44 protein-coding genes (1 of these 44 running past the window's edge) are annotated in these 57,671 nt (G+C 65.4%); 22 read left to right on the top strand and 22 right to left on the bottom strand.

The genetic code is table 11. The features are described 5' to 3' along the window. On the bottom strand, positions 1–1,382 hold the 5' portion of the coding sequence (locus tag AXW67_RS10425; protein ID WP_063677820.1) for a bifunctional diguanylate cyclase/phosphodiesterase. 1,018 nt of this gene lie to the left of the window's left edge; 1,382 of the gene's 2,400 nt are visible here — the first part of the coding sequence; the start codon lies at positions 1,380–1,382; its stop codon lies off the left edge, out of view. Between the two features lie 117 nt (positions 1,383–1,499). Continuing rightward, entirely contained in the window at positions 1,500–2,903 is a 1,404-nt protein-coding gene (locus AXW67_RS10420) for an MFS transporter (protein WP_082907854.1), read from the bottom strand. On the opposite strand from AXW67_RS10420, the gene AXW67_RS41760 reads away from it, so the two are divergent. Then, complete coding sequence (locus tag AXW67_RS41760) at positions 2,902–3,438, top strand: MFS transporter (RefSeq protein WP_145927525.1); 537 nt, start codon at positions 2,902–2,904, stop codon at positions 3,436–3,438. The genes AXW67_RS10420 and AXW67_RS41760 overlap by 2 nt on opposite strands. A gap of 60 nt (positions 3,439–3,498) precedes the next feature. Here AXW67_RS41760 and AXW67_RS10410 read toward each other — a convergent pair whose 3' ends face one another. Continuing rightward, positions 3,499–4,005 carry a YciE/YciF ferroxidase family protein gene (locus tag AXW67_RS10410; RefSeq protein WP_027552685.1) on the bottom strand — a complete coding sequence of 169 codons (507 nt, stop codon included), beginning with the start codon at positions 4,003–4,005 and terminating at the stop codon, positions 3,499–3,501. 422 nt (positions 4,006–4,427) lie between these two features. On the opposite strand from AXW67_RS10410, the gene AXW67_RS10405 reads away from it, so the two are divergent. The 12 genes from AXW67_RS10405 (at position 4,428) to AXW67_RS10350 (ending at position 20,401) form a co-directional block, all read left to right on the top strand. Further along, a complete protein-coding gene (locus AXW67_RS10405) occupies positions 4,428–5,510 on the top strand; it encodes a lysylphosphatidylglycerol synthase transmembrane domain-containing protein (protein ID WP_027552686.1) in 1,083 nt (360 codons plus the stop codon). A 101-nt stretch (positions 5,511–5,611) separates the two neighbouring features. After that, positions 5,612–7,564: an SGNH/GDSL hydrolase family protein gene (locus AXW67_RS10400; RefSeq protein ID WP_063677847.1), complete on the top strand. Its 1,953-nt coding sequence runs from the start codon at positions 5,612–5,614 to the stop codon at positions 7,562–7,564. Between the two features lie 281 nt (positions 7,565–7,845). Beyond that, positions 7,846–9,321, top strand: a complete 1,476-nt coding sequence (locus tag AXW67_RS10395; protein WP_245315508.1) for a DUF1800 domain-containing protein — start codon at positions 7,846–7,848, stop codon at positions 9,319–9,321. Between the two features lie 17 nt (positions 9,322–9,338). Next, positions 9,339–10,532: a DUF1501 domain-containing protein gene (locus AXW67_RS10390; protein WP_063677816.1), complete on the top strand. Its 1,194-nt coding sequence runs from the start codon at positions 9,339–9,341 to the stop codon at positions 10,530–10,532. A gap of 165 nt (positions 10,533–10,697) precedes the next feature. Then, positions 10,698–12,038, top strand: a complete 1,341-nt coding sequence (locus tag AXW67_RS10385) for an MFS transporter (RefSeq protein ID WP_063677846.1) — start codon at positions 10,698–10,700, stop codon at positions 12,036–12,038. 123 nt (positions 12,039–12,161) lie between these two features. Then, positions 12,162–13,067 carry a LysR family transcriptional regulator gene (locus AXW67_RS10380; protein WP_063677815.1) on the top strand — a complete coding sequence of 302 codons (906 nt, stop codon included), beginning with the start codon at positions 12,162–12,164 and terminating at the stop codon, positions 13,065–13,067. 121 nt (positions 13,068–13,188) lie between these two features. Continuing rightward, on the top strand, positions 13,189–14,133 hold the full coding sequence (gene kdgD / locus AXW67_RS10375; protein WP_063677845.1) for a 5-dehydro-4-deoxyglucarate dehydratase: 945 nt from the start codon (positions 13,189–13,191) through the stop codon (positions 14,131–14,133). A gap of 23 nt (positions 14,134–14,156) precedes the next feature. Continuing rightward, a complete protein-coding gene (gene gudD, locus AXW67_RS10370; protein WP_063677814.1) occupies positions 14,157–15,500 on the top strand; it encodes a glucarate dehydratase in 1,344 nt (447 codons plus the stop codon). Between the two features lie 72 nt (positions 15,501–15,572). Next, positions 15,573–17,021 (top strand): aldehyde dehydrogenase family protein, encoded by a 1,449-nt coding sequence (locus tag AXW67_RS10365; RefSeq protein ID WP_027552694.1) that lies wholly within the window; start codon positions 15,573–15,575, stop codon positions 17,019–17,021. A 120-nt stretch (positions 17,022–17,141) separates the two neighbouring features. Beyond that, a complete protein-coding gene (garD, locus tag AXW67_RS10360) occupies positions 17,142–18,683 on the top strand; it encodes a galactarate dehydratase (RefSeq protein WP_063677813.1) in 1,542 nt (513 codons plus the stop codon). Between the two features lie 40 nt (positions 18,684–18,723). Then, entirely contained in the window at positions 18,724–19,929 is a 1,206-nt protein-coding gene (locus AXW67_RS10355) for a mandelate racemase/muconate lactonizing enzyme family protein (RefSeq protein ID WP_063677812.1), read from the top strand. Positions 19,930–20,131: 202 nt separating this feature from the next. Then, positions 20,132–20,401 (top strand): hypothetical protein, encoded by a 270-nt coding sequence (locus AXW67_RS10350; protein WP_063677811.1) that lies wholly within the window; start codon positions 20,132–20,134, stop codon positions 20,399–20,401. A 51-nt stretch (positions 20,402–20,452) separates the two neighbouring features. On the opposite strand, the gene AXW67_RS10345 is transcribed toward AXW67_RS10350, so the two are convergent. The 3 genes from AXW67_RS10345 to AXW67_RS10335 all read right to left on the bottom strand — a co-directional run bounded on the left by AXW67_RS10345 (position 20,453) and on the right by AXW67_RS10335 (position 24,658). After that, positions 20,453–21,961, bottom strand: coding sequence for a CYTH and CHAD domain-containing protein (locus tag AXW67_RS10345; RefSeq protein ID WP_063677810.1), 1,509 nt, complete (start codon positions 21,959–21,961; stop codon positions 20,453–20,455). 270 nt (positions 21,962–22,231) lie between these two features. Beyond that, positions 22,232–22,933 carry an outer membrane protein gene (locus AXW67_RS10340; protein WP_063677809.1) on the bottom strand — a complete coding sequence of 234 codons (702 nt, stop codon included), beginning with the start codon at positions 22,931–22,933 and terminating at the stop codon, positions 22,232–22,234. A 21-nt stretch (positions 22,934–22,954) separates the two neighbouring features. Continuing rightward, positions 22,955–24,658, bottom strand: coding sequence for a hypothetical protein (locus AXW67_RS10335; RefSeq protein WP_145927523.1), 1,704 nt, complete (start codon positions 24,656–24,658; stop codon positions 22,955–22,957). 248 nt (positions 24,659–24,906) lie between these two features. Between AXW67_RS10335 and AXW67_RS10330 the strand changes: the two genes are divergently transcribed. Beyond that, entirely contained in the window at positions 24,907–25,887 is a 981-nt protein-coding gene (locus AXW67_RS10330; RefSeq protein ID WP_063677807.1) for an AraC family transcriptional regulator, read from the top strand. Between the two features lie 29 nt (positions 25,888–25,916). On the opposite strand, the gene AXW67_RS10325 is transcribed toward AXW67_RS10330, so the two are convergent. The 3 genes from AXW67_RS10325 to AXW67_RS10315 all read right to left on the bottom strand — a co-directional run bounded on the left by AXW67_RS10325 (position 25,917) and on the right by AXW67_RS10315 (position 28,336). Beyond that, the gene (locus tag AXW67_RS10325; protein ID WP_201723659.1) at positions 25,917–26,273 is read right to left on the bottom strand and encodes a hypothetical protein; all 357 of its coding nucleotides are present in this window, start codon (positions 26,271–26,273) and stop codon (positions 25,917–25,919) included. Positions 26,274–26,610: 337 nt separating this feature from the next. Next, complete coding sequence (locus AXW67_RS10320; protein WP_027552703.1) at positions 26,611–27,201, bottom strand: DUF2147 domain-containing protein; 591 nt, start codon at positions 27,199–27,201, stop codon at positions 26,611–26,613. 106 nt (positions 27,202–27,307) lie between these two features. Beyond that, a complete protein-coding gene (locus tag AXW67_RS10315; RefSeq protein WP_063677805.1) occupies positions 27,308–28,336 on the bottom strand; it encodes an NAD(P)/FAD-dependent oxidoreductase in 1,029 nt (342 codons plus the stop codon). Positions 28,337–28,516: 180 nt separating this feature from the next. On the opposite strand from AXW67_RS10315, the gene AXW67_RS10310 reads away from it, so the two are divergent. After that, positions 28,517–28,984, top strand: coding sequence for an acyl-CoA thioesterase (locus AXW67_RS10310; RefSeq protein ID WP_063677804.1), 468 nt, complete (start codon positions 28,517–28,519; stop codon positions 28,982–28,984). A gap of 13 nt (positions 28,985–28,997) precedes the next feature. Here the strand turns inward: AXW67_RS10310 and AXW67_RS10305 are convergent, their stop codons facing one another. Beyond that, positions 28,998–29,318: a 2Fe-2S iron-sulfur cluster-binding protein gene (locus AXW67_RS10305; RefSeq protein WP_027552706.1), complete on the bottom strand. Its 321-nt coding sequence runs from the start codon at positions 29,316–29,318 to the stop codon at positions 28,998–29,000. A gap of 114 nt (positions 29,319–29,432) precedes the next feature. Beyond that, a complete protein-coding gene (locus tag AXW67_RS10300) occupies positions 29,433–29,807 on the bottom strand; it encodes an Hpt domain-containing protein (protein WP_145927521.1) in 375 nt (124 codons plus the stop codon). Positions 29,808–30,205: 398 nt separating this feature from the next. Here AXW67_RS10300 and AXW67_RS10295 point away from each other — a divergent pair, with 398 nt between their 5' ends. Beyond that, entirely contained in the window at positions 30,206–35,854 is a 5,649-nt protein-coding gene (locus AXW67_RS10295) for an apolipoprotein A-IV repeat region-like domain-containing protein (protein ID WP_063677803.1), read from the top strand. Between the two features lie 71 nt (positions 35,855–35,925). On the opposite strand, the gene AXW67_RS10290 is transcribed toward AXW67_RS10295, so the two are convergent. The 7 genes from AXW67_RS10290 to AXW67_RS10265 form a co-directional block, all read right to left on the bottom strand. Then, complete coding sequence (locus AXW67_RS10290) at positions 35,926–36,573, bottom strand: response regulator (RefSeq protein ID WP_063677802.1); 648 nt, start codon at positions 36,571–36,573, stop codon at positions 35,926–35,928. 2 nt (positions 36,574–36,575) lie between these two features. Next, positions 36,576–40,124: a hybrid sensor histidine kinase/response regulator gene (locus AXW67_RS10285; RefSeq protein ID WP_063677801.1), complete on the bottom strand. Its 3,549-nt coding sequence runs from the start codon at positions 40,122–40,124 to the stop codon at positions 36,576–36,578. Positions 40,125–40,278: 154 nt separating this feature from the next. Beyond that, positions 40,279–41,769, bottom strand: a complete 1,491-nt coding sequence (gene mctP, locus AXW67_RS10280; RefSeq protein ID WP_063677800.1) for a monocarboxylate uptake permease MctP — start codon at positions 41,767–41,769, stop codon at positions 40,279–40,281. Further along, positions 41,759–41,935 (bottom strand): DUF3311 domain-containing protein, encoded by a 177-nt coding sequence (locus AXW67_RS40380; RefSeq protein WP_027552712.1) that lies wholly within the window; start codon positions 41,933–41,935, stop codon positions 41,759–41,761. Before AXW67_RS40380 ends, mctP begins: the two co-directional genes overlap by 11 nt. 219 nt (positions 41,936–42,154) lie before the next feature. After that, positions 42,155–43,033, bottom strand: a complete 879-nt coding sequence (locus AXW67_RS10275; RefSeq protein WP_063677799.1) for an MlaD family protein — start codon at positions 43,031–43,033, stop codon at positions 42,155–42,157. Positions 43,034–43,062: 29 nt separating this feature from the next. Next, the gene (locus AXW67_RS10270; RefSeq protein WP_063677843.1) at positions 43,063–43,833 is read right to left on the bottom strand and encodes an ABC transporter ATP-binding protein; all 771 of its coding nucleotides are present in this window, start codon (positions 43,831–43,833) and stop codon (positions 43,063–43,065) included. Between the two features lie 2 nt (positions 43,834–43,835). Then, entirely contained in the window at positions 43,836–44,969 is a 1,134-nt protein-coding gene (locus tag AXW67_RS10265) for an MlaE family ABC transporter permease (RefSeq protein ID WP_063677798.1), read from the bottom strand. 143 nt (positions 44,970–45,112) lie between these two features. Between AXW67_RS10265 and dgcA the strand changes: the two genes are divergently transcribed. Continuing rightward, positions 45,113–46,108: an N-acetyl-D-Glu racemase DgcA gene (gene dgcA / locus AXW67_RS10260; RefSeq protein ID WP_063677797.1), complete on the top strand. Its 996-nt coding sequence runs from the start codon at positions 45,113–45,115 to the stop codon at positions 46,106–46,108. Here dgcA and AXW67_RS10255 read toward each other — a convergent pair. Continuing rightward, complete coding sequence (locus tag AXW67_RS10255) at positions 46,078–47,274, bottom strand: MFS transporter (protein ID WP_063677796.1); 1,197 nt, start codon at positions 47,272–47,274, stop codon at positions 46,078–46,080. The genes dgcA and AXW67_RS10255 overlap by 31 nt on opposite strands. A gap of 75 nt (positions 47,275–47,349) precedes the next feature. On the opposite strand from AXW67_RS10255, the gene AXW67_RS10250 reads away from it, so the two are divergent. Next, positions 47,350–48,717: a hypothetical protein gene (locus AXW67_RS10250; protein ID WP_063677842.1), complete on the top strand. Its 1,368-nt coding sequence runs from the start codon at positions 47,350–47,352 to the stop codon at positions 48,715–48,717. A 382-nt stretch (positions 48,718–49,099) separates the two neighbouring features. Here AXW67_RS10250 and chrA read toward each other — a convergent pair whose 3' ends face one another. Both chrA and AXW67_RS10240 read right to left on the bottom strand, forming a co-directional pair. Beyond that, entirely contained in the window at positions 49,100–50,323 is a 1,224-nt protein-coding gene (gene chrA, locus AXW67_RS10245; protein WP_063677795.1) for a chromate efflux transporter, read from the bottom strand. Positions 50,324–50,399: 76 nt separating this feature from the next. Then, on the bottom strand, positions 50,400–50,702 hold the full coding sequence (locus tag AXW67_RS10240; RefSeq protein WP_027552719.1) for a PadR family transcriptional regulator: 303 nt from the start codon (positions 50,700–50,702) through the stop codon (positions 50,400–50,402). Between the two features lie 117 nt (positions 50,703–50,819). Here AXW67_RS10240 and AXW67_RS10235 point away from each other — a divergent pair, with 117 nt between their 5' ends. From AXW67_RS10235 to AXW67_RS10225, 3 genes are all read left to right on the top strand, one after another. Continuing rightward, entirely contained in the window at positions 50,820–51,029 is a 210-nt protein-coding gene (locus AXW67_RS10235; RefSeq protein WP_027552720.1) for a hypothetical protein, read from the top strand. 201 nt (positions 51,030–51,230) lie between these two features. Beyond that, the gene (locus AXW67_RS10230) at positions 51,231–52,907 is read left to right on the top strand and encodes a Na/Pi cotransporter family protein (protein ID WP_063677794.1); all 1,677 of its coding nucleotides are present in this window, start codon (positions 51,231–51,233) and stop codon (positions 52,905–52,907) included. A 143-nt stretch (positions 52,908–53,050) separates the two neighbouring features. Then, positions 53,051–54,859, top strand: coding sequence for a caspase family protein (locus AXW67_RS10225; RefSeq protein WP_063677793.1), 1,809 nt, complete (start codon positions 53,051–53,053; stop codon positions 54,857–54,859). Positions 54,860–54,955: 96 nt separating this feature from the next. On the opposite strand, the gene AXW67_RS10220 is transcribed toward AXW67_RS10225, so the two are convergent. Continuing rightward, positions 54,956–55,873 (bottom strand): NADP-dependent oxidoreductase, encoded by a 918-nt coding sequence (locus AXW67_RS10220; RefSeq protein WP_063677792.1) that lies wholly within the window; start codon positions 55,871–55,873, stop codon positions 54,956–54,958. A 531-nt stretch (positions 55,874–56,404) separates the two neighbouring features. On the opposite strand from AXW67_RS10220, the gene AXW67_RS10215 reads away from it, so the two are divergent. Further along, entirely contained in the window at positions 56,405–57,439 is a 1,035-nt protein-coding gene (locus AXW67_RS10215) for an IS110 family RNA-guided transposase (protein ID WP_063676386.1), read from the top strand. The last annotated feature ends 232 nt before the right edge of the window (positions 57,440–57,671 follow it).

The raw sequence follows: 57,671 nt of genomic DNA, 5'->3' as shown, positions 1-57,671 counted from the left end.
CCGAGCTGGACCACGGCGAACTCGTCGCCGCCGAGCCGCGCCACAGTGTCGTTCTCGCCGGCGCAGGCGGCGAGCCTGCGGCCCACCTCCTGCAGCAGCGCATCACCGATCGGGTGACCGAGAGAATCGTTGATGTCCTTGAAGTGATCGAGATCGAGGCAGAGCACGGCGAGTTGGTCGTTCGCCTTCGCGACGCGAAGTCCCTGCTCAAGCCGCTCGTGAAACAGCATGCGGTTCGGCAGATTGGTGAGCGCATCGTGGCGCGCCATGTGCGAGATTTTCGCCTGCGCCTCGAGCCATTCGGTGATGTCCTCGAAGGTCGCGACCCAGCCGCCGCCCTGCATCGGCTGGTTGACGACGCGGATCGAGCGGCCGAAACGCTTGACGACGTCGGTCGTGGTGCGGCCCTCGCGGGCATCGACCACGAGGCGGGCGAAAAATTCCTCGACATCGCCTTGCCAGTGGCCCTTGGCCTGCTCTTCCCTCAGCACATCGACGAGCAGACGGCCGGTGAGCGGCATGTCGGCGCGGCGGAGCATCGCGGCGTAGCGTTCGTTGAACAGGATGATCTTGCCGTCGGCGTCGAACATGCACAGTCCCTGCGACATGTTCTCGAGCGCGGTGTCCAGCACGACCTGCTGGCGTCCCAGCTCACCCTTGGCGCGGCGATCGAGCAGCGCGGCCACGAGGGCAATCGCGATGATCGCGACCGCAGCACTGGCGGTGAGGAAGGACATCGAGCCCGGCGGGATCGACAACCCGCCGATCGCGCGCGCGGGATCCGGCGTCAACTTCACCGCACCCATAGCGGTGAAATGATGTGAGACGATGGCGACAGTCAGCAGGACCGTCGCGCCCAGCGCGCCGGACAGACTGTCGCCTCGTCCAGCGGCAAACAAGGCAAGCGATCCGAAGACGATGCCGAGAACGATTGACGCCGTCACGGTGCCGGTCGCCCAGGTGACGTTCGCAGGGATATCGAGCGCCATCATGCCGGTATAGTGCATCGCCGCCACACCGCCGCCGACGACGGCGCCGCCGAGCGCGATCAGTGGGCTGCGCGTCGTCGACACCGAGATGCTCAGCCCGATGAAGGTGACGGCGATCGCGAAGATGAGCGAGAGGACCGTGACCGGAACGTCATAGGCGCCTGCCGCACCGGGACCATAGGCCAGCATCGCGATGAAATGAGTTGCCCAGATGCCGCCGCCCGCGACAGCGGCGTCGAGCGAAATCCACGCCACACGGGCCCCTCCATGCGCCGCGCGCGCCCGGTGAAACAGGCTGATCGCAGCCGCGCTGGCAAGCAGGCACACTGCGCCGGCGAGCGCCACAAGGCGCCAGTCGTGCTCGTCCGTGAGACAGTAAAGAACTTGGTACATTGCTGGCCCCTGTTGGACCGCACTTGAGCCAACAGAAGTGGACAGTCGGTAACCGGCTACAAACCGCATACCGGAATGGTGAACAGAGAATGTGTGCGCTGGCTCATATTGTTCTGTTCATGCCCGCGATGGCGCGCAGAGCCCGATCACGGTCGCCGCAAGCAGCAGCACGGCGGCTGAAATGACCAGCGACAGATGCAGACCGGCCATGAATGCGCCTTCGCCCGCGACCAGGGAGCCGAACAGCGCGACGCCGAGCACGCTGCCGGTCTGCCGCGTCGCGTTCAGGACGCCAGCGGCAATGCCGGAGCGGGCCTTCTCCACGCTGCCCAGCAATGTCGAGGTTAACGGCGGCACGAGCAGCCCGAGCCCGCCGCTGATCGCGATCAGCTGTGCGCAGATCGACCAGTAGCGTGTCCCTGCACCGATCCAGAGCAGGCCGAGGCAGCCGAGCGCCGAGATGCAGGCGCCAACGACGATCGTCGGGCATGGTCCGATGCGTTCGGCGACGCGCGGCGCCAGCAAATTGACCGGCAGCACGGCGCCCATCATCGGCACGAAGGCAAGCCCGGTCCACCACGCCGACAGACCGTTGATCCTTTGAAAGTACAGGCTGAGCACGAAGATCAAGCCGTAGATCGCGACGTTCACCAGAAGGCCTACGAGCGCGGTCAGCGCGAACAGCCGGTGACTGAAGAGAGAGAGCGGGAGCATCGGCTGTGCCGCGCGGCTCTCCTGCCACACGAACAGGCCTCCGAGGATGCCCGCCGCGGCGAAGGCTGCGATCACGGCCGGATGTCCCCAGCCAACGGCGCCACCTTCGATGATCGCGCCGGCGAGCGCGCCCAGCGTGCCGATCGCAGCAAGCTGGCCCGGCAGGTCGATCTCGCGCGAGGGCGCACGCATGGTCTCGTCGGTATAGCGCCACGTCAGCCATAGCCCCGTTAAACCGATGGGCAGGTTGACCAGAAAGATCGCGCGCCAGCCGACCAGCGTGATCAGGCCGCCACCGACGAAGGGACCTGCAGTCAGCGCCAGGCTCGCACCGGCGGCCCAGGCCGCGACGGCGCGGCCGCGCTGCCGGTCGTCCGTATAGGCGTGGTTCAAGAGCGCCAGCGAATTCGGCACCAGGATCGCGGCCGCCAGTCCCTGGACCAGCCGCGCGCCGATCAGCACCACCGCATTGGGCGACAGCGCGCAGGCGAGCGAGGCCGCGGTGAAGATGGCGAATCCCGCCATGAAGATGCGCTTGGCGCCGATGCGGTCGCCGAGCGCGCCGGCGGTGAGGATGAAGGCGGCAAAGGCGATGGTGTAGGCGCTGACCACCCATTGCAATTCGGCGACGCCGCCGCCGAGCGTCTTGCCCATGGCATCGAGCGCAGTGTTGACGATGGTGACGTCGAGCTGCACGACGCCGTAGCCGAGGCTCATGGCAGCGAGCGTCAGCGAGGAGGCAGCTTGCGTGCGTCGCGCGTTTCCTGCTTTCGGTAGCGCGTACAGCTCAAAAGATTTTGCCGGCATGATCCACCTCGATGTTTGCCGAGTGAACGCTGCCATTAGACTTCCGTTGCGTGGTCATGCTTCGGTTCTGATCGAAGCATTGTCGTACGATAAATCGTATCGTGCTGCGGAACACATCAAGCCGTTCGCCCTGCTCGCCATGCAAACCCTGCTTGCGCCAGAGCATGGGAACAGCGCGAGATTGCTTCGTGTTGACCCCTTCATATTGTCTTCAAGGCAGAGAAGTCATGGCAAGAATTGGCAACTACTCGATCCCGTCAGTTGCAGGATCGGAGTTCGGCAGGACTGCAACCATCGTCGCGGTCGGCGCGGAAGCCTGCAGGTGGTGAACCAGCTCGCGCCGGATGATCGCCGCGCCGAGGTGGTCTCGGCCTATTTCATCTGCGGCTTCCTCGGCAACGCGCTTCCGGTGATCGGCATCGGCATCCTCTCGACCCTGATCAGCTCGACCGTGGCGAGCATGGTCTTTGCCGTGACCATTGCAGCCTTCGCGGTGATCGCCCTCGCGTTTGGACTGAAGTACCAGGCTGGTTAAGCGCTGTCGCAACGGAAAACGCCGCGCGAGACGCGCGGCGTTTTTAGAGGGCATTTCGCCTCAGCTTGCGGCGCGCAAATTCACCCTGCTCTCGGCGAGCGAGGTGAGCTTCTTGTCGGTCGCCTTCTCTTCCTCCAGCGTCTTGGCAAGCACGGCGGCGCAATCGTTGCGGCCGAGTTGCTTGGCCCAGGCGATCAGGCTGCCGTAACGTACGATCTCGTAATGCTCGGCAGCTTGCGCCGCGTTGATCAGCGCGGCGTCGAGCACGGCCTTGTCGGCGACTTCGCCGGCTGTGTCCTCGGCTTCCTCGATGATCCCGTCGATCGCCGGGCAGTCGACCGCCTTCACGGCGACGCCATGCATCTTGAACACTTCCTCCAGCCGCGTGACGTGCTGCTTTGTTTCTTCGAGGTGCGTCAAAAAGCCCTGCTTCAACTGCGGATCGCTCGCCTTATTTGCCATTTTCGGCAGCGCCTTCGTGAGCTGCTGCTCGGCATAGTAGATGTCCTGCAGCTGATGCACGAACAGGTCGTTCATGGTCTTGATGTCTTTTGTGAACAGTCCCATCGTTCCGATCCTTGGAAGTTCGGGAACAGGACGGCACGGCTTGCACGCAAGCCCTAACCGGCCATGTTCGATTGCTGATAGGGCGCTAATCGGCACATCGCGCCGACGTTCCGAAAAAGCCTGCATCGCTTGCGCTGGAACAATGCCGACGGCGCCAGGATTTGAAACCATGCCGATGCCGCCCGCCGCAACAGCCGGGCCCCAGCGACTCAAGAATTGTTAACGGCCTGCAATGTGTAGCAGGTATGACAGAAGCGGCCGGGCAGATGCAGACCCCACCCTTGTCAAGGGCTGCACAACTCGACGTTCTTGCCTTATTGAGCTAAATCATGCCTAGCGATCGGCGCCCCACTTTTGGCAGCGATCGCACCCCGATCGGCCAGCGGCCCGATCGGGCGCTCTTGCCCCCGCCGGGAGGATGAATGCACGGACTGCTGCCCGCGCTGAAACGCGGCTTCAAGAGATGGATCGGTTGGCGACGCCTCGGGATTGCCGCAAGCGTCATGATCATCGCCTTCGCGATCACCACCCTGGTTCGGACCCTCAAGGGTATCGATACCAGCGTCATCCTGACCGCGTTAACCGAGATTCCCCGTGGAAACATCGGGCTCGCCGCGATTTGCGTGTTCTTCGCGTTCTGTACGCTGACGTTCTACGACTTTTTTGCACTGCGCACGATCGGCAAGAAACATGTTCCCTATCGCATCGCAGCGCTCTCCAGCTTCACCTCCTATTCGATCGGCCACAATATCGGCGCGACCGTTTTTACCGGCGGGGCGATCCGCTTCCGGATCTATTCGGATTACGGATTGAACGCGATCGACGTCGCCAAGATCTGCTTTCTCTCCGGCCTGACCTTCTGGCTCGGTAACATCTTCGTGCTCTCGATCGGCATGGTCGTCCACCCGGACGCAGCCTCGTCGATGGACCAGCTCCCCTCGGCCATCAACCGGCTGATCGCAGTGGGCGGGCTCGCCTCGATCGGCGCCTATCTGGTCTGGCTGTGCATGGGCGAAAAGCGCCGCGAACTCGGCCAGAAGGGCTGGAAGGTGGTGCTGCCGTCGGCGCCGCTGACGCTGGTCCAGATCCTGATCGGCGTGGTCGACCTCGGTTTCTGCGCCACGGCGATGTACCTGCTGATGCCGGCCAATCCGCCGATCGACTTCCTGTCGCTTGCGGTGGTGTTCATCCTGGCGACGCTGCTGGGCTTTGCCAGCCACGCCCCCGGCTCAATCGGCGTGTTCGACGCCGCCATGCTGGTGGCGTTGCCGGAGTTCGGCCGCGAGCAGCTGCTGGCCACCCTCCTGGTCTTCCGCATCCTCTATTTCATGATCCCGTTCGGGCTTGCTATTTCCATCATGGGCGCGCGCGAGCTCTGGATGAACGTGGTCGAGCCGTGGCAGGAACGGCGGCGGCTGGCCGAGGCCTGCGCCCAGGCCAACCTGCCCAAGCAGGTCACTCCGATGGAGCGTGAACGGTCGCTGCGCCAGGCCAGCAAGCGCTAACTGCTGGACGACCGCCCGCAAAACCGTCAGACAAATGTTGCAGGCGGGGGAACAGTTCCTCTCTTATTTCCGCCTCAACTTTGCCGTTGAAGACGCGGGCCATGGTCCCTCTATTCCCTCGTAGTCTCTCCGCAGGCGCCCTGCTGCTCGCCGGGATGCTGACCGCCTTGCCGCTCGAGCGCGCCGCCGCCCAGGACGCGGGCGCGATGCAGATCAGCTGGGAGGTTCGCAACCGCTTCCGCCTGTTCCGCGAGGAGCGTGATTTCCTGCTCCATGTCGAGAACGCCCGCAACCGCAGCATCCTTGCCGCCGAGCAGTCGCTGGAGATACAGAGCGAGGGCCGCGGCTGGGCCCGCAATATGGTCAACCGGCTCTGCATCGACCTCCAGGGCCGGGTCAACCAGCCCTGCAACCGTGACAACGTCAAAGAGAACTACATCACCCCGATCGACCATCCCGTCACCGTGCGCCTGACCGGCGCGGTGCCGGTGGGGGCCACCTGCGCCTGGTCGTTCGACGACGGCGATGGACCGCAACAATCGACCTTCGACTGCGCCGAGCCGGTGAACCTGCGCGTGCGCTACGGCAAGCAGACGGTCGCGACCGTCGACGTCTCCTCCGGCTCGGATCCGACCCAGCGCGTCCAGACCGAGATCCAGGTCCGCGACATCTTCATCGCCGGTCTCGGCGACAGCATTGCGTCCGGCGAAGGCAATCCGGACCGGCCGCTGGCGCTGTCCGACGAAGGCTTCTGCTTCCGCTCCTATCTCGGCACGGCGGGCGCCCAGTACTACAGGCCGAGCCGCGCCGGCTTCAAGGGCGGGCGCGCCTGCGAGGCACCGGATACGCTCGCCAACTGGCAGCGCTATGGCGCACTCTGGCTCAACTCGCCCTGCCATCGCTCGCTCTACAGCTACCAGACCCGCACGGCGCTGGCGCTCGCGGTGCGCTACACCCACGTCGCCGTGACCTATCTGCCACTCGCCTGCACCGGGGCCAGCATCGGCGACGGGCTTCTGGGCTCGCAGCGCGCCCGCGAATGTCCGCCCGGCAAGAGCGGCGCCTGCCAGACCAGCGTGAGCGCGCAGGTCTCCGAGCTGCGCGAGGCGCTCACCGCCGCGAAGAAGCGCCAGCCCGACCGCACGCTCGACCTCGTGCTGCTCTCGATCGGCGCCAATGACGTCTACTTCTCCGGCCTCGTTGCCGACGTCATCGTCGATACCGCGACCGAGCGCACGCTGTTCCGCCGCTCCGGCGTGATGGCGAGCGTCGACGATTCACGCGATGCGCTGGCGCGCGAGCTGCCGGGGAATTTCGTCAAGCTGCGTGACGCGCTCAAGCCGCTCGTCGGCGGCGACCTCTCGCACGTCGTCTACGTCTCCTACGCCAATCCAGCGCTCGCCGACGGCGGCGTGCCCTGCCGCGGCGGACGCGCCGGCTTCGACATCCATCCGGCCTTCAACGCCGATCCGCAGCGACTTGCTCACGTCTCGACCTTCGTCGACACCGAGTTCCTGCCGCAGCTGAAGGGGCTCGCCACCTGCACCCGCGGCGCGCTGTGCCGCGATCCTGAATCCGATCGCATGACCTTCGTCGATGCGCATCAGGCCGCGTTCGCCGACCACGGCTTCTGCGCCCATTCCGGCAACGATCCCGAATTCGACCGCACCTGCTTTGCCGAGAACGGCCAGAGCTTCAATCCGGACATCGTGACCGCTGCAAGCCAGCCGATGCTGTGCGGCCGCGGCGCCTCGGAATACCGCGCCTATCTGCCGCGCGCCCGCTGGATCCGCGATGCCAATGACAGCTATTTCGCCGCGATGACCTATCCGCAGGGCTTGCCTGCGGCGAGCCAGCCAACCGACATCCACGACGCCACCTGGGGCGTGCTGTCGGCCGTCTATGGCGGTGCCGTGCATCCCACCGCCGAAGGCCACGCCGCGATGGCGGACGCAGCGCTGCCGGCCGCGAGCGCCGTGCTCGGGCTGGATGCCGTGCCGCCGGGTGTGACGCGGGGATTTCTGCCGCAGCTTTTGCCGGGCACGCGGCAATAGCCGCCTGTCTTCAGCGATTTGTTTGAGCGAGCGCCGGCGCAAACCGCCGGAGCCGGATACGCTGCGGTTCGCCGCTCGCTTGAAATTGATCGTGCTGCCGTCATTTGATTCCATTCCATTCAGGGCATGTTCAGCCGATTCGACACACGATGATGCGCGTGTTTTGGGGCTATGGGCTCCCGGGGCGACCCAACCAGCCGGGGATGATCGTGGATTGCAGAGGCGAATATCGCCGGTTGCGGCGCTTCAGCCTTGCGGCGCTCGTGGTCGCCGCAGGAGGAATGACCGCGAACGCCTCCCATGCCGACGATCTCAGCTCGCACGATCTTGCCTTGCTCGATCGGCTCACCTGGGGCGTGAGCACGTCGAGTGCCATGCATCTGCACACGATCGGCGCCGAACGCTGGCTCCAGGAGCAGTTGCACCCGGCTGGCAATCCGGCGCTGCCTGACGCGGCAAAAGCGCAGATCGAAGCGATGCCCGACGTCCATAGCTTTCCGTTCGACATCGCGGTCGCCTTCGAGCAGCAATCCAAGAGCGCCAACCAGGTCGCCGATCCCGAGCAGAAAAAGGCGGCGCAGCAGGTCTTCCAGCAGGCGATGAACGATCGCGCCAGGCAGGCCGCGGCGCGCACCATCCTGCGCGCGCTCTACGCGCCTGATCAACTGCGCGAGCGGATGGTCTGGTTCTGGTTCAACCATTTCAACGTCCACCAGTACAAATCGAATCTGCGCGTGCTGGTCGGGGACTATGTCGATCACGCCCTTCGCCCCTATTCGCTCGGCAAGTTTCGCGACCTGCTGGCGGCTACCGTGCATCATCCCGCGATGCTGCGTTATCTCGACAACGCCGACAACGCCGCAGGTCATGTCAACGAAAACTATGCCCGCGAGATCATGGAACTGCACACCATGGGTGTCGGCTCGGGCTACACGCAGGCTGATGTCGAGGCGCTGGCAAAGATACTCACGGGCGTCGGCATCGACACCAAACCAGAAGACCCGAAGCTCAAGCCGGAATTGCAATCCCAGCTCGTGCGCGAGGGCGCCTTCGAGTTCAACCCGTCCCGTCACGATTACAGCGACAAGACCTTCCTCGGTCATACCATCAAGGGACGCGGGCTCGCCGAAGTCGACGAGGCCATCGACATCCTGGTCCACCATCCGGCGACCGCGAGCCATCTCTCGCGCAAGATCGCGACCTACTTCGTGTCGGACAATCCGCCGGAGGCGCTGCTGCAACGGATGGCGCAGACGTTCAAATCCACGGATGGAGACATCGCTGCGGTCCTGGCCACGATGGTCCATTCGGCCGAATTCGAAGCCGCGTTGAAGCCTGGCACACGCTTCAAGGATCCCGTGCAATACGTGCTGTCGGCGGTCCGTCTCGCCTATGATGACAGGGTGATCCTGAATACGGCACCGATCCAGGGCTGGATCAATCGCCTCGGCGAAGGCCTCTTCAATCACGATACGCCGGACGGCTACGCACTGACATCAGCATCGTGGAACGGGCCTGGACAGATGATGCTTCGCTTCGAGATCGCGCGGCAAATCGGCTCCGGATCGTCCGGCCTGTTCAAATCCGACGGGCCGAACCCGGTCGAGCAGCCCGCATTCCCGCTCCTGCAGAATGCCCTCTACTTCAACGGCCTCCGCCGAACTCTTGGCCCGGCAACGCTGGCATCGCTGGACAAGGCCGTTTCACCGCAGGACTGGAACACGCTGTTTCTGTCGTCCCCGGAATTCATGCACTGACAGCTACGGAGATCGCCATGGACCGTCGCGAGCTGATCAAGACATTTGCGGCCCTCGCCCCGCTCACCGTCGCGGGCCGCGTTTGGGCGGCTCCTGCGACCGATGCCCGACTGCTCGTCGTGTTCCTGCGCGGCGCCTATGACGCCGCAAATGTCGTCGTGCCGGTCTCGAGCGAGTTCTACCGTGCATCGCGGCCGACGCTGGCCATCGCCAAGCCCGATGTCGGCAATCCGAACGCGGCCCTCGCGCTCGACGCCGACTGGGGACTGCATCCCGCCATGCGCGACAGCATCTATCCGCTGTGGGCCAAGCGCGAGATCGCCTTCATCCCGTTCGCCGGCACCAGCGACGACCTGACCCGGAGCCATTTCGAGACCCAGGACACGATCGAGCTCGGCCAGTCCACCGGCGGCTCGCGCGACTATCGCTCCGGCTTCATGAGCCGGCTCGCCACCGAGCTCACGCGCGCAAGGCCGATCTCATTCACCGACCAGCTCCCGCTGATCTTCCGAGGAAAATCCCAGGTCCCGAACGCCAGCATCAACAATGTCGCAAAGCCCGGCGTTGACGACCGTCAGGCCCAGTTGATCAAGCAGATGTACGCCCAGTCCAACCTTGCTTCCTCGGTGTCGGAGGGCTTCAGGGTGCGCGACGACGTCTACCGCTCGATCTCCGAGGAAATGAATGCCGCCAACCGCGGCGCGGTCTCGCCGCGCGGCTTCGAATTATCGGCACGGCGGATCGGCCGGCTGATGCGCGAGCAGTTCAACCTCGGCTTTGTTGACGTCGGCGGCTGGGACACGCATGTCAACCAGGGCGCAGCCAACGGCTATCTTGCCGATCGGCTCGGCGAGCTCGGGCGCGCCCTCGTCGGCTTCTCCGAGGAGATCGGCCCGGCGGCCTGGCGGGATACGGTGGTGGTCGTGATCTCCGAATTCGGCCGCACCTTCCGCGAGAACGGCGACCGCGGCACCGATCACGGCCACGGCAGCGTGTATTGGGTGCTTGGCGGCGGCATCAATGGCGGCCGCATTCTCGGCGAGCAGGTCAAGGTCGAGCAGCCGCATCTGTTCCAGAACCGCGATTATCCCGTGCTGACCGACTATCGCGCGCTGTTCGCCGATCTGTTCGGCCACGTCTTCGGCCTCGGCAACGAGAGCGTACAACGCATTTTCACCGGCGTTCATCCGACGAATCTGGCGTTGGTCTGAGGCGGGCCTCCCCGCTCCCGCCCTACGTCGGTCGTGCAGTGAGCGCACCTGCCGTTCCATCAATCCAAAAACGGTATCAATCGATACCCCCTTCAACTTGGACACTTTCCCGCGCGCGCCTCTAGGAGTCCTCGCGAGGAAACATTCGAGTTGAGGAGGCGCATGATGAGCGCAGTGGTGTCAGCAGCCGACGTGAGGAGGTCTCGCGTCAGACTGTTCATCGTGACCATGTTGTTCCTGGTCACCACCGTCAATTACGCCGACCGCGCCACGCTGTCGATCGCGGGCCCCGCGCTCTCCAAGGAGCTCCATCTCGATCCCGTCGCCATGGGCTACATCTTCTCGGCCTTCGGCTGGTCCTATGTGATCGCGCAGGTGCCGGGCGGCTGGCTGCTAGATCGCTACGGCTCGCGCCTCGTCTACGCCTTCAGCATCGTCGTCTGGTCGCTGTTCACGCTGATGCAGGGCTGGGTCGGCTTCTTCAGCGCCGGCACCGCGATCGTCGTGCTGTTCGCACTTCGCTTCCTGGTCGGCATCGCAGAGGCACCCTCCTTCCCGGCCAATGCCCGCATCGTCGCGGCCTGGTTTCCCGGCAACGAGCGCGGCACCGCATCCGCCTTCTTCAATTCGGGACAGTATTTCGCGACCGTGATCTTCGCGCCGCTGATGGGCTGGATCGCCCATGACTACGGCTGGCGCTACGTCTTCTTCGTGATGGGTGGGCTCGGCGTCGTCATGGGCCTCGCCTGGATCAAGACCATCTACGGGCCCAAGGAGCATCCCGGAATCAACGAGGCCGAGTTCGACTACATCAAGGAGGGCGGCGCACTGGTCGATCTCGACGCCCCCAAGGACGAGCGCGCGCCGGACTCCGGCCCGAAATGGGACCACATCCGCCAGTTGCTCTCGAACCGCATGATGCTCGGCGTCTATCTCGGCCAGTACTGCATCAACACGCTGACCTACTTCTTCCTGACCTGGTTCCCGGTCTACCTTGTCAAGGAGCGCGGGCTCTCGATCCTGCAGGCCGGCTTCGTCGCGACGCTGCCGGCGTTGTGCGGCTTCATCGGCGGCGTGCTCGGCGGCATCATCTCCGACGCCATCCTGCGCAAGACGGGCTCGCTGACCATGGCGCGCAAGATCCCGATCGTCGGCGGCATGCTGCTGTCGATGTCGATCATCGCCTGCAACTATGTCGATGGCCACGCGCTGGTGGTCGGCTTCATGGCGCTCGCCTTCTTCGGCAAGGGTATCGGCGCGCTCGGCTGGGCCGTCGTCTCCGACACCTCGCCGAAGGAAGCCGGCGGCGTCTCCGGCGGCCTGTTCAACACCTTCGGCAACCTGTCCTCGATCACCACCCCGATCGTGATCGGCTACATCGTGGCTGCGACCGGCTCGTTCAACGGTGCCCTGGTGTTCGTCGGCATCAACGCGCTGGTGGCGGCGGTCGCCTACCTCGTCGTGGTCGGCAAGATCGAGCGGGTGGTGCTCAACCGTTCCTCCTGAGGGCTCCCATGGGAGCTTGACCAGGCAACTCAACGGCGGCCTCAACAGCCGCCGTCTTTGTTTCGGGGGTGATCGATGCTAGAAGTGCCGGGGAAACGCCTTATCCATCTAAGGCATGTATCGATGTTCGACCTCAACCAACTCCGCTGTTTCGTCACAGTGGCGGAGGAACTGCATTTCGGCCGCGCCGCCGCGCGGCTGAACATGACCCAGCCGCCGCTGTCCCGGCAGATCCAGGTGCTCGAGCACATCATCGATGCGCCGCTGCTGGAGCGCACCAGCCGCTCGGTGCGGCTGACGCCGGCCGGGCGCAGCTTCCTGCCCGAAGCACGGCGCATCCTCAAGCTTGCGGAGAGCGCATCCCAGGTCGCCCGCCGCATCGCGCTCGGCAAGACCGGCTCGCTCAAGATCGGCTTCACCGCCGCCGCCGCTTACGGTTTTCTGCCCGAGCTCGTCGCGGCCTGCCGCGCCAAACTGCCGGAGGTGGACTTCTCGCTGAAGGAGATGGTCTCGGGCGACCAGTTCGAGGCACTGACCTCGGGCCAGATCGACGCCGGCCTGTTGCGGCCGCCGATCGCGCGCCCGGAGCTCACCAGCCGCCGCGTCGTCGCCGAGCCCCTGCTCGCCGCGATCCCGAAAAAGCATCCGCTGGCGAACGCCGAAAGCATCACCATCAAGGATTTCGACGACCAGCCCTTCGTGATGTATTCGCCCTATGAAAGCCGCTACTTCCACGATTTGCTGGTGGCACTGTTCACCCGCGCAGACATCCTGCCGCGCTACGTCCAGCACCTGAGCCAGATCCACTCGATCCTCGCCATGGTGCGCGCCGGCCTCGGCCTTGCCATCGTGCCGGCTGCGGCCGCGAGCCTGAAGATCTCCGACGTGCGTCTGCGCCCGCTCAAGCTGCGTACACGCGTTCCGGTCGAACTCTTCATGGTCTGGCGCCGCGACGACGAGAATCCGCTGCTCTCGGCCCTGGTGAAAATCGCGGGCGAACTGACCTCGGCGGAGACTGCGGAAGATTGATACTGATTCCGCATCGGTCGATATAGGCTTTGGCTTGGACCCGCATCGAACGGTCTCTTAAACAACGGCGCATGGACGCGGCAGTTGCGTCCTCCACAACACACAGAAGGGAGTGGCGCCCGTGAGCAAGATGACCCCGCAGGAGATGGCCCAGAAGATCGGCTCGGGCCTCCTGTCCTTCCCCGTCACGCCGTTCAGGGCTGACTACTCATTCGACGAGACCACCTACCGCGCCAACATGGATTGGCTCTGCGGTTACGATGTCGCAGGTCTCTTCGCCGCTGGCGGCACCGGCGAGTTCTTCTCGCTGACGCCGACCGAAGTTCCGCAAGTGGTCAAGGTCGCCGTCGAGGAGACCAAGGGCCGCGTGCCCGTGCTCGCCGGCACAGGCTACGGCACCGCGATCGCGCGCGAGATCGCAATCGGCGCAGAAAAGTCCGGCGCTGACGGCCTGCTCCTGCTGCCGCCCTATCTCACCCATTCCGAGCAGGAAGGCCTTGCCGCCCACGTCGAGGCGGTCTGCGCCTCGGTGAAGATCGGCGTCATCGTCTACAACCGCGACAACGCAATCCTCCAGCCCGACACGCTCGCGCGCCTCGCCGAGCGCTGCCCCAACCTCGTCGGCTACAAGGACGGCATCGGCGACATCGAGCTGATGACCCGCGTCTACACCAAGCTCGGCGATCGCCTGACCTATGTCGGCGGCCTGCCGACCGCCGAGACCTTCGCGCTGCCCTATCTCGACATGGGCGTGACGACCTATTCGTCGGCCGTGTTCAACTTCGTGCCGGAATTCGCGACCAATTTCTACGCCGCCGTGCGCAAGCGCGACCACGAGACGATCCACGCCGGCCTGAAGAACTTCATCCTGCCGCTGATCGCGATCCGCAACCGCAAGAAGGGCTATGCGGTCTCGATCATCAAGGCCGGCATGAAAGTGATTGGCCGCGACTCCGGCCCGGTTCGCCCGCCGCTCACCGACCTCACCGAGCAGGAGATTGCGGAACTGACCGCGCTGGTCGAGAAGCTGCCCGCCATCCGATCGACACAACAGGCGGCAGAATAACAGACAACAGGGAGGAGCAGCGGATGGTCGAGAGCGGAATCTCCGGCGCGCCAGTCGTCACGTCGATGCAGGTGATCCCGGTCGCGGGCCGCGACAGCATGCTCCTCAATTTGAGCGGCGCCCATGCGCCGTTCTTCACCCGCAACATCGTCATCCTTACCGACAATGCCGGCCACACCGGTGTCGGCGAGGTGCCGGGCGGGCAAAAGATCTGGCAGACGCTCCAGGACGCGCGCGATCTCGTGATCGGCAAGACCATCGGTGCGTGCAACAACATCCTCGCCGACATCCGCACCGCCTTCGCCGACCGCGACGCCGGCGGCCGCGGCAAGCAGACGTTCGATCTTCGCGTCATGATTCACGCGGTGACGGCGGTGGAATCCGCCCTGCTCGATCTGCTCGGCCAGCATCTCGACCTGCCCGTGGCGGCCCTGCTCGGCGAAGGCCAGCAGCGCAGAAGCGTCGAGACGCTCGGCTATCTCTTCTTCGTCGGCGACCGCCGCAAGAGCAAGCTCGACTATGTCGGCGGCGAGACCGGCAAGCCCGAATGGTTCAACCTCCGCCATCAGGAAGCGATGACGCCGGACACGGTGGTGCGGCTCGCCGAAGCCACCCACGACCATTACGGCTTCGCCGATTTCAAGCTCAAGGGCGGCGTGCTGCGCGGCGAGCAGGAAATCGAGGCGGTCACGGCGATCGCCAAGCGTTTCCCCAATGCGCGCGTCACGCTGGACCCGAACGGCGCCTGGTCGCTCGATGAGGCGATCCGGCTTTGCAAGGACATGCACGGTATCCTCGCCTACGCCGAGGACCCCTGCGGCGCCGAGGCCGGCTTCTCCGGCCGCGAGATCATGGCCGAGTTCCGCCGCGCCACGGGCCTGCCGACCGCGACCAACATGATCGCAACCGACTGGCGCCAGCTCTCGCACGCGCTGCGCCTGGGTGCGGTGGACATTCCGCTCGCCGACCCCCATTTCTGGACCATGCAAGGCTCGGTCCGTGTTGCCCAGACCTGCCGCGACAACGGCCTGACCTGGGGCTCGCACTCCAACAACCATTTCGACATTTCGCTCGCCATGTTCACCCATGTCGGCGCCGCCGCCCCCGGCAAGGTCACCGCGATCGACACCCACTGGATCTGGCAGGACGGCCAGGCGCTGACCAAGGAGCCGCTCCAGATCAAGGGCGGTAAGATTGCCGTCCCCGACAGGCCGGGCCTGGGTATCGAAATTGACCGGGCAGCCATCGACGCAGCGCATGACCTCTACAAGCAGCATGGACTTGGCGCCCGCGATGACGCTATTGCCATGCAGGACCTGATCCACGGCTGGACCTTCGACGACAAGCGTCCCTGCCTCGTGCGTTAGGCGTGATCCCGGAAAAGTGGGCACCGGTTTTCCGATAAGGATTGTGCCCCTAAAGAGTAACTGGAGGACAAGATGACTGCGATCCTGAAGAACTTCATCGGTGGCGAGTGGGTCGACGGCTCCGGCGTCACCAAGAACATCAACCCCTCCAATACCAACGACCTCGTCGGCGAATACGCCAAGGCCGACAAGGCGCAGACCGAGAAGGCGATCGCTGCCGCGAAGGCCGCCTTCCCCGCCTGGGCGCGCTCGACGCCGCAGGAGCGCTATGACGCGCTGAACAAGATTTCTGCCGAAATCCTCGCCCGCAAGGAAGAGCTCGGCCGCCTGCTGGCCCGCGAAGAAGGCAAGACGCTGCCGGAAGGTATCGGCGAGGTCGCCCGCGCCGGGCAGATCTTTGCGTTCTTCGCTGGTGAAGCCCTGCGGCTGATCGGCGAGAAGGGTGCCTCGGTCCGTCCCGGCCTCGAGGTCGAGATCACCCGCGAGCCGGTTGGCGTCGTCGGCATGATCACGCCTTGGAATTTCCCGATCGCGATCCCCGCCTGGAAGATCGCCCCCGCGCTCTGCTACGGCAACACCGTCGTGTTCAAGCCCGCCGAGCTCGTGCCGGGCTCCGGGCACGCTCTTTCCGAGATCATCACCCGCTCCGGCATTCCGGCCGGCGTGTTCAACCTGGTCGTCGGCTCCGGCTCGGTGGTCGGCCAGACCCTGCTCGAGCACCCGGACGTCGCTGCGATTTCGTTCACCGGCTCGGTGCAGACCGGCCGAAAGATCGCGCAGGCCTGCGTGCTCTCCAACCCGATGAAGAAATTCCAGCTCGAGATGGGCGGCAAGAATCCGCTGGTCGTGCTCGATGACGCCGATCTGAAGACCGCCGTCGAGGTCGCCGTCAACGGCTCCTATTTCTCCACCGGCCAGCGCTGCACCGCCTCCTCGCGCCTGATCGTCACGGAAGGTATCCACGACCGCTTCGTCGCTGCGCTGACCGAGCGCATGAAGGGCCTGTCGGTCGACGACGCGCTGAAAGCCGGCGTGCATATCGGCCCGGTGGTCGACCAGAGCCAGCTCGACCAGGACCTGCGCTATCTCAAGATCGGCCAGGACGAAGGCGCCAAGCTCGCCTGGGGCGGCGAGCTGCTCAACCGCGAGACGCCCGGCTACTACCTCCAGCCTGCGCTGTTCACGGAAGCCAACAACAACATGCGCATCGCCCGTGAAGAGATCTTCGGGCCCGTGGCCGCCGTCATCCGCGCCAAGAACTATGAAGAGGCGCTCGCGATCTCCAACGACACCGAGTTCGGCCTCGCCTCCGGCATCTGCACCAGCAGCCTGAAATATGCCTCACATTACAAGCGCAACAGCGAGGCCGGCATGGTGATGGTCAACCTGCCGACCGCCGGCGTCGACTATCATGTGCCGTTCGGCGGCCGGAAGGGTTCGAGCTACGGCGCCCGCGAGCAGGGCTCCTATGCCCGCGAGTTCTACACCACGGTGAAGACGGCCTACACCTATCCCGGCTGATAAGCTGACGTCGTAGGGTGGGTTAGCGTCAGCGTAACCCACCACGGCCAAAACGCATGAAGCAGGGTGGGTTACGCCTTCGGCTAACCCACCCTACAATTCTGTTCTTGAGGAAAGCGCATGGACCAGGACATCGCAGCGAAAGAGCAGCCCCGCTACATCAAGCTCAACGAGCGCGACAATGTCGCGATCGTGGTCAATGATTTCGGGCTTCCCGCCGGCTCCCGCTTCGCCTGCGGGCTGACGCTGCGTGCCTTCGTGCCGCAAGGGCACAAGACGGCACTGGTCGACATCGCGCAAGATGCGCCGATCATCCGCTATGGCGAGGTGATCGGCTACGCGCTCTCGCCGATCCTCGCCGGCGAATGGGTGGATGAAGCGCGCATCCGCATGCCGGAGGCCCCTGCCCTCGACAAGCTGGAAATCTCCACCGCCGTTCCCGCTCCGCTGCCGCCGCTCGAAGGCTACACCTTCGAGGGCTATCGCAATCCCGACGGCTCGGTCGGCACCAAGAACATCCTCGGCATTTCCTCCTCCGTGCAATGCGTCAAGGGCACGATGGAATATGCGGTGAAGCGCATCCGCGCCGAGCTCTTGCCGAAATATCCGAACGTCGACGACGTCGTTCCTCTCACCCATGCCTATGGCTGCGGCGTCGCGATCACCGCACCCGACGCAGTCGTGCCGATCCGCACGCTGCAAAACATCGCGCTCAATCCGAATTTCGGCGGCGAAATTCTCGTCGTCGGCCTCGGCTGCGAGAAGCTCGCGCCCGAACGGCTGGTGCCGGAAGGCGTCAATGACGCCATCGTGCGCATGCAGGACGAAGCTTTCGACGGCTTCGGTGCTATCGTCGACGCGATCATGACCCAGGCCGAGGCGCGGCTGAAGGTGCTCAACACGCGCAAGCGCGAGACCTGCCCTGCTTCCGACCTCGTCATCGGCCTGCAATGCGGCGGCAGCGACGCTTTCTCCGGCGTCACCGCGAACCCGGCCGTCGGCTTCGCCGCCGACCTTTTGGTGCGTGCCGGTGCCACCGTGATGTTCTCCGAAGTGACGGAAGTGCGCGACGCCATCCAGCTCCTCACCCGCCGCGCCATCAACGAGGATGTCGGCCGCGCACTGGTGCGGGAGATGGCCTGGTACGACTCTTATCTGGCCCGCGGCGGCGCCGACCGCAGCGCCAACACCACGCCGGGCAACAAGAAGGGCGGCCTCGCCAATATCGTCGAGAAGTCGCTGGGCTCGATCGTCAAGTCCGGCTCCTCCGCCATCACCGGCGTGCTCTCGCCGGGCGAGAAGGCGACGCAGAAGGGCATGCTGTTCGCGGCAACGCCTGCGAGCGACTTCATTTGCGGCACGCTGCAGCTCGCCTCCGGCATGACGCTGCAGGTCTTCACCACCGGCCGCGGCACGCCCTATGGCCTTGCCGCCGCGCCCGTGATCAAGGTCGCGACCCGCAGCGAGCTTGCCCGCCGCTGGAAGGACCTGATCGACTTCGATGCGGGCCGAATCGCCACCGGCGAGAAGACCATCGAGGAAACCGGCTGGGACCTGTTCCGTCTGATCCTCGACGTCGCCAGCGGCCGCACCAAGCCGTGGTCGGACCGCTGGGGCATCCACAACGATCTCACGCTGTTCAATCCAGCGCCGGTGACCTGAGCGCCGATCACGACACCCGCAAGACCAAGAGGACTCCTCAATGTCCCGCATCACGACCCTGCGCACCATCCGCATCGACGAGCGGCCGAACCTGATCTGGGTCGAGATCGGGACCGACGAAGGACTGACTGGCCTTGGCGAGAGCTTTCGCGGCGCGCAGGCCGTCGAGGCGGCCGTGCACGAGCTCGCCGCGCCCCTGGTGCTCGGCCAGGATTCCCGCCGGATTGAAGCGATCTCGCGTCAACTTTTGACGCCCTATCTCGGCTTCCACAGCGTCAGCGCCGAAGTGCGCGCCGCCAGCGCCATCGATATCGCGCTGTGGGACATCAAGGGCCAGCGCCACGGCATTCCCGTGCACGAGGCGCTCGGCGGCGCCAGCCGGCTCGAGATTCGCGCCTACAACACCTGCGCCGGCTACGCCTACAACACCAAGAGCGCCAAGCGCCGCGAGATCGGCACTGAGGATACGGCACTCGGCCCCTATGACGACCAGATCGCCTTCATGCGCGACGCCGGCGCGCTCGCCGAAAGCCTCTTGAGCGAAGGCTATGGCGCCATGAAGATCTGGCCGTTCGATCCCTTTGCCGCCAATGGCGGCCATTCGATCTCGCTCGCCGACCTCAAGACCGGCCTCGAGCCCTTTCGCAAGATCCGCGCTGCGGTCGGCGATCGCATCGAGGTCATGTGCGAGCTGCACAGCCTGTGGGGCGCTCACACCGCCGAGCGCATCTGTCGCGCGCTCGAAGACTACGGCGTGTTCTGGGTCGAGGACCCCCTGGGCAAGATGGACGACGTGCAGGGCCTTGTCGACCTCAGGCGGCGCGTGAAGACGCCGATCTGCGGCAGCGAGACGCTGGCGGGCGCGGCGAGCTTCCGCAATCTGCTCGCGGCCGACGCCGTCGATGTCGTGATGCTCGACATCGCCTGGTGCGGAGGCCTCAGCGAAGCACGCAAGATCACGGCACTGGCTGAAGCCTACAACAAGCCGCTCGCCCCGCACGACTGCACCGGCCCGGTGGCACTGATGGCGGGCCTGCACCTGGCGCTGCATGCGCCGACCGCGATCTTCCAGGAGGTCGTACGCGCGACGCTGTCGACCTGGTATCGCGATCTCGTCACCGCGCTTCCGGCCGTGAGCAACGGCATCGTGTCGGCGCCGACGGCGCCGGGCCTTGGACTTGCCCTCAATCCGGGTTTGCGCCGCCGACCGGATACAGTGGTGCGAGAATCCAAACTCGGCGCGTAGAGCACGATCAGCGTCATTTCACGACGGTTGCGCGAAACTGTCCGGAAACATTGGCGAAGAAAACTTCGTCCTCACTTCCTTGCGGCCCCAGTACGCAACCAAATATATCCGCTTACAGTGATCGAATGTTCGTACACAAGCGAACCTGTTCCGGCACAGGCGCGACCAACCTCCGATTGGTATCCTTCCACGGAGATTTGAAATGCGTGTTCTTTCGATGATTGCCGTTGCCGGCGCGATGATTGCGAGCGCGACCAGTGCATTCGCCGGCGAGCTTCCCTCTTATGAAGTAAAGTCGTTTCCGATCTCGGCGACGCAAGTCCAGGTACTCGGCGGCGCCGGCGTTCAGGAGCAATCGACCGCCCCGGCTCTGACCATCGCCGGCATGCCCGCCTCACCTGCGCAGGTCTCTGTGCTGTCGCCGCGCGCCAAGCGGTTCGCCCGCGTGACCACGACGAGCGAGGCGCGCTAAACCAACTTCCGTCATGCCGGGCGCGCAAAGCCGCGCCCCGGCGGCACTGCTTCAAAATCGCTCGAGCGCCCGCACCTCCCGCGCCGCGGCCGCCATCAGCGGCTTCGCTGCCCGATCCTCGCGACCGACCACGACGCCCGATGCAAAGGCGCTGGCTTTGCCGTTGCGACGCGGCGCATGAAGTGCGGCATCGACGGCCATCCTGCGATGGGCGACGAAATCGTTGAGCGACCCCAACGCATCCTGGATCTTCTTGAAATGCTTCGATAGCCGCGCGAGCTGCTTCTGCTCGCCCTTGCCCGTGAACAGGCTATCGAAAAACTCGATCGCATATCTGAGCTTCTTGATGCTGATCCGGAACTTGTGTCGCTGGCGCGCCGACATTTCGTCGAGGTGCCGGCCATCCTTGCGGGCTTTCTTGATGCGGCGATGGAGCAGCTCGCGCGCGAATTTTCCGATCCGCGCCTTCGCCTGGTCCGGCGCGACGGTCCGGCTGGATTCGATCCATTGCAGCGTATCGATCAGGAGCGCGCGAAATCGCTCCGAATCGACCGCTCTCCTCGCGCGCTCGAAGGCCCGCTCTCGCCGCTCCGTAAATTCCCGTCTGATCGCTTTGCCACCGCGGCGCAGCAGCGCATCACGGCTCGCCGGCTCGATATTGTCCTTCACGAACACATCGAGCTCGCGCGCTGGTGCGAGCTCGTTCGTCAGCCACTTCAGCTCCGTCCTGGTTCTTTCGCGACCGGCCCCGGACAGGGTTTTCGAGAACAACGAGATCGCCGCGCGCAGGCGCCGTAGGCCAACCCGCATCTGGTGAATGCCTTCCGCATCTCCGTTGCGCACGGCGTTGGCATTGCCGCAGAAATGGCGCGCGGTCGCACGGGCAACGACCCTGAATGCATCGCCCGCGCTCATGTCGACATCTAGCATGATGCCATCGGCGGACATGACCGGATGCTCCTCGCCGCGCGCGAGCGCATAGCCCCGGTCGGATTTCGATCGCAGGTCGAGCTCGGCCTGCGACTTGCGCTCGAGCGTCTTGGCCATCCGAAACAGGTCAACAGGGCGGCCGCTCTTGAGTTCGAGCTCGAGCTCCGCGATCGGGCTCGAGCGATCTCCGGCAATGATCCTGCCACGATCGATGGCGAGCTCGACCTCGCTACCCCCGGTGCGGATCGGCAATGTGATGCGACGGACCGACGTCTCGAAGACCGGCCTCAGCTTGCGGCGCAGCTTTTTGGAGGCGATCGGCTCGAGCGGCGTGCCGTCGGCTTTGCCGAGATGCGGCGTGCTCCCCTTGATCTCGCTCTCCCATTCGCCGCGGCCGAACTCGGCCCCGTTCGCCGACTTCACGGTCTGGACGTGCTTGTGGCCATCCCGCCGCACGCGAAGCGTCAAGCCGTGCCGTTTCAGCTTGCATTTGGCGGTATCGAAATAGGTCGAGAGCAGATCGCTCCCGTCATGCGTGCCCGCCGCCTTGCCGCCAGGCACACGGCCCTTCGCGAACGCCGCAAGGTGGCGTGCAGGCACGTGGAATTTCAGCTCGGCTTCGACGGCCATCCCAACCTCCTCGCGCTCGGCTACCTCGTGTAACGCACGAGAACGCGCCAGGTGCCTTGATCGAAGACAAAATCGGGAACCGCTTGATGCAGACGGCACGACCGCACCGGCTCTGATCGTCGCCGGCCCAGATTTCAGTGCCGTCGTCACATCGCAAGGTCGTTGCCGGCGCGAGTTCGGAACGCCAAGTGAATTCAGTCAGGACAAATGCCGGAAACAGAGCTCCGCTTCCGGCATTCTGATTGCGTCAGGTACGTACCGTACTGGCGATCAGTAGCGCGCCGTCACTGGCGCGTCCCCGAAATGATAGTTCACACCGAACCGCGCGAGGCTGACATTGCGTTCGGTCAGCTTGCCGAACATGTCGCTCGGCGTCGACGTCGTGAAGGAGGGGATGAAAAGATACTCTGCCTTCGCCGACCAATTCGGCAGGAACATCCATTCCAGGCCGCCACCGACGACGCCGCCCCAGACCGCGTCCGGTTCGGACCGGCTCGAATTAGTCACGTTCCAGGCCTTGAGGCCAGCGAAAGCAACGCCGCCCGTGACGTAAGGCATGAAATCTCCGAATGCCACACCCAGGCGCGCGCGGCCGGTGTGCAACCATTCGATCTTCGTTCGGCAAGGAACACTGCCCGCGCAGGGGCCATTCGACGTGTTGCCATCGATCGAGGCCGCGGAGATGTCGCCTTCGACCCCGACGGCGAACATTCCGAACTGCCAGTCGTAGCCAACGGTTCCTCCGCCGATCCAGCCCGTCTGCGTGAAATCGCCGGAGCCACTGCCGGGAAATATCTCGTCCTGGCTCCCGGTTGCGCGGCCCCAGCCGCCGGCCAAGCCGACGTGAAATCCCGACCACGGCGCCGCGACCACCGGCACCTTTGCATACGGGACTGGCGCGATGTCCGCCGCCGCGGCCTTGCCGGCGAAGAGCGCTGTCAGCGAAATCAGGGCAATTACGTGCTTCATCATTGGTGTATTCCTGTGTTTCGCTTAGTTGCCGGGAAGCTGGTAGCGGAGCTCGGTGAAGAACAAATGCGTGTGCGCTTCGGGCGGAGCGCCGTTGGCCACGAACCATGCCTCACGCCGCAGATAGGAGTACTGCGCGAGACCAGTGATGGCGCCGTATTGCGGATCGGCCCAGAAGGTATGCTTGAGGTCGAGCGTCCACTGCTCGATCTGCTTGTTGTTGCTGTTCGCCGAGCCCGGGATGGTCAGCGAGCCCGGGAAGCCAAAGCCGATGTACGGCTGCACCGGCGCCATGCTCGTCGTGTCCACGGCGTAGTTGCGGTCGAAATAGGCCTGGCCGTAATAGGCCGACAGCACAGTCGGATTGAGAACGCGCCACTCGAAGCCACCGAGGAAGCCGTGCGAGCGCACCGTCGAGAGCGCGATGTCGTGCATCCCGGCAGGCCCTGTCGGCAACGCTACGACGTCCGGACCGAGCGCGCCGAGATAGCGGCCCCCGCCAGCGCTCCAGAACGCATTGCCGACAAGCGTGAAGGTGTTGAAAAATTCGAGGTTGCCCGCAACTGTCGTCGCCCATCCATTCGCATCGTGCCAGCCGAAGTCCGGTGCGCCCTGCACCAAGTTGTTGACCCGGAAATGCCGCCACATGCCGGCCGCCTCGAGATGCAGCCGCGTCCCGGACCACACGTCGCTGTCATAGGCGGCCTTGGCGACCACATCCGGAATCCTGTTCGGCGTGCCGGGGTTGGCACCATTATCGAACTGGTTTTGGAGTTGGGCATTGAAGGCAGTCGGGAAGACCACCTCGTTATTGGTGAACTGCTGCGGGTTTTCGACGCCGGCGCCGATGGTGAAATTCGGTGTCGCATGCCACGCGAAGTGCGCTGCCGCCTGGCGCGCCCAGGGCAGACCGACCTGATAGTTCTGATCGATGTTGTTGGTCAGGAAAATGTCCGAGGGATCGGGACCCATCCCGTACCGGTTCGGCGTCAGCCAGCTATAGGTCTGGCCGAAGGTCGTCTCGAACTGACCCGCCTTCACGTCGGCATAGGCAAGCCGCATGCGGAAGGTGTGGCTGTTCGAATTGACGTACACGTTGGCGGGATCGTTGCCGTTGAAGTCGCCCTCGAAATAGCCGGTGAGATCGACGCCCCTGATGTTGCCGTGAGCGCGCAGGCCGAGCACCGAGTTCTGCGCCGAGAGCCGCGTCTCGGTGTTGTTGCCCTGGATGGTGTTGTTGAACGGAATCGCGCCGAAATTGGTCGTGGTCGCAGTCCCGGCATTGGTGTTGCGGCTGACGCCCGTCAGTGCGAGATAGCCGACCGGTGCGATCTCGAAGCCGCCGACTTCGATGGAAGCGGCCTTGCGCGGCATCGGCGCGGGGCCGACGGGCGCGGTCGCCGGCGGCACCACGACGGACGCCGGGGCTGGACGGGCGTCCGTCGTGGCCACGCTCGCCGGCCGCGACTTCGATTTCAGCGCCTGCATGTCGCCGTCGGCGAGCACCCCCTTCTTGCGCAGGATCGCCACCAGGCGATCGCCCTGCTCGGCCGGTGGCGCGGAGGTAACCGCCCTGGCCTCGCTCGATGAGATCACGCCCTTGCTGGCAAGCAGCGAAAGCAGAGCCTCGGTATCGCCGGCCATGACGGATGTGTCGCCACAGGCAGCAAACGCGGCGACCGCCGTCGTCGTGAGCAGCGCCTTGCGAATCCCGAGCCCCAACCTCATTCCAACTCCTCCAGAATCAGCTTCGATCGCGCCAAATTCGACGCGAGAGCGAACACCTATCCGCGCGAGGCCGTCACGCGCTCGGACTGGGAAGAACTGGATGGGACTGAAGCGAACTCGCCTTTCGCTTTACCGGCAGACGATGTATTGCGGCCACAGTGGATCAACGCGATTGAATTGGCGCGAAAATCCGCTATCAACGCGGCCAAGCCATCGAACTGCCGGACGATGGATCACGACTACGCAGCATGACCTCGCCTCCGCCGTTCTTCTCGCCCGCTCAAGCATCGACTGACGCATTTCCGGCCCGCCAGCGCCTCGCAATGTGGCGCGAGCTCTATGGGCGCAACATCGCGAGCGTCGACATCGAGCCGATCGGCGACGAGCCGTTTCATGCAAGCGTGACCTTTCAGGGGCTGCCCGGCGTCGGGCTGGTCTCGGGATCGCGATCACCTGCGCACTATCACGCCACGCGGCAACACCTTGCCCGCGCCAGGGACGGCTTCGGATTGTCGATGCTGATGAGTGGAGCTGCCACCACGCAGCAACTTGGCCGCGAGATCATCTGCCGGCCCGGCACCGCCTCGGTGATATCAGGCACCGATCCCTCGGTGAGCACGATGCACAGCTTCGGCAGCTTCATCACCGTCGTGCTGCCGCGGCCGGAAGTCTCGGCGCTCGTCCCGGATCTCGGCGCCGCCTATGCGCGGCAGATCCCGGCCGAGAACGGCGCGCTGCAGCTCCTGATCCGCTACGTGCAGACCTTGCACGAGAGCGGCCCGCTCGAGGTCGAGCTGGCGAAGGCCGCCGCGAACCACATCGTGGATCTCGCGGCACTTGCGATCGGCGCCAATGCCGATGCGGCGCACGAGGCGCGGCAACGCGGCGTTGCCGCCGCACGGCTGCAATCGATCAAGGCGGAGATCCGCGAACGCGTCGGCGACGGCGACCTCTCTGCTGCGACCATTGCCTTGCGGCACGGCGTGACGCCGCGCTACGTCCAGAAGCTGTTCGAACGCGACGGCACGACCTTCTCCGAGTTCGTCCTCGCCCGCCGGCTCGAGCGCGCCTTGCGCATGTTGCGCGACCCGGATTTTGCGGCACTGACGATCAGCGTGATCGCATTCGATTGCGGCTTCAGCGAACTGTCCTATTTCAACCGCACGTTCCGGCGCGCCTACAACGCCACGCCATCGGACATCCGTCACGCCGCCCTCCGCCTGCGCTAGCCTGCCGTGGCAGTCGGGATCTCGCCCCCTCAGGTCATGCTGCCCGGCATGAAGCAGCGCACGCGCGGGTGGCCGTCGATATAGTGCTTCCACACCATGGTGCGCCCGATCTTGTTCGCCTCGGTGATGACGGCGCCGTCAGGCACCGTGACCCATTCGCTGTCGATGCGCACCCGGTAGTGGCCGCGATCGGATTCCCAGTCGACGTCGGCAACGATGTAGCCGTCGGCGTCCGAGCAGCACTGCCCGTATTCGCTGTGGAGGCTCTCGAACCAGGGTTTGAGCGGCGAGTTGGCATAGCGCCCGTCGTCACGCGCGAGCGCCGATGTCGCCGGCAGCGTCGTCAAGCCGAGCAGCATTACCGCGTACGGTCTTGCAAGTCTCATGTCGTCTCCGCGGATCAAGATCACCGCCGCAAGGGACAACACCGCCCGCCGTCTGTGCCGAAAGCGTCAGGCGCCGCGACAGCGACTCGTTTCCCCAACGGCTTTGGGACAGCTTTGCAAATCCGGAGCCAAGGTGCATTCCGGGGAACTACTGGCGCAAGGCACGCCCGGCATTCGTCTTCGGGCTGGTGTGGCTGCAATTGCGCACACGGGAGGGCGCTCCAGCATTCCAGAGACTGTGCAAGGAATATGGAAGCACCGTTTCCCCGCTTTCGCGGGGAATGACTGCGACGTGTGAGGCTAACGGCGGTGAAGACGCAACAGGCGCGGGCGTACGTTACTGCTTCGGCGCCATCATCGCGCCGCCCTTCTTCGCCGCAGGTGCCGGCGGTTTCGCGGCGGCGGCTTGGGCGGGGAGATATTTGGCGATGATGGCCGGATCGATCTGCGCCATGTTGGTGTCCGGCAGGCGGGTCCAGGTCTCGTCCTTGCCGAGCAGCGAGATGCCGAGATAGCCGCGCAAGGTCAGCGTCTGCCCGTCCGGGCTGACCTTCATGTTGGCCTTCCAGATGTTGCCGTCGCGCGGATTGAGCACGTTGCCGCCCTCGTACTTCAAGCCCTCGCGCTTCATGTTGCGCACGAAGGAGATGCCGAGGATCGGCGCGTTCTTGCGGTCGTCCGCGCACTTGGCGCAGGTCTCGTTCGGATCGTCGCCGGGGCGCGGGAAGGTCTTGGCGATCACGCCTTCGAAGACCCCGTTGTGGTCGATGAAGAGAAACCATCCCACCGGCCTGCCGTCCTCGATCTTCTGCCAGAGGCCCGCAGCGGTGGGCTCAGGCGTCTGCGCCGAAGCCGGGCGCACCGCGCCGAGCGCGAGAGCGAGCGTGAGGAGCGAGAGCAGCCGAAAGCCGGGAAAGAGATTCCGCATTATGATCACCTTGCTAAGCCACGACTGGAGTGGCCGCAGACTACGGCGATTTCGCGAACGGTTCCAGCACCAGAAACATGGGGTATCGCCTCCCCGCCCCGGCAGCTCAGTTGACTCCGAGCTTCTTTTGCAGGCTGGAGGACGAGGTCGTGTACTGGAACACGAGCCGTTTGTCCGGATAGACGTAACGGTGGGCTTTTTGCGCCATCAGCGCGCCCTCGTGGAAACCGCAGAGGATCAGCTTGATCTTCCCCGGATAGGTGTTGATGTCGCCGATCGCGAAGATGCCGGGCACGTTGGTCTCGAACGCGCTCGTCTCGACCGGCACCAGATTGTTCTCCAGCGCAATACCCCAGTTGGCCACCGGGCCGAGCTTCATGGTGAGGCCGAAGAACGGCAGCATGGTGTCGCAGGAAATTTCGGTCACGCTGTTGTCGTTGCCCTTGATTGTGGCGCCGGTGAGCTTGCCGTCGGCGCCGGACAGCGCGGTGACCTGGCCGAGTTTCAGATCCATCTTGCCGGACGCGACCAGCGCACGCATCTGCTCGACGCTGTGGGGCGCGGCGCGGAATTCGTCGCGACGGTGCAGCAGCGTCACGCGCTTGGCGACCGGATGCAGATTGAGCGTCCAGTCCAGCGCGGAATCGCCGCCACCGACGATCAGCACGTTCTTGTCGCGGAACGCCTCCATCTTACGCACGGCATAGTGCACCGAGCTGCCTTCATAAGCCTCGATGCCCGGCACCGGCGGGCGCTTGGGCTGGAACGAGCCACCGCCGGCGCTGATCACCACCACCTTGCACTCGAACACCTTGCCGGTGTCGGTGGTGCAGCGAAACAAGGGATCGCCGATTTTTTCCACCGTCTCCACCATCTCGCCGAGATGGAAGGTCGGGTGGAACGGCTTGATCTGTTCCATCAGCGCGTCGGTGAGGCCCTGGCCGGAGACCTGCGGAATGCCGGGAATGTCGTAGATCGGCTTTTCCGGATAGAGCTCGGCGCACTGGCCGCCGACCTTGTCAAGGATGTCGACGAAATGCGCCTTCATGTCGAGAAGCCCAAGCTCGAAGGCGGCGAATAGACCGCAGGGGCCGGCGCCAATAATCAGCACATCGGTTTTGATCGTGTCGCTCATATCGTCTCTTTGCCAGTGGTTATCGGTTGGACGGCGCCCGGCGGGCAGAGGAACCTTTCCTGTCTAGCCAACGGGGATGGATCAGGGAAGGCATAAAAGCGGGAGCGCCCCGCACGCAGCCTACTTGCCGGGGCAGGATAACTGGGCTGTAAGAGCTAACGATATGACGGAGATCAATCGGTGAACGCGCCAACCCGCCTCGACACGACGCCGCGACTGGAGGACTTCCCCTACCGGCTCAGCGACAACGTGCGCTTCGGCGATCTCGATCCCAACCAGCACGTCAACAACGCGGTCTATGCCACCTATTTCGAGACCGGCCGCGTCACGCTGATGAAGAGCCCGCAATACGGGCTGACGCCGCCGGGCCTCGCCTGGATCATGGTGCGGCTCGACATCCATTTCCGCGCCGAGCTACACTGGCCCAACACCATCGAGCTCGGCCTCGGCGTCGTGAAACTGGGCCGGACCTCTGTGACCTTCGAGCAGGTCGTTTTTTCGGAAGGAAAGTGCATCGCGTCGGCGACGTCAGTCGGCGTCATGCTCGACGAGGCAACGCGGCGGCCGGCGCCCCTCACCGCCGAGATCATCGAGAAGCTCAGACCCTGGCACAAGCGCGGCATCGAGGTCGCGCTGCCGAGCATTTGATGGTCGAGCAGAATTAGGCCTGGCGCTCCGGCGTCGAGACCACGAGCCCGTCGAGCTCGTCGCTCACCTTGATCTGACAGGACAGACGTGAGTTCGGGCGCACGTCGAACCCGAAGTCGAGCATGTCCTCTTCCATCGGCGTCGGGCTGCCGACCTTCTCGCGCCAGGCTTCATCGACATAGACATGGCAGGTCGCGCAGGCACAGGCGCCGCCGCATTCGGCCTCGATCCCGGGAATGCTGTTGCGGATGGCGGCTTCCATCACGGTCGCGCCGTTCTCGATGTCCACCGTGCGGGTTTCACCCTTGTGGTCGATGAAGTGAATCTTGGCCATGTGTGCTCGTGCTGCCGGGATTTCTTGGAATAAGGGAGGGTCCGGGCTGTCCTATAACGGGTCGATCCGGCCTGCGCTAGTGCGCACAGCCACGGGTCCCCGCGGGATCTCGGCTCAGGCCTTGCGGTTCGCCTCGATGGCGGCGCGGACCTCGGCCACCGCCTCTTTCAGCGCGGCGAAGGCGCTGGACGGGTTGACGCCGGTCCGGATCGCGGCCTCGAGGCCGGCGGCGGCATCGGCCACCGCAAAGGCGCCGATCCCGCGCGCGGACCCCTTGAGCTTGTGGGCGAGCGCGCCCGCCTCGGCCGGCAGCGCCGCCATCGCGGCGATCAGGCGGACCGACTGCTCGGCGAACATCGCGAGCACTTCCTGTTCCAGCTCGGCATCGCCGAGCGTCATGCGTGCGAGCTGGTCGAGGTCAAGGGGGCTTTCGAGGGGTGCAAGCGGCGGCGAAGGCATCCAATCCATCCGTTGCAGTTCAGGCGTCATGGCGACAGGCCCCCCGGCATCGCGCGGCGCTCCCCGATCGAGCGGCGAGCTTTGCCCAACCCAAGCATGGAAATGGTTAACGAAGTGTTTGGATCCTCTTGCGTAATTCTGCCCGTTTATTGACGAAAAGTTGCCGCAATCGGGCGAGTTCCGTGGAGAATTCCATTTAATGCTAAGGCGTTACGGCCCGATCCTGTTAACGATGATTAAGAATGTCTTAATCGCGGGCATTTCATTCGCGACGCTCTGCCAATAGGATGTTGCGGAAATTGGCGGACAAGCCGTTCGGGTGGGGACGGCTCGGCGATCCGCCTTAGCGGCATGATCCGGTCTGTGGGCTTGCGTGGCGCGCGGGGCTCGCGGTGGGCGTGTACAAGTAACGAGGGCTCGGACTGAACATGGCGAACACTCCCAAGAAGGTCAAAGACCCCACTGAGGTGGCACTCTCTGCGATCCAGGAAGCCCTGAACATCAGCGACACGGCTGCCGATACCAGCCGCGCTGCATCTGCAGCGCGGAGCGACGCGGTGCCTCCCGTGCCACCGCCAGCGCCTCCCGTGTTCGACGATCCCGCCTTCGAGCCGCGTCCGGCCGCCAACGAGCGCGCGGTGTTCGAGCCGATCGAGGAGCCGCGCACCTCGCACCGTGCGGCCAATGACGACCGCGAGACCATCGGCCAGCTGCTCCAGGCGCTGCAGAAGGGCCGCCCTGCCCGCAGCGTGTACACCTTCGCGACCGTGTTCGCCGGCATCTGGCTCGCGGCCTGCGCTGCGCTGAGCGTCGGCTTCCTGCCCTCGATCCAGGCCGCCATGGGCCAGAGCGGCGGCGTGCTGGTCATCGCCGGCCTGATCGCGATGTTCTTCGCGCCGATCATGCTGTTCTACTTCCTCGCGAGCCTCGTCTGGCGCGGCCAGGAAATGCGCATGATCGCGCAGGCAATGGCGCAGGTGGCGATGCGCTTCTCCGAGCCGGAAGGCTCCGCCTCCGACTCCATGGTCACCGTCGGCCAGGCGATCCGCCGCGAGGTCGCGGCCATGGGCGACGGCATCGAGCGCGCGATCGCGCGCGCCGGCGAGCTCGAGACCCTGGTCGCCAACGAGGTCGCGGCGCTGGAACGCGCCTATTCCGACAATGAAGTGCGCATTCGCGCCCTGCTCCAGGACATCGCGCATCAGCGCGACAACCTGGTCGGCCAGGCCGAGCAGGTCCGCAGCGCCATCTCGGGCGTGCAGATCGACCTGCGCCACGACATCGCGCTGATCTCGGACGCGATCGCCTCGCGTGTCGACGAGGTCGCCAAGAGCATCACCGGCGCTCTGGAAGAGCGCGGCGCCCACATCACGAGCGCACTGAGCAACGCCGGCGACAACATGATCCTCGCCCTCGGCGAGCGCGGCGGCGACCTGCTCGACCGCCTCGAGGAGGCCAGCAACGAGACCACGCGCGCCGTGCTCGACGCCAGCGAGCGGCTGACCACCAGCCTCAACTTCAAGACCGGCCACGTCCACGACGAGTTCGTCGACCTCGCCGACCGCGTCCACGAGATGCTCAACGAGCGCATCGACCGCATCACCGGCGAGTTCGAGCAGCGCTCCGCCGCGATCGTCGATGGCATCTCGGAGCGGACCGAGCAGGTGCACGACTCCCTGAAGAATTCGTCCGACTCGCTGCTGCTCGAGCTCGAGCTGCGCAGCAACGACCTGTCCGCCAAGATCGACGACGCCGGCAACCGGCTCGCCGGCCAGATCATGACCTCCGGCGACAAGGCCAGCGAGGCGCTCGACGCCACCGTGAACACGCTGGTCGCCAAGGTCGTGAGCCAGACCGAGACCGCACACGACTCGCTGTCGCTCCAGATGAGCGCGTTCGACGAGCTGGTGAAGAACCAGGGCTCGGAGCTGGTCGAGAAGTTCGCCCGCGACTCCGGCACGCTGGGCGCGCTGATCACGCGCCACATCTCCGAGTTCGACCGCACCGTGAAGACCTTCGGCGGCGAGATCGTCGATCGCATGGGTCAGCGCACGCAGGACATCGCCGAGAGCCTGAAGACCTATGTCGAGAATTTCGACACCCGCGTCACCTCCAACAGCGGCCAGATCACCGCGGCGCTCGACCAGCGCCTGGTGCAGTTCGAGACCACGCTGGGCGAACGCGTCAGCAACCTCGACACCTCGCTCAACAGCAAGATCGCAAATCTCGACTCCACCATCGACGGCCACATCAAGACCTTCGACGACCAGCTCGGCGGCCGCGTCGGACTGCTCGAACAGTCGTTCGATACCCGTGCGAGGGCAGTCACCGACACCATCGACAGCCGCCTCGACACGCTGGCGACGTCGCTGACTGACGGCGCCACGCAGGCGATCCAGTCGATCGACTCCCGCCTCACCCACCTTGCGACGTCGCTCACCGACGGCGCCTCGCAGACGATCCAGTCGATCGATACGCGGCTGACCCACCTCACGACGACGCTCACCGGGGGCGCATCGCAGGCGCTCGATTCCATCGACGCCCGCCTCACCCATCTGACGGCCACACTGACCAACGGCGCATCGCAGGCCGTGCAGTCGATCGATACGCGCCTCACCCTCCTGACCTCGACGCTCACGGACGGCACCGCGCAGGCGATCGAAGCGGTCGACCGCCGTATCGCCGGCGTCACCGAGACCATTGACGGCCGCAGCCTGCACCTGACCGACACCGTCACGGCGCGCTTCCAGGAGATCCACCACGCCATCGAGACCAAGGTCGGTTCGGTCGCCAACGACATCGACGTCCGCGTGGCCCAGTTCGAGGACCTGCTCGGCTCACGTGTCGAGGCCGTCGCCGGCCGCATCGAGAGCAGCGGACGCCAGGCCAGCGACGACCTGATGTCTCGCTCCGAGATGATCTCCACCGCGATCCGCTCGCACGTCGAGGACGCCGAGCGCTCGCTCACGAACCTCGTGGTCAACACCAGCGAGACCATCCAGACCGGTGCGCGCACTGCCCAGCAGTCGCTGATGACGGTCTCCTCCGACGTCAACGCCCAGCTCAAGATGACCTCGGCCGAGGTCGAGCGCGCGCTGACCGCAGTCGGCACGGGTGCGGCGAACTCGATCCTCTCCAGCGCCCGCGAGGCGCAGTCGACCCTGGTCGGAGCATCGAGCGAAGCATCGAACCAGATCAAGGCCCTGTCGGCCGACATCGACCGCACGCTGTCGGCAGCGGGAGCGGCGACTGCCGCCTCGATTCTCGCCGGCGCCCGCGAGGTGCAGACCACGCTCGTGACCGCCTCCTCGGATGCCGCCAACCACGTCAAGACGCTCACCGCCGACGTGCAGCGCTCGCTGTCGATGGCCGGCGCCACCACGGCCGAGGCGATCACCGCCGGCGCACGCGATGCGCAGGGCACGCTGATCGCGGCCTCGACCGAGACCGCCAACCAGATCAAGGCGCTGTCCTCGGACGTCCAGCGCTCGCTCTCGATGGCTGGCACTTCGACGGCCGAGACCATCACGGCCGGCGCCCGCGAGGCCCAGACCACCCTGGTCACCGCGTCCTCGGACGCGGCGAGCCAGGTCAAGTCGCTCGCGGTGGAAGTGCACCGCTCGCTCTCGCAGGCCGGCCAGTCGACCGCCGAGACGATCACGGCCAGCGCCCGCGACGCCCAAAGCACCCTGCTCGCGGTCTCCGCCGAGCAGACCGGCCAGGTCCGCTCGCTCGCGGCCGAGATGCAGCGCGCGCTGGCGACCGCCGGCGGCGCCACCATCGAGGCGCTCACCAGCGGCGTGCGCGAGGCCCAGGGCACGCTGATCTCCGCTTCGACCGACGCGGCGAGCCAGATCAAGTCGCTGACCACGGACATCGAGCGCACGCTGACCGCGGTCGGCGCCGACACCGCCTCGACGATCCTCAACAGCGCACGCGAAGCGCAGACGTCGCTGACCTCGACGTCGGCGGACGCCGCGAGCCAGATCCGCACGATCTCGACCGAGATCGAGCGCGCGCTCAGCACGGCCACCACGAACGCGACCAACGACATCCAGACCAGCGCGCTCAACGCCCAGAATGCGCTGATCTCCGCCTCCAACGAGGCGAGCTCGCGGGTCAAGTCGAGCTCGGCCGACGTCGAGCGCTCGGTGCTCGCCGCCAGCAGCAGCTTCGGCCAGGCCATGACCGGCAAGACCGACGAGATCGTCACCTACGTGCAGCAGCAGGCCGACCGTCTCTCGAACATGATCGACGCCAAGCGCGGCGCGCTGGTCGATGCGATCGGCTCGAAGACCAGCCAGCTCACGCTCGACATCGACCGCGTCACGTCGGACGCGCTGAAGTCGATCGAGACGCGCGGCCAGTCGTTCTCGCAGACCATGATGGGCAACGGCTCGGAAGTGGCCCGCACCATCAACGCGGCGAGCGAAATCGCCACCGGTGCGGTCAGCAAGTCGCTCAAGGACCTCGAGCAGGCCTCCCGCTCGGCGATCGACCAGTCGCGCCAGGTCTCGATCGCAGCCGTCACCGAGATGCAGGAAACCAGCAAGATCCTGCGCACCGACACGGTCGCCCTGTTCGAGCGGCTGCGCGAAGGCAACATCCTCCTCCAGGAGGTGCTGACCGGTGCGCACGACAACCTCAACTCGCTCGAGCGGGCGCTGGTGACGCGCGTCGCAGACTTCGTCTCGGCGATGAACGACGTCACCTCGCGCAACGGCGCTGCGACGCAGAACCTGGAAGACCAGCTCAACGTGTTCAACACCAAGACCACGAGGGCGCTCCAGGATCTCGGCGAGCTGTCGACCCAGTTCGACGCCCACGGCAAGGCGCTGGTCGATGCCGCTTCTGTGGTCGAGCAGAGCAACAAGAACACCACCGCTTCGCTTGCCGAGCGCAAGCAGGCGCTGGAATCGCTCGTCACCACGATCGACCTGCGCACGGCCGATCTCGACCAGCGGCTGTCGCGCTTCACCGGCCTGCTCGATGAATCGCTCGCCGCCGCCGAAGAGCGTGCCCGCGACATCGCCCGCGTCGTGGCGGAGACCGCCGGCGCCGGTTCGGCCGCGATCACCCGCCAGTTCGAGGCGGTGCGGTCCGCGTCCGAGGAGGAGCACCGGCAGACCATCGAGGCCATGCACGACATCTACCGCCAGACCACGGACGAGGCGGATGCGATGTTCAAGCAATCGACCGAGAAGTTCTCCAATCTCGTCTCCAGCATGAAGCAGATGGCGTTCGAGATGCACAACGAGCTCGAATCCACCCGCAACGAGCTGCGCCGCGGCGTGCTCGAGATGCCGCAGGAGGCCGCCGAGAGCACTGCGCAGATGCGCAAGGTGATCGTCGACCAGATCGAGGCGCTCGCCGAGCTCAACCGCATCGTCGCTCAGCATGGCCGCGGTCTCGACGTCTCGACAGCGGGTCGTGCCACGGCCCAGCGCCAGGAAGAGCCGCTGCTGGCAGCAGCCGTCGGCGGCCGCAGCACCGAAACGCGCACGCGCGAGAGCGCCAGCGCCTCGACCCTGCCGCCGCCGGACCTCGGCGTGCCCGCTTCGCGCCGCACCGAGGCTCCCCCGGTCGCGCCCGGCGGCAATGACCAGGGCCGTGACGGCTGGCTGTCGGACCTCTTGAACCGCGCCGACACCGGTCCTGCTGCTCCGGCTCCCGTCGGACGTGAGGCTCAGCGCGGCCGCGCTGCGACTCCGCAGCAGCCGCAGGCCCCGCAGAATGGTGGCAATCCGCTGGAGTCGCTGTCGCTGGACATCGGCCGGCTGATGGACCGCAATCTCGCCTCCGAGATGTGGGACCGCTACCAGCGCGGCGAGAACAAGGCCTTCACCAAGCGCCTCTACACGCCCGCAGGCCAGAAGGCCTTCGACGAGGTCGCCCGCAAGTACCGCGCCGACCGCAACTTCAAGGGCACGGTCGACCGCTACATCGCGGAGTTCGAACGCCTGCTCGACGAAGTCGCCCGCGACGGCCGTGGCCCGCAGGAGCTGCGCAGCCACCTGACCTCGGAAACGGGTCTGGTCTACACCCTGCTCGCACACGCGGCGGGACGGCTGGGCTAAGCGGCAAGGCTCGCGAACAACACAATGAAAACGGAGGCCTCGCGGCCTCCGTTTTGTTTTGAGGTGAAGACTTACGTCCCGCCAGGCTGGCCGAATGACAACCGCTCGGCCAGGACGGCGGCCTGGGTGCGCGAGCCAACACCTAGCTTGCGCAGGATGGTCGAGACATGGCCCTTCACGGTCTGCTCGGCGATATCGAGCTCGCCCGCGATCTGCTTGTTGAGCTTGCCTTCGACGATCATCGCGAGAATGCGCAGCTGCTGCGCCGACAGCGAGGCCATTCGCGCGGCAAGCTCGACATCGGAGCTCTGGATCGAGCCGCGGCCGCCGACATTGAGCGGCATCCAGATCTCGCCGGCCAGGATCTTCGTGATCGCCTCCGCCATCTCGGGCAGGCTGAGCGATTTCGGGATGTAGCCGGATGCGCCATAGGCAATCGCCCGGCGGATCGTGGCGGCATCCTGCCGCGCCGAGATGATCGCGACCGGCACCGTCGGGAACTGCGCCGACAGGATGAACAGCGCGGCGAATCCCTGAACGCCCGGCATGGTCAGGTCCCACAGGATCAGGTCGATCTCGTCGGACTGGGCCGACAGCACGCCTATCGCCTCGTCGAGCGATTGGCAGGCGACGATGTCGAGATCGGGCAGCACGGTCGACAGCGCGCTGCGGAGCGCAGCCTGTACCAGCGGATGATCGTCGCCGATGAGGATGCGCATGGTTACGCCGAAGAGGCTCCCTGTTTCGTCCCGAACTGCCGGCTCAAGGCTTCGCCGCCGAGGAAGCGCCGCAGCGCTGCCGGCTTGACCGGCTTCGACAGGACCTCGCAGCCGCGCGCCCTCGCCTCCTTGCGCACCGCCTCGCTGCGATCTCCGGTGACGACGAGCGCGCAGATGCCGCGCCCCGACTTCTGCCGCAGATCGTCGAGAAAGTCCAAGCCGCTACGCTCCCCGTCGAGATGATAATCGAGCAGCACGACATCTGGCGGGCTCGCCGCGGCGGCAGCCATCGCCTTGGCGGCGTCCGTTGCGACCAGCACGCGATGCCCCCAGCCGCCAAGCAGCGCCGTCAGGCCATCGAGGATCGTCGCTTCATTGTCGAGACACAGGATCGTCAGTGGCTGCTCCGCCACCGCCGGCGCTACAGTCGCCGCCTTGCGCTGAAGCGGAACGCCCGGCCCCCGCGCGATTGGCACCGTGACGGCAAAGCACGAGCCATGTCCCGGGCGCGAACGGACATCGACGGGATGGCCCAGAAGCCGCGAGACGCGATCGACGATCGCGAGCCCAAGGCCCAGCCCCTTCTCCGATCCGGGCACGAGGCGCTGAAACTCCTCAAAGATCCGCTTCTGGTCCTCCGCGGCGATGCCGACGCCAGTATCCCAGACCTCGATGCGCAGATCGCCGCCGCGCCGCCGGCAGCCGAGCAGGATGCGCCCCTTGGGCGTATAGCGAAGTGCATTCGACAGCAGGTTCTGCAATATCCGTCGCAGGAAATGCGGATCGCTGTTCACCGCAAGGTGGCAATCGACGACGCGAAGGACGAGCCCGCGTTCACGCGCCATCGCCGAGAATTCCACGTTCAACTGCACGAGCATATCCGCGATCGGAAAGTCGAACGGCTCGGCCCGAACGGCGCCGGCATCGTAGGAGGAGATGTCGAGCAGCCTGTCCAGCACGTGCTCGGTCGAACGCAGCGCGGTGATGGCGCTGCCCGCGAGGGTGCGCTCCTTCTCGGCTGTACCGGCTTGCGAGGCATTCAGACTCTCGTCGAGCGCGGACAGGAACAGGCGCGCCGCGTTGAGCGGTTGCAGCAGATCGTGGCTGGCGGCCGCCAGGAAACGGGTCTTGCCGAGATTGGCCTGCTCGGCCTCCGCCTTCGCCTGCTCGAGCGCCTCGGTCCGCTCACGGACGCGCAGCTCGAGATCCTCGTTGGCGCGCCGCAACGCTTCCGCGGCGCGGTGACGCTCGGTCACGTCGGTGTAGGTCGAGACATAGCCGCCCTCGGCGACGCGATCGTAGACGATCTCGAGCACCGTGCCGTCCGGCCGCTTGCGCTCGTACAAATAGGGCCAGCTCTGCGTGGCGACGTCGCGATTGACGAGGAGCGCGGCGAATTCGGACGCGGCATATTCGCCGCGCTCGACGTTGAAGGCGATGAGGTCCGCGAGCGAAAGGCCGACGCGCACGAAATCCGGCGGCAGGTCGAGCAGCGCGATGAAACGGCCGTTCCAAGCCGTGATGTTGAAGTCGGCGTCGAACGCGCAGATGCCCTGCGGCACGCTCTCGAGCGTGCTCTGCAGGAGGCTGCGGTTGAAGCGCAGCGCCTCCGAAGCCTCGTCGAGCATCGCCATCGCCGCCCGCCGCGACAGCGAGTGCCCTTCCAGGGAGGCCGCGATCACCACGCGCGCCGATGCCGCGCCGATCGCCCCGGCAAGAAGGTTCTCGGTGAATCGGATCGAGTCGAGATCGACGAAACCCGATGAATCGAGGCGTGGCCCGGCGCCCGACGAGCGAGCAGCGATATAGCTGTCGAAGGCGGCCGCGCCGCGCTCAGCACCGACAAAGCGCAGCGCAAGCGCGCGGAGATCGTCGAGGCGGACCACCACGCGAGAGGACAGCTTTGGGATCGACTCGCGGACGACGCCATCGGCGAACGCCGCCGCCTGGTTGCGCTCGACGGTCGATTGCCGCCCGAGCGCCGAGAACATCAGGAAGCAGACGAGGTTGGCGCCGAGACTCCAGAGCGCGGCATGCGAGATCGGGTCAACCCCTTCGAGGCCGAATAGCGCGTTGGGCCTGAGGGAAGCGAACTGCCATGGGCCTTGGCGGACGATCTCCTCGATCGCGGGCCAGAGCGGCGCAGCCGAGGGGAGCAGCAGCGTATAGGCCCAGATGCAAAGTCCGACCGCGATCCCGATCGCCGCGCCGGTCTTGTTGGCACGCTGCCAGAACAGGCCTCCGACGAACGCCGGCCCGAATTGCGCGACCGCGACGAACGACAGGAGTCCGATCACGGTGAGCGGGTACGCCTGGTTGACCAGGCGGTGCATGAGATAAGCGAGCAGCAGGATGCCGAGGATCGAGAACCGGCGCACGGCGACCAGCACCGAAGTCATCGGCCGGCTCTGCGCGCGCAGGCCGAAGAATCTCGAGCGCAGCAGCAGCGGCATGATGACGTCGTTGCAGAGCATGGTGCTCAGCGCGACGGAGGTCATGATCACCATGCCGGTGGCGGCAGACAGTCCGCCCAGGAAGGCGATCAGGCTGATGGTGCTTGCATTCGCCGCGATCGGCAGCGAGATGACGTAGGTGTCGGGGTCCATCATCGCGCCGAAGCGGTTGAGCCCGGCCGCGGCGATCGGCAGGATCAGCAGGCTGAACAGCGCCAGATATGTTGGGTAGAGCCACGCCGCGGTGCGCGTGTGGCTCGGCGCCTCGTTCTCGACGACCGCGACGTGAAATGCCTGCGGCAGGCACAGGAAGGCGATTGCCGAGATGATGATCGTCGAAGGCCAGACCGGCTGCGTGGGATCGAAGGTCAGGATGCTCCCCAGTTGCGGATCCGATTGAAACTGCGACAGCAGAGCGACCGGCCCGCCGGACAGGCCGAACAGCACGAACAGCGCGACGATCAGGAAGGCGACCAGCTTGACCACGCTCTCGAAGGCGATCGCCAGCATCAAGCCGCGATGATGCTCGCTGGCGTGGACGTGCCGGACACCGAACACGATCGCGAACAGCGCCATCGATGCGGCGACACCGAAGGCGGAGTCCTGCCAGAACTGCAGCGCCTCGCCGCCGGCCCGCTCCGGCTGCAGGATCAGATAGTCAAAGCTCTTGCCGACAGCCTTGAGCTGAAGCGCGATATAGGGAAGCACGCCGAGCAGCGAAGCGAGCGTCACGAAGGCCGCAAGCACCTGGCTTTTGCCGTAGCGCGCGGCGATGAAGTCCGCGATCGAGGTGACGTTCTGCGCCTTCGCAATCGCGATCACCTTGGACAGCAAGGTCTGGCCGAACAACAGCACCAGCGTCGGGCCGATATAGATCGTGGCGAAGTCCAGGCCGCTGGTGGCGGCGCGACCGACAGATCCGTAGAAGCTCCACGAGGTGTTGTAGACCGCAAGCGTCAGGCAATAGCTGATCGCGGCCGCCCAGGATTTTGGCGAAACCAGCGGCCCGCCCACGCTCCGCCGATCGCCCCACCAGGCAATCAGGAACAGCGTGGTCACATAGCCGGCTGCGACCGCGAGAACGAACCACGCCTGCAAGACATCCTCACTCGAGACCGATCCGCCCACCCACGGGCGGGGTGCGGAACGCGGGCGGATACTAGAGCGTTTTCAATCGCGTGGAAGGCACTTTTCAGCCATCGGATAAATCAGACCGGCGGCCGGGTGTCCGGCCGCCGGTTGGAGTTTGACCTCAGGCCGCCTCGCGCGACAGCCGCGCTTGCGGCAGGCCCTTGAGCACGAGGTTGACCACGACGGCGACGACGATGTTCAGCGCGAGCGCCAGCACCCCGGTGTAGACCGCAACCGTGCCGGCGCCGAAGTCGATGCCGTGCAGCGGCTTCAGCCCGTCCGACCAGGCGAGCCATGATCCGCCAGCAAGACCGACGGCCCAGCCGGCCAGCAGCGCCGGGCTCGAGAACCAGTTCAGGTACAGGCCGAACACCAGCGCCGGCAGCGTCTGCAGGATCCAGAGGCCCCCGAGCAGCTGCAGGTCGAGCGCGAACTGCGTCGGCATCAAGAGGATCGCGAGCAGCGCGCCGACCTTCACCAGCATGGAGGTGATCTTGGCGACTTTCGCCTCACCCGCCGGCGTCACCTTCGGATCGACCCACACCTTCCAGAAGTTGCGGGTGAACAGGTTGGCCGCACCGATGCTCATGACGGCGGCCGGCACCAGCGCTCCGATTGCAATCGCCGCGAACGCAAAACCTGCGAACCAGCTCGGGAATAGCGTCTTGAACAGCTCCGGCACGACGTCGTTGTTGCTCGCGAGCTTGAGGCCCGCCGCATGGCCCATGTAGCCCAGCAGCGCAAGCAGGCCGAGCAGGAGCGTATAGGCCGGAAGCAGCATCGCATTCTTGCGAATGGTGTTGCCGCCCGAGGACGCGAAGATGCCGGTCAGCGTGTGCGGATACATGAAGGCGGCGAGCGCCGAGCCGAGCGCCAGCGACGCGTAGGGCACGATCTGCGCCGGCGACAGCAGGATGCCGCCCGAGCCTTTCGCTGCGAACGCCGTATCCGCCGCGGTGAAGATCGCGCCATAGCCGCCGAGCTTGGTTGGCACGATCGCGATCGCGGCGATGACCACGATGTAGATCATGATATCCTTGACGAAGGCGATCAGCGCTGGTGCGCGCAGGCCCGACGAATAGGTGTAGAGCGCCAGCACCAGGAACGCGAGGACGAGCGGCACCTCACCGTTCAGGCCGAGCGCCTTGATCGCCACCTCCATGCCGATGAGCTGAAGCGCGATGTAGGGCATCGTCGCAAGCACGCCAGTGGCAGCAACGGCAAGCTCGAGCCCGCGCGAACCGTAAGCGCCGCGCACCACGTCGCCCGCGGTGACGTAGCCGCGCTCCTTGGCGACCTTCCACAACACCGGCATCACCGCGAACACGAAGGGATAGACGATGATGGTGTAGGGAAGCGCGAAGAATCCGTAGGCGCCGACCGCATAGACGAGCGCAGGGACGGCGATCACGGTGTAGGCGGTGTAGAAGTCGCCGCCGACCAGGAACCAGGTGATCCAGGTCCCGAACTTGCGGCCACCAAGGCCCCATTCGTCGAGATGGGCGAGCGTCTCCGGCTTGCGCCAGCGCGAGGCGACGAAGCCCATGCCGGTGACGAGGATGAACAGGACGAGGAATACGGCGAACGCCGCGCTATCGACATTAGTCAGCACGGCGCACGCTCCTGTAGACGATGTAGGTGAGCAGCGAGGTCAGCGGCACCCAGGCGAGCTGATACCAGTAGAAGAATGGGAAGCCGAACAGATGGGGCTCCCGGATATTGTAGAACGGCACGATCATCAGACCGATGAACGGCAACAGCAGCAGCAGACGTATCACGCTCTCCTCCCCTGTGAGTGAAGTCGACGCGCTTTTCGTGAAGCGCGCCTTGAGCGCGATATAGCTGACAATATCCGCCAGCCCCTCCCCCTACCTTGGCTCGGCCAGACCCCCCTACTTTCGTATCGCCGCCTCACGAATGGAGCAGCGCACACGACGTGGTCATCGCGCGAGGCTGATGCCTGGCGCGAGGGACGACTAAAGGGCGGATGGGGACCGCTACTGCCGCTTGCGCTCGTTCGACGGCGCGGGCCTCGGCGGCTCGGCCGGTGGCGGAGCAGCCTGCGTGCTGTTGCTGGCGCCGAACAGCACGCGCGTCGGGTTGCGGTCGAAATTATTCACGGCACGGCTGATGTCGCCGAGCGTGCGGCGGCCGTCGGACATCAGCGCGCCGGAGCGCTTGTCGAAGTCATCGGCAAGCTCGCGGATCGACTTCACCGCCTGGAACAGCTCGCCACCGTCCTTGCCGCCGGCGAGCGTGTTGAGGCCGAGCATGAGATTGTCGGCCTTGAGCATCACGCCGTCGACCTTGGCCATGACGGCGTCGATCCTCTCGGAGTTGCGCGCGAGCGAGGTTGTGAAGGTCTCGAGATTCTTCAGCGACTTCTTCACCGACTCCTGATTGTCGGCAACCAGCTTGTTGATGTTCTGCAGCGTGCCGCGGATCGCCTCGGTGACGTCCTGGAGCTTGTTCGGATCGGCGGTCAGCATCGGGATGCCATCCTCGTCGAGCGCCGGCGGGGGCGCAGCCTCCTCGCCGCCCTTCAGCGAGATCGCGGCAACGCCGGTCAGGCCCTGGAATTCAAGGCCGACCAGGGTGTCCTTGCGGATCGGGGCGTTGTTCTCGACCATGGCGAGTGCGACAACCCGCCGCGGGTTGTCGAGCTTCACCGAGACGACTTCACCCACCCTGATACCGTTGAAATTGACACTGCCGCCGTTACGCAGGCCGGCCGCGGGGCCCTCGAAGACCACGCGCAGGGGGCTGCGCTGCTTGGTGGTGTGCAGCGACTGGAACCACAGCACGAAGCCGATCGCCGCGGCGATCACCGCCAGCGTGAACGATCCAATCAGTACGTAATTCGCCCGCGTTTCCATCAGGTGCTCCGGCTACTCAACCCAGGTACTCAACCCATGACCGCGCGGGCGCGCTTGCCATGAAAATACTGCCTCAGCCAGGGATGTTGCGAGGCCTGCATGTCGGCCATCGACCCTGCCGCAATGATCTTACCGTTCCCTAAAACGGCGATGCGGTCACAAGCTGTGTAAAGGCTGTCGAGGTCGTGCGTTACCATGAAAACCGTCAGACCCAAAGTGCGCTGCAGGGTCCTGACCAGCTCGTCGAAATCGCCGGCGCCGATCGGATCGAGGCCCGAGGTCGGCTCATCCAGGAACACGAGGTCCGGATCGAGCGACAGCGCGCGCGCCAGCGCCACGCGCTTGATCATGCCGCCGGAGAGTTCGGACGGGAAGCGTTCGGCCACTTCAGGCTTGAGGCCGACCATGGTGAGCTTGGCCATGGTGATCTCGTCCATCAGCCGCTGCGAGACCCGCAAGTATTCGCGCATCGGAAACTGGATGTTCTGCCTGACGGTCAGCGAGGAGAACAGCGCGCCCTGCTGAAACAGCACGCCCCAGCGCCGCTCCACGCCACGACGCTGCGCGCCACCGGACGCATCGAGGTCGACGCCGAACACCTCGATGCTGCCGGCGACCTTCGGCACGAGGCCGATGATGGTGCGCGTCAGCACCGATTTGCCCGCGCCCGACGGGCCGACGAAGCCGAGGATCTCGCCGCGCTTGACGTCGAGATTGAGGCCGTCGAGCACGCGCGTCGCGCCGAACTGCACGGTGATGTCGCGGACGCGGATGATGGGGTTCTGGATATCGCCTGCCATCATCACATTCCGATCGATGCGAAGAAGATGGCGAAGACGCCGTCCATGACGATGACGAAGAAGATGCCCTTCACCACCGACGAGGTCGTGTGCTGTCCGAGCGACTCCGCGCTGCCTTGCACCGCCAGCCCCTCGACGCAGGCGACGATGCCGATCACGGCTGCCATCACCGGTGCTTTCACGATGCCGACGATGAAATGGTCGATCGAGATGGCATCGCGCAGGCGCAATAGGAAGGCTTCGGGATCGACGCCGCCATAGAGCCAGGCGACCAGGCCGCCGCCATAGAGCGCCGCCATGGCGCCGAGGAAGGCGAGGATTGGCAGCGCCAGCACCAGCGCCAGCATGCGCGGCAGCACCAGGACCTCGATCGGATCGAAACCCATGGTGCGCAGCGCGTCGATCTCCTCGCGCATCTTCATCGAGCCGAGCTCGGCGGTGTAGGCGCTCCCCGAGCGGCCCGCGACCATGATCGCGACCAGCAGGACGCCGATCTCGCGGAGCACCAGCACGCCCAGCATGTCGACCACGAAGATGTCGGCGCCGAACCTGCGGAAATGGAAGATGCCCTGCTGGGCGATGATGCAGCCGATCAGGAAGGTGATCAGCACAATGATCGGCACCGCGCGCCAGCAGACCTGCTCCAAATGATGCACGGTCGAGGTCAGGCGCAGCGAGCGCGGATGGATCAGCACGCGGCCGCTTGCCGCGAGCACGGCGCCGAGCATGTCGACGAGGCCCGCCACGGTGCCGGCAACGCCGGAAACGGCCCGGCCGATCTGCTCCAGCATGCCGGTGATCGTGACCGCGCTGGTCTCGACGACGGGCGTCGCCCTGACCCGGCGCACCTCGTCGACGAGGCTGGAATAGTTGGTGGAGAGGCCCGCGATCTGCGCCTCGACGGCGCCTTGCGTCAGGCTTCGGCGCAGCCGCTCGATCAGCCACGCGCCGAACGTGTCGAGCTTGGCGACGTCGGAGACATCGATGAAGATGCTCTGCGGGCTGCCGGCAAGCTTTTCGGCGTCGGCGACCATCCGCTCCAGGACCGGCGCGAATCTCGCGGTCCACGTTCCGGTGGCGCAGAGTGCCAGCGCGTTGCCTTTCGCAATCCGTTCGAGTTTCGGATCGCCGCTCAAGATGTCCGCTCCTGTGCCGAGGCATCGGAGGCGGAGGAATAGAGATGGTTGCGCACGCGCCCCTACCTGGAGAAGGTACCCCCAACTGGCCATTGTTAGTTGCAAGAGGTAATCAGCCGGTTCAGAAATTGCCAGAGTTCAAAATGACTTCCAGCAAAGTTCCGGTCCTCTCGGTCCGAATCGAGCGCTTTCCGATCGCGGGAACCTTCACGATCAGCCGAGGCGCCAAGACGGAGGCCGTCACTGTTGTGGCGGAAGTGAGCCGGGACGGCCTGACCGGCCGCGGCGAATGCGTGCCCTATCCCCGTTATGGCGAGACCCCCGAGGCAACGCTCGGCGCGATCCAGGTCATGCAGCAGGCAGTTGCCGGCGGACTCACCAGGCAGGCCCTGCAGGCCGCCATGCCGCCAGGAGCGGCCCGCAACGCGCTGGATTGCGCCCTGATTGATTTGGAGGCCAAGGCAGCGGGTGTCCGGGCCTGGAACCTGCTGGACCGCCCGGTGCCCGGCGAGCGCACCACGGCCTACACGATCTCGCTGGGCAGCCCCGAGGCCATGGCGGCGGGGGCTGCCAAGGCGGCAAACCGGCCGCTGCTCAAGATCAAGCTCGGCGGTGACGGCGACGGAGCCAGAATCGCGGCGGTGCGCAAGGCCGCCCCCGAATCGGAGCTGATCGTCGACGCCAACGAGGCCTGGACCGAGGCCAATCTGGAGCAGAACCTCGCCGCCTGCGCCGCGGCCGGCGTCACCCTGGTGGAGCAGCCGCTGCCGGCCGGGCAGGACGGCGCGCTGGCGCGGGTCAAGCGGCCGCTCGCGGTCTGCGCCGATGAAAGCGTGCATGACCGCGCTTCGCTCGCGCCCTTGCGCGAGCGCTATGACGCCGTGAACATCAAGCTCGACAAGACCGGCGGTCTCACCGAGGCGCTCGCCATGGCCGACGCGGCGCAGGCGCTCGGCTTCGAGATCATGGTCGGCTGCATGGTCGCGACCTCGCTGTCGATGGCGCCGGCGATGCTGATCACGCCACAGGCGCGCTTCGTCGACCTCGACGGACCGCTGCTGCTTGCGCGCGATCGTGATCACGCCCTGCGGTATGACGGCAGCCTGGTCTATCCCCCGGAGGCTTCGCTCTGGGGATGAGCCTTGAGCCGGTGCCGCGCAGACCAGATCAGCAGCGCACCAAGGCCGGCCATCCCGGCCATCACGTAATACAGGCCCTCGCCGACGCGCGCGTAGATCGCGCCCGAGACGATCGACGTCGCCGCTCCCAACAGCCCGATGCACGCGGCGTAGTAGCCCTGCCCGCGCGCGATCTGACGCGACGGCACGCGCTGCACCAGCAGGCTCATGGTGCCGAGGATGGTCATGCCGAAGGTGAGGCCATGGCCAAGCTGCACGATCGCGAGCAGCGCGAGCGGCGGCTCGTTCGCGGTGACGATCCAGCGCACGACGGCGCCCGCACCGCCGATCGCCATGAGCGTTGAGGCGTGCAACGAGAAGCGCGGCGACAGCGCGAACACGAGGATTTCGGCAATCACACCCAGCGTCCAGAGGCCTGCGATCGTCAGCCCGCCGAGGCCGTGGGCCCGCCAGTTGATCGCCGAGAACGTGTAATAGGCAACGTGACTGTTCTGGATCAGCGCGGCCGAAACGATGATGGCCCAGAAGGCGGGATCGCGCAGCAGCGCCGTTCCGCCGCGCGCCTCCGCGCTCTTTCGCCGCACGTCGTCGAGCGGCTGAAGCAATAGGCTTGTGAACGCCGCGACGGCGGCGAGCGCGACGATGACCCAGATCAGGTCGCGCGCGGCAATGGTGTCGACCAGAAAGCCGCAAGCAAGTGAACCGGCGGCGAAGGCCGCCGAGCCCCACAGCCGCACCGGCCCATAGTCGAGCTTGTAGCGAGCGACGCCGCGCAATGCATAAGCGTCGGTCAGCGGGATCGTCGGGGTCCAGAGCACGCAGGTCGCGGCGTAGACCAGGAACAGCGCCAGCGGCTGTTGCTGCAGGCCGAGCACCGCAAAGCCCACGGCGGTCGCGAACACCGAGATCGTCATTCCGGCGCGAATGGCGTGGCGCTTTTCGGCAAAGGCGGTTGCATAAGGCAGCGTGGTGAAGCGCGTCATCGCCGGCAGCGCCATGATGACGCCGATCCAGGCCGCGTCGATGCCGATCGCCTTCAGCCAGACCGAGAAGAACGGCAGATGGGCGCCCGAGACCGCGAACACCGCCGAATAGAACAGCGCCAGCCGCACCGCGAATCGGCGTCTCACGGTTGCAGCGATGGGGATTTGTGATTCGGGTTGCATCAAACCAATTGCGATTCGGTCGATATCGTGGTGATCGTTACTGTAACGCGCACTGATTTGCGCGACGAGATTGCCATGGCCACTGAAGCATTCGCCCTCTCGCCCATGTCCGCCCGCGCGGCCAAGCCGAACGAGCAGGACTACGACGCGATCCGCGAAGCGTTCATGGAGACCGCGCGCGGCCGCTGGTTCCTCGGCGAATATGCCAAGCGCAACCGCAATGCCGATACCCGCATGGTGCTCGATGCGGTCGCGAAAATCGAAGAAACCATTGCGGCACAGCGACAACCGGTTATCGAGGACCGCCTGCCCGAGGCGCTGGTGGCGATCCGCCGCGCGGTCGAGGAGACCGAAGCCGCGGCGGTTGCGGCGTTCGATCCGGCCACGATCGAGTCTGGCCTCGCGCCGATCCAGCGCGGCGTGCGCATCATCAAGGAGATCTCCTGGCGCTGGCGCGAGATCGGCGCCGACGGGCGAATCTGCGACCTGATTGATTCGCAGCTCGCGGCCATCGAGGGCGCCTGCACGCAGGTTTCGACCATCGACCCGCGCACCGAGCTCAAGGCCGCCTTCGATCTGCTCAAGGACCGGATCGAGCAGACCGACGCTGACGGCGGCGTGGCGCCGCAAACGGCGATGCGTCCCTCCCCGGCGCCTGTGCAGGAAGCGCCGGCTGTCGAGGCTGCCCCTGCCGTGATGGCGAGCGAAGCCCCCGTGGCTTTTACGGAGGCGCCGCAGGACCTCGCACTGGCGGTCGAGGCTGAAACCGCCGTTGAAGAGATCGGCGCCGCTGAAACGACATCGGTTGCCGATACGGCGATGGACATCGCCGGCGGGCCGGAGATCGTCGCCGAAAGCCACGACGCGGTTGAGGAGGCGGTCTCAGGGCCCGACGAGCTCCCGTTCGATGCCGCTGCGCAGGCGGAGGACGAGGCCGTGCTCGAGCGGATCGCATTCGAGATGGCCGCGCCAGATCCGGACTTCGACGAGATCATCGAGCCGATGGAGATGGCTGCGGACATTCGCGAGCCAGTTGCCGCTGATGTCGCTGAGCCGGTCGCAGCGGAGCCGGTCGTTGCACCGGTCGCGGAAGCGCCAGCCGTCGCGTCGATCGCGGGCGAGCCGGCCGTCGTCCCGGTAGCAGCACAGGCTCCCGCTGTCGAAGCACCGATCGCGGCTGAATCGCTCGCGCGTCTCACCGATGCCATCGCCGAAGCTGCCGCCGAGGTGATGGAGCATCCGGCCCCGGCCATGGCGCCGAGCGCGCCCCTCACCATGGCGCCGACCGCGACGCTGCCGATGCCCTCACCTCTGCCCGAGCCTTCGCTCGGCGCCACCATCCTCGCCAGCGGCATCCTGCAAAAGCCCCGCGCCCCCGCCAACGATCCCCTCGCCCCGATCCGCCGCATGACCCAGGCCGAGAAGATCGCGTTCTTCTCCTGAGGGGCGCTCAAAGTCTCTCCACGCCGCTCCTCTCGCGTCCCGGACGCGCCGCAACGCGCAAGCGTTGCTGCGCTGAGTCCGGGGCACGAGGGCATAGGTCTAGGCGCTCCCTCTCTTTCCACACCGTCATTGCGAGCGCAGCGAAGCAATCCAGACCGTCGCCGCGGAAAGAATCTGGATTGCTTCGCTGCGCTCGCAATGACGAGGCTGCGAATCCGTCATCCTGAGGTGCGAGCCATGGGGCGTAGCGCCCCCCTCGGGGAGCCTCGAAGGATGAACGGCCGGGATGCAGCCGGGCCGTCGCCCTTCGAGGCTTGCCCTGCGGCGCATTCCACCCGAGCTTTGCCCTCTCAACTTCGCCAAGCTTCTATTGCTTCCAAGCTCAGACCAACGCCATGACCACACCCGCAGCCGCGCTGAAAGCGACGACCACGAGCGGCGGCGCGCGCCAGGCAGCCAGAAGGACGAAGCCGACCAGCGCGACGGCGAAATCCTTAGGGCTGTGAACGGTCGTGATCCATACCGGATTGTACAGCGCCGCGCCCAGCACGCCCACGACTGCAGCGTTGACGCCACGCATCATCGCCTGTGCGCCGGTGCGCTTTCGAAAGGCGTCCCAGAATGGCAGCGCGCCGAGCAGCACGAGCATCCCCGGCAGGAAGATGCCAATGAGGCCGAGGGCCGCTCCCGCGAGGCCGTGCGGTTCGGGAGCGACCACTGTTCCGAGGTAGGCGGCGAAGGTGAAGAGCGGACCCGGCACGGCCTGGGCGGCGCCGTAGCCGGCGAGAAACGCGTCGTCGCTCAGCCAGCCCGGAGCGACGAAGGCTTCGCGCAGCAGCGGAAGGACGACGTGGCCACCTCCGAAGACGAGTGCGCCGGAGCGGTAGAAGGCATCGAACAGCGCCACGCCCGCCGATCCCGTCAGGCCGCGGAGCACCGGCAGGCCCGCCAGCAGAATGAAGAAGGCCGCAAGCGTGATCAGCCCCACGGTGCGCGAGACTGGCATCGCGACATGTCCCGACGGTGCCGCCATTTCGCAACGGCACAACCACAGGCCGGCGAGCCCGCCGAGGACGATCGCGCCGATCTGCACCACTGATGAGGTGCTGAGAAGCAGGATGATCGCCGCCGCCGCTGCGATCGAAGCGCGCTCGCGGTCGGGGCAGAGATTGCGCGCCATGCCCCAGACCGCCTGCGCGACGATGGCAACCGCGGTCAGCTTCAAGCCGTGAAGCAGGCCGGTTCCGAGCGGCCCGGTCAACGCTCCCGCTCCGTAGGCGAAGACGATGAGGACGGCAGCCGAAGGCAGCGTGAAACCCGTCCATGCAGCGAGCGCGCCGAGATAACCGGCCCGCATCAAGCCGATCGAGAAGCCGACCTGGCTGCTGGCGGGCCCCGGCAGGAATTGGCACAGCCCGACCAGATCGGCGTAGGCGTGCTCGTCGATCCACTTCCGCCGCACGACGAACTCATCGCGGAAATAGCCGATATGGGCGATCGGGCCGCCGAAGCAGGTCAATCCGAGCTTGAGGAAGATGCGCAGGACTTCCAACGGCGAGCCGGTACAGGCTCCGCGATCGACCGAGGCGTCGGCTGAAGAATTCATGTCGCTCACGGCCGCTTGATCCCGACTGCCGCGTTTATCGGCTTTCGATAAAGGAAATCGGCCCTTTCGGCCAGTCCTAATCCTTCATGGCCTCGCCCGTGAATTCGAGCACGCGCAACTTCGCAAGCGCAAGCCCCTTCCTGCCGAGCGGCGTCGCGCGGTAGAGCGTCCGTGCCGTCCGGCCGGGATGCTCCTTGCGGGAGCGCAAATAGCCCTTCCGTTCCATGCCGTGGAGCAGCGGATAGAGCGTACCGGGACTGAGCCTGTAGCCGTGCCGCGCCAGCTCTTCGATCATCCACTGGCCGTAGATCTCGTGTTCCGCCGCATGGTGCAGAATGTGCAGCCTGATGAACCCGTTGAGCAGATCCTTGAACTTCATGCGCCCTTTATCGAAATCCGTAATTGGAACGACGCAAGCCGCCGGCCGTTAACGCGCAGCCTCGTCGGAGCCGGCTTGGGCTTCCTCGAGACGATATTAGCGGCGAGGAGACTGGCCATGGCAAGTGCGGCAGATCGCGATCCCCGGCACCATACGCAGAAGATGCAAAAGGCCCTCCACGAGATCCGGAACCACCTCCGCGAAGACATCAAGAAGGTCGACGAGCCGCAGCTCAAGGCGATGTTCGAGACCTCCGCCGAGGTGCTTGGCGGCCTGGAAAAGGCCTTCAAGGACTATGAGCAAAAGAATGAAAGCGCCTGGCGGTGATCACGCCCTTGCAGATCAGGAAGCGTCCGTAACCCCTGCCGCCACGAAACTGCACGACGCCGAAGCCCGACTCAGTCGCGTCACCTCCAGCCACTGATCCATTCGCGCGCGACCATACGCGCCACAGCCTGATGGCTGCGCTCGCCCGGCAACTGCGCTACAGTGTGAAGGCTCGCCCAATCGGCCTCCTCAGGAGCGCATATGTCTACGGCGATCTCGACACTCGGCGGCGTAGGTCTGTTCCTCCTGGGCATGACCGTGATGACGGAAGGCCTGAAGACGCTGGCCGGCTCCGCGCTGCGCGCGGTGCTCAACAAGGCGGCGTCGACGCCGCTGCTTGGCTCCATTTGGGGCGCCCTTGTCACGCTGCTGGTGCAGTCCTCGAGCGCAACGACCATGACGACGATCGGTCTGGTCAGCGCCGGCCTCTTGACGTTCCAGCAGGGGTTGGGCCTCGTCTTCGGCGCGAACATCGGCACCACGGGCACGGGCTGGCTGGTCGCGCTGATCGGCGTCCGCGTATCGCTCACGGCCGCGGCGCTGCCGATGATCTTCGTCGGTGCGTTGACCAAGCTTCTGGGCAAGGGACGCATTTCCGGCGTCGGTGCGGCGCTTGCCGGATTCGGACTTGTGCTGTTTGGGCTGACGACTCTGCAGCAGGGCATGGGTGGCCTCGCGGAACGACTGCACCCGGCGGACCTGCCTGCCGTTCTCGGTAGCCCCGGGACCCCATGGTGGTCGGGCCTGCTCGGCGTGCTGGCGCTGGTCGTGATCGGACTGGTCATGACCGCGCTGATGCAATCGTCAACGGCCGCCATCGCGGTGACCTTGTCCGCTTATTTCGCCGGTGCGATCGGACTGGACCAGTCCTGTGCGCTGATCATCGGCCAGAACATCGGCACGGCTACGAGTTCGGCCCTGGCGGCGATCGGCGCGAGCACCACCGCCAAGCGGCTGGCCATCGCCTATGTGCTTTTCAAGCTGACCGCGGCACTGGTCGCGCTGGTCGCCTTTCCCTTTGTCACGCCTCTGCTGCTGCGTGCCTCGAGCACGATCGACGGCGTCACGCTGCTCGCCGGTTATCACACGGCGTTCAATGTTGTCGGCGTGGCGGTCCTGCTGCCGCTGATCAACTGGTTCACGCGACTGGTGGAGCGCATCCTGCCCGAGCGTGGCTCACCGCTCACGCGGTGCCTCGAACCGTTGGCACTCGCTACGCCTGCCGTGGCGGTGGAAGCGGTGCGGCGAACGATCGCACGCGTGCTCGTGACGGTGTGCGGTTCGGTCGAGGCGCGACTGGCCGGCCACACCGGACCCATACGCGTGGGGAAGGACACCGTGTCCGTGCAGGAGGCGGCCGACGCCGTGCGTCAGGCGCAACTATTCCTGTCGGACGCGGCCGGACCGCCCGACATCGACGACGAGCAACGCTCGCTCACGAGCACACTGCACGCGCTCGACCACGCGTCTCGACTGACGGACCTCGCGAATGGAGGAATCAATTTCGCTACAGTGGCAGATGGACCGGAGGACATCCGCGCCAAAGAGCTATGCGCAGAAGTGATGCGAAGCGCAGCCGCGATTGCGCGTGGTGTGGCGGCACCGCCCCGCGTCGCGGGATCGCCGCCAGCGTCACATGCCGACGTCATGGCCGGCCCCCGCGCGAACCCGCCTGACGAGGCCATCGCCGAGCTCGAGCGTTGTACGACGGAACTCGACGAAGTGCTGCGCAGGCACCGCAGCGCGACGCTCAGCGCGGTGTCCAATGGGACCCTCACCGCCGACGCCGCCCTGCTTCGCGTCGAGACGGTTCGAAACCTCAAGGCCCTGTCGCAGCACGCCTGGCGCTCGGCGATTCATCTCGTCGGTCGCGGCTAGATCGATTTCAGCATAGCCGGTTCCAGCGTGATTCAGATCACGCACCGGATCATGGTGATCGGCATCGCGTACGCAAGACTCGAACGCGGTCTAGCCTCCCCGCAACCAATCTCGCATCGAGATTAGCCCCGAGGGAGCACGCCATGTTCCGCCTGAAGTCCTTCCTGATGTATGCGGGCCTGCTGGGAAGCCTGTTCGGCTTCGCCTGCGGCCCGGTTTCCGCGCAGGTTGCCCCGGTCGAGTCGGCCGCTCCCACCGCGCTGCAAGGCCCGGAGCAGCGGGTGGCGCTGGTAATAGGCAATTCGAACTACCAGAACGCGCCGCAGCTTTCGAACCCCGACAATGATGCGCAATCGATGGCGCAGTTCCTGAACTCGGCCGGCTTCGAGGTGATCTCGGCGACCGACCTGACCCAGAACGACATGCTCAAGGTCGTGCAGGATTTTTCGGCCAAGGTCGCCGCCCGCGGCCCCAACACCGTGGCGATGGTCTACTACGCCGGCCATGGCGTGCAGCTCGCCGGCGAGAACTACCTCGTTCCCGTTGATGCGAAGGTCTCGACCCCGACCGAGCTCGTCAGCAACTCGGTCCGCCTCGTCGACGTGATGTCGACGTTGGAGACGATCCCGAGCCGCATGCGCATCGTCATCCTCGATGCCTGCCGCAACAACCCGTTCCCCAGTGTCAACGATGCCGGCCGCGGCCTTGCGATCGTCGATGCGCCGAACGGCTCGATCGTCGGCTATTCGACCGCACCGGGCGCCGAAGCGCTCGATGGCAGTGGCGGCCACAGCCCCTACACCCAGGCCTTCCTCAACGCCGCGCGCCAGCCCAACGTGCCGATCGAGCAGCTGTTCAAGCGCGTGCGGCTCGAGGTGAACCACTCAACCGACGGCGCGCAGACGCCGTGGGAGAGCTCGTCGCTGACGTCCGATTTCTATTTCTTCGGCGACACGGCCGTTGCCGCCAACCGCGCGCCGGTGAATGCGCCTGTGGTGCAGATGGCGTCCAACCTGCCGAGCCGCTCGGCGCGTCAGGCCTATGACTACGTGCTGTCCGAAGGCAATCCCGCCTACTATCAGGAGTTCATCCACATGTATCCGCATGACCCCCTGTGCGATCATATCCGCTGGCTGCTCTCCAATCTCCTGATCTCGCAGGCCTGGCACAAGGCAGTGCTCGCCAACTCGCCGCTCGGCTACCAGACCTTCTATGACAGCTACGGCAACAGCCCCTATGCGCAAGTCGCGCTGAAGCTGGCGGCGCAGCCGAAGCTGATCCCCTTGATGCAGCCGACGAAGTTTCTGGCTCCGCAAACCATCGCGCCGACCTTGAAGTTCGGCAATCTCGGCACGCCTAAGTACCTGCCGCTCGTGCAGCAGGGTAACGGCGGTAACCTGCCGGTCGTGCAGAAGCCGGTCGACATCAACGTCATCGCCAAGCTTGGCAATGGCGGCCAGGTCGTCACCCTGCCGGCGGGCAACCAGACGCACAACCCGCCGTCGCAAAATCCGGGCAAGATCGTCACCCTGCCCGCGCCGACTGGCGGCACGACCAACAACGGCACGATCGGCAAGATCGTGACGCTGCCGGCGACCAACAACACGCCGAATGCCGGCAACAACGGTGGCTCGGGCAAGATCGTCAGCCTGCCGGTGACGAATGTCGGCAAGGGCGGCGACGTGAAAAACATCGACGTCAAGAACATCGACGTGAAGACGACCAATGGTCAGTCGCAGAATCAGCCGATCCGCACCAACAACGGCAACACCGGCATCGTGAAGCTCAACAACAACCCGGCGAACAAGATTCAGGTGCAGAACAACCGTCCGCAGCTCAATACGATGCCAAACCACAATAACAGCGGCGCGGCGAACAACAACTTCCGGCAATCGATGAACCAGGCGCCGAGCATGAACGGCGGCAACAATCGCCGCAGCTTCATGCACTGATCACGGCCGGCCGCGCACACGACAAAAGGGCAGAGCGACAACGCTCTGCCCTTCTTCATCTCAGAGTTAGGGCAGGATCAGATGGGCGTGCGTCGCTCAGAGACGAACGCGGATGATCGTATTCCCCTTGCGTCGCTCGGCCGGATTTAAGGCGGCGACGGCATCGTCGAGGGTCGAGACGTTGCCAATGTGCGTCCGGAGTCGTCCGTCCCGCACCCGCTGGACGATCTCACTCAGTTGGGCACGATCGGACTCGACGACGAAGTCGACCGCCAGGCCGTCGGAGGGCCGCGCCTCGGCCGGCCCGACCACGGTCACCAGTGTTCCTCCGGCTCGAATTAATCCTGCGGACCGCTTCTGGATGTCACCGCCGATGACATCGAACACCAGATCGACTTCGCCGACGTCTTCCAGGGCGTCGTTGTCGAGGTCGACGAACTCCTTCGCACCGAAGTCGAGCACCGTCTGACGGTCGGCGGCGCGTCCGGTGCCTATGACGTAGGCGCCGGCCTCTCGTGCGAGTTGCGTCACCATCGACCCGACTGCGCCGGCCGCGCCGTGTGCGAGGACGCTCTGCCCCGCCTGAAGGCGGCCGTGCTGGAACAGCCCTTGCCATGAGGTCAGGCCCGAGATCGGCAGGCTCGCGCCCACCGTGAAGTCGACGTCGCCCGGCAGCGGCGCGAGGTTGCGTGCCTCGATCGCCACATACTCGGCCAGCGTGCCGTCGCGATACCAGTCCGCGAGGCCGAACACCCGCTGTCCCACCGACAGCCCGGTCGTGCCATATCCGAGAGCGGTGACCACTCCGGCCAGCTCGTGCCCGGGGATCGATGGTGTTCGATCACGATCGAGGCGATCGGTCCAGGTCGATGGCCACGCCAGCTCAGTCGGGACAAATCCTGACGCATGAACCTGAACGACGACGTCGTTTATCGCTGCCTGCGGCTCGGGCCGGTCCACCAGCTTCATCCCGGCCGTTCCCGCGGCCTGATCCGTTACAACGATCGCCTTCATGGGAACTATCTCCTCGGTCATTTGTCTCTTTGGTGGACATGTTGCAGGGAGCGTGGACGCGCCGGCTATCCACAAAATGCCAGGCAGCGTGGAACTCTTGTCTCCGGGTCTGCGATCTGCGCTGTCTGCATTGACCGGAGCTCCCACTAAGCTGATGGGTCGGGATCGTTCCGGTCGCTGGTGTTAGCAAATTGATGCGTTGCGCTTGTTCAGCGCGATGGTTGCCGTCCCCATCCAACTCGGTTGTGCCAAAAGGGCTCCGTTGGCTGCCCAGATTTATTCGGCGATCCGAGAGCGCATCGAGACGGCGAACAGGAATTTAGATTGCGAAGGCCGCTAGGCCCGATGTCCGCTGTTGGCCCCCTTCTCGAACCTAGGGAGATGTCCGAGTTGAGTCCGCGAGGTAGGCCAAAGATGGGGTAATCGGCCGGCCCAGCTTGTGGATAGCTGAATATTTAAGGTGCTGCGCTTCAGGCTGATGGTGAAAACGAGGTCCGTGGTGACGGCCTCAAGCATCAGGAGAAGCGCAGCATGGACCATTTTGCCGGACTGGACGTATCGGTCAAGGAGACGAGTGTCTGCATTTTGGATGATACGGGCAAGATCTTGAAGGAAGTGAAGGTGGCGAGTGAGCCCCAAGCGCTTCTGAAGGTTCTGGGGAATCCCGCCTACCGCTTCAAGCGGATCGGACTGGAAGCCGGGCCGTTATCGCAATGGCTGTTCAGCGCTCTCGCCGAAGCCGAGTTACCAGTGATCTGTGTGGAGACTCGGCACATGCAGGCGGTGCTGAAGGCGCAGATCAACAAGACCGACCGCAATGACGCGCGCGGCATCGCTCAGATGATGCGGGTGGGAGTGTATCGCCCGGTGCATGTGAAGACGCTACGCAGCCAGAAACTGCGTATGCTGCTAACCCATCGCAAGCTATTGCAGTCGAAGGCCATCGCCATCGAGAACGATCTGCGAGGGACTTTGCGTAACTTCGGCCTCAAGGTGGGCATAGTCGGAATGGTGAGGTTCGAGGCCCGCATCCAGGAGCTTGTCGAGACTATTCCCGACTTGGCGATCCTGGTGGAACCGCTGCTCGTCGTGCGGCGGGCGCTACGCGAACAGATCATCATCCTGCACCGCCGCTTGCTGGCCATCGTGCGCGACGACGAGGTGTGCCGGCGCCTGATGACGACCCCCGGTGTCGGCCCGGTGGTGGCGCTGACCTATCGCGCGACCGTCGATGTGCCAGCCCGATTCCGAAAATCCAAGTCGGTCGGGGCAGTGTTTGGGCTGACGAGCTCCAGATATCAATCAGGCGAGATCGATTGGAGCGGCAGGATATCGCGCTGCGGGGATGAGATGATGCGGGTGATGCTCTACGAAGCAGCGCAGAGCATGTTGCATTCGAAGAAATGGTCCTGGCTCAAGGCCTGGGCCATGCAGATCGCCAGGCGTCGCGGAATGAAGAAGGCGATCGTGGCCCTGGCCCGTCGGCTGGCCGTCATCATGCACCGCATATGGGTCGATGGCACCGAGTTCCGGTGGACCCGGGAGCCAACCGCGACAGCAGCATGAAAACCGTTCAGGATCAAAGCCGATAGGAGGAAACTCGAGATCCACCCAGCAGTGGAAAGATGTCCCTCGCGGGACGATGGATGAGGTGAGTTCGCATGTCCGCTTGAACCTGTCGTTCAAACTAACGACAAGGCCGCGCAAAAGATTGTTCTACTTCGTCCTCGAATCCCATGATGGAAGGGCCCTGGTGCCGATTCCGAAGAGAAGCGCGAGCCCGTGAGCGACATCGACA

Origin of the sequence: Bradyrhizobium neotropicale, assembly GCF_001641695.1 — a bacterium.
Lineage (GTDB): Bacteria > Pseudomonadota > Alphaproteobacteria > Rhizobiales > Xanthobacteraceae > Bradyrhizobium > Bradyrhizobium neotropicale.
Note: the sequence above shows the minus strand (reverse complement) of the source record. Positions and strands in the feature narration are given on the sequence as shown.

Excerpts from the sequence above, each read along its gene's own strand:
- AXW67_RS41760 (WP_145927525.1), top strand. The coding sequence starts at position 2,902 with ATGATCCACCTCGATGTTTGCCGAGTGAACGCTGCCATTAGACTTCCG.
- AXW67_RS10420 (WP_082907854.1), bottom strand. The coding sequence starts at position 2,903 with ATGCCGGCAAAATCTTTTGAGCTGTACGCGCTACCGAAAGCAGGAAAC.
- AXW67_RS10410 (WP_027552685.1), bottom strand. The coding sequence starts at position 4,005 with ATGGGACTGTTCACAAAAGACATCAAGACCATGAACGACCTGTTCGTG.
- AXW67_RS10405 (WP_027552686.1), top strand. The coding sequence starts at position 4,428 with ATGCACGGACTGCTGCCCGCGCTGAAACGCGGCTTCAAGAGATGGATC.
- AXW67_RS10400 (WP_063677847.1), top strand. The coding sequence starts at position 5,612 with ATGGTCCCTCTATTCCCTCGTAGTCTCTCCGCAGGCGCCCTGCTGCTC.
- AXW67_RS10395 (WP_245315508.1), top strand. The coding sequence starts at position 7,846 with ATGACCGCGAACGCCTCCCATGCCGACGATCTCAGCTCGCACGATCTT.
- AXW67_RS10390 (WP_063677816.1), top strand. The coding sequence starts at position 9,339 with ATGGACCGTCGCGAGCTGATCAAGACATTTGCGGCCCTCGCCCCGCTC.
- AXW67_RS10385 (WP_063677846.1), top strand. The coding sequence starts at position 10,698 with ATGAGCGCAGTGGTGTCAGCAGCCGACGTGAGGAGGTCTCGCGTCAGA.
- AXW67_RS10380 (WP_063677815.1), top strand. The coding sequence starts at position 12,162 with ATGTTCGACCTCAACCAACTCCGCTGTTTCGTCACAGTGGCGGAGGAA.
- gudD (WP_063677814.1), top strand. The coding sequence starts at position 14,157 with ATGGTCGAGAGCGGAATCTCCGGCGCGCCAGTCGTCACGTCGATGCAG.
- AXW67_RS10365 (WP_027552694.1), top strand. The coding sequence starts at position 15,573 with ATGACTGCGATCCTGAAGAACTTCATCGGTGGCGAGTGGGTCGACGGC.
- garD (WP_063677813.1), top strand. The coding sequence starts at position 17,142 with ATGGACCAGGACATCGCAGCGAAAGAGCAGCCCCGCTACATCAAGCTC.
- AXW67_RS10355 (WP_063677812.1), top strand. The coding sequence starts at position 18,724 with ATGTCCCGCATCACGACCCTGCGCACCATCCGCATCGACGAGCGGCCG.
- AXW67_RS10350 (WP_063677811.1), top strand. The coding sequence starts at position 20,132 with ATGCGTGTTCTTTCGATGATTGCCGTTGCCGGCGCGATGATTGCGAGC.
- AXW67_RS10345 (WP_063677810.1), bottom strand. The coding sequence starts at position 21,961 with ATGGCCGTCGAAGCCGAGCTGAAATTCCACGTGCCTGCACGCCACCTT.
- AXW67_RS10340 (WP_063677809.1), bottom strand. The coding sequence starts at position 22,933 with ATGATGAAGCACGTAATTGCCCTGATTTCGCTGACAGCGCTCTTCGCC.
- AXW67_RS10335 (WP_145927523.1), bottom strand. The coding sequence starts at position 24,658 with ATGAGGTTGGGGCTCGGGATTCGCAAGGCGCTGCTCACGACGACGGCG.
- AXW67_RS10330 (WP_063677807.1), top strand. The coding sequence starts at position 24,907 with ATGACCTCGCCTCCGCCGTTCTTCTCGCCCGCTCAAGCATCGACTGAC.
- AXW67_RS10325 (WP_201723659.1), bottom strand. The coding sequence starts at position 26,273 with ATGAGACTTGCAAGACCGTACGCGGTAATGCTGCTCGGCTTGACGACG.
- AXW67_RS10320 (WP_027552703.1), bottom strand. The coding sequence starts at position 27,201 with ATGCGGAATCTCTTTCCCGGCTTTCGGCTGCTCTCGCTCCTCACGCTC.
- AXW67_RS10315 (WP_063677805.1), bottom strand. The coding sequence starts at position 28,336 with ATGAGCGACACGATCAAAACCGATGTGCTGATTATTGGCGCCGGCCCC.
- AXW67_RS10305 (WP_027552706.1), bottom strand. The coding sequence starts at position 29,318 with ATGGCCAAGATTCACTTCATCGACCACAAGGGTGAAACCCGCACGGTG.
- AXW67_RS10300 (WP_145927521.1), bottom strand. The coding sequence starts at position 29,807 with ATGACGCCTGAACTGCAACGGATGGATTGGATGCCTTCGCCGCCGCTT.
- AXW67_RS10295 (WP_063677803.1), top strand. The coding sequence starts at position 30,206 with ATGGCGAACACTCCCAAGAAGGTCAAAGACCCCACTGAGGTGGCACTC.
- AXW67_RS10290 (WP_063677802.1), bottom strand. The coding sequence starts at position 36,573 with ATGCGCATCCTCATCGGCGACGATCATCCGCTGGTACAGGCTGCGCTC.
- AXW67_RS10275 (WP_063677799.1), bottom strand. The coding sequence starts at position 43,033 with ATGGAAACGCGGGCGAATTACGTACTGATTGGATCGTTCACGCTGGCG.
- AXW67_RS10270 (WP_063677843.1), bottom strand. The coding sequence starts at position 43,833 with ATGGCAGGCGATATCCAGAACCCCATCATCCGCGTCCGCGACATCACC.
- dgcA (WP_063677797.1), top strand. The coding sequence starts at position 45,113 with ATGACTTCCAGCAAAGTTCCGGTCCTCTCGGTCCGAATCGAGCGCTTT.
- AXW67_RS10255 (WP_063677796.1), bottom strand. The coding sequence starts at position 47,274 with ATGCAACCCGAATCACAAATCCCCATCGCTGCAACCGTGAGACGCCGA.
- AXW67_RS10250 (WP_063677842.1), top strand. The coding sequence starts at position 47,350 with ATGGCCACTGAAGCATTCGCCCTCTCGCCCATGTCCGCCCGCGCGGCC.
- chrA (WP_063677795.1), bottom strand. The coding sequence starts at position 50,323 with ATGAATTCTTCAGCCGACGCCTCGGTCGATCGCGGAGCCTGTACCGGC.
- AXW67_RS10240 (WP_027552719.1), bottom strand. The coding sequence starts at position 50,702 with ATGAAGTTCAAGGATCTGCTCAACGGGTTCATCAGGCTGCACATTCTG.
- AXW67_RS10235 (WP_027552720.1), top strand. The coding sequence starts at position 50,820 with ATGGCAAGTGCGGCAGATCGCGATCCCCGGCACCATACGCAGAAGATG.
- AXW67_RS10230 (WP_063677794.1), top strand. The coding sequence starts at position 51,231 with ATGTCTACGGCGATCTCGACACTCGGCGGCGTAGGTCTGTTCCTCCTG.
- AXW67_RS10225 (WP_063677793.1), top strand. The coding sequence starts at position 53,051 with ATGTTCCGCCTGAAGTCCTTCCTGATGTATGCGGGCCTGCTGGGAAGC.
- AXW67_RS10220 (WP_063677792.1), bottom strand. The coding sequence starts at position 55,873 with ATGAAGGCGATCGTTGTAACGGATCAGGCCGCGGGAACGGCCGGGATG.
- AXW67_RS10215 (WP_063676386.1), top strand. The coding sequence starts at position 56,405 with ATGGACCATTTTGCCGGACTGGACGTATCGGTCAAGGAGACGAGTGTC.